At 56.4% G+C, this 43,689-nt stretch carries 42 protein-coding genes, 1 pseudogene and 1 other annotated feature (1 of these 44 running past the window's edge); of the genes and pseudogenes, 31 read left to right on the forward strand and 12 right to left on the reverse strand.

Translation table 11 applies throughout. The features are described from left to right. Positions 1–359, forward strand: the 3' portion of a protein-coding gene (gene gpmB / locus MKR05_RS23455) for a 2,3-diphosphoglycerate-dependent phosphoglycerate mutase GpmB (RefSeq protein ID WP_004204216.1). Its footprint begins 289 nt before the window's first position; only the last 359 of its 648 coding nucleotides appear in the window; its start codon lies off the left edge, out of view; its stop codon occupies positions 357–359. Here gpmB and robA read toward each other — a convergent pair. Further along, positions 356–1,225, reverse strand: a complete 870-nt coding sequence (gene robA, locus MKR05_RS23460) for an MDR efflux pump AcrAB transcriptional activator RobA (RefSeq protein WP_004204217.1) — start codon at positions 1,223–1,225, stop codon at positions 356–358. The two genes, gpmB and robA, sit on opposite strands and share 4 nt — an antisense overlap. A 209-nt stretch (positions 1,226–1,434) precedes the next feature. Here robA and creA point away from each other — a divergent pair, with 209 nt between their 5' ends. The 4 genes from creA to creD are packed head-to-tail and all read left to right on the forward strand — an operon-like array spanning position 1,435 to position 5,452. Further along, positions 1,435–1,908: a protein CreA gene (gene creA / locus MKR05_RS23465; RefSeq protein WP_044525306.1), complete on the forward strand. Its 474-nt coding sequence runs from the start codon at positions 1,435–1,437 to the stop codon at positions 1,906–1,908. A 12-nt stretch (positions 1,909–1,920) separates the two neighbouring features. After that, on the forward strand, positions 1,921–2,610 hold the full coding sequence (gene creB, locus MKR05_RS23470) for a two-component system response regulator CreB (RefSeq protein ID WP_023291904.1): 690 nt from the start codon (positions 1,921–1,923) through the stop codon (positions 2,608–2,610). Continuing rightward, positions 2,610–4,034 carry a two-component system sensor histidine kinase CreC gene (gene creC, locus MKR05_RS23475; RefSeq protein WP_044525307.1) on the forward strand — a complete coding sequence of 475 codons (1,425 nt, stop codon included), beginning with the start codon at positions 2,610–2,612 and terminating at the stop codon, positions 4,032–4,034. Before creB ends, creC begins: the two co-directional genes overlap by 1 nt. A 59-nt stretch (positions 4,035–4,093) precedes the next feature. Continuing rightward, entirely contained in the window at positions 4,094–5,452 is a 1,359-nt protein-coding gene (gene creD, locus MKR05_RS23480; protein WP_049014561.1) for a cell envelope integrity protein CreD, read from the forward strand. Positions 5,453–5,515: 63 nt separating this feature from the next. On the opposite strand, the gene arcA is transcribed toward creD, so the two are convergent. Next, positions 5,516–6,232: a two-component system response regulator ArcA gene (gene arcA, locus MKR05_RS23485; protein WP_002887843.1), complete on the reverse strand. Its 717-nt coding sequence runs from the start codon at positions 6,230–6,232 to the stop codon at positions 5,516–5,518. Positions 6,233–6,327: 95 nt separating this feature from the next. Between arcA and yjjY the strand changes: the two genes are divergently transcribed. The 6 genes from yjjY (at position 6,328) to thrC (ending at position 12,590) form a co-directional block, all read left to right on the forward strand. Next, entirely contained in the window at positions 6,328–6,468 is a 141-nt protein-coding gene (gene yjjY / locus MKR05_RS23490; RefSeq protein WP_004146984.1) for a protein YjjY, read from the forward strand. 396 nt (positions 6,469–6,864) lie between these two features. Continuing rightward, the gene (locus tag MKR05_RS23495; RefSeq protein WP_044525309.1) at positions 6,865–7,551 is read left to right on the forward strand and encodes a tRNA/rRNA methyltransferase; all 687 of its coding nucleotides are present in this window, start codon (positions 6,865–6,867) and stop codon (positions 7,549–7,551) included. Positions 7,552–7,762: 211 nt separating this feature from the next. Further along, on the forward strand, positions 7,763–7,831 hold the full coding sequence (gene thrL / locus MKR05_RS23500; protein WP_004222578.1) for a thr operon leader peptide: 69 nt from the start codon (positions 7,763–7,765) through the stop codon (positions 7,829–7,831). Continuing rightward, positions 7,770–7,887: a sequence feature (Thr leader region), on the forward strand. It overlaps the preceding gene by 62 nt. Before the next feature lie 25 nt (positions 7,888–7,912). Next, positions 7,913–10,375, forward strand: a complete 2,463-nt coding sequence (gene thrA, locus MKR05_RS23505; RefSeq protein ID WP_044525310.1) for a bifunctional aspartate kinase/homoserine dehydrogenase I — start codon at positions 7,913–7,915, stop codon at positions 10,373–10,375. A 1-nt stretch (position 10,376) separates the two neighbouring features. Next, complete coding sequence (gene thrB / locus MKR05_RS23510; RefSeq protein WP_002887853.1) at positions 10,377–11,306, forward strand: homoserine kinase; 930 nt, start codon at positions 10,377–10,379, stop codon at positions 11,304–11,306. Between the two features lie 3 nt (positions 11,307–11,309). Then, complete coding sequence (thrC, locus tag MKR05_RS23515) at positions 11,310–12,590, forward strand: threonine synthase (RefSeq protein ID WP_002887863.1); 1,281 nt, start codon at positions 11,310–11,312, stop codon at positions 12,588–12,590. A 49-nt stretch (positions 12,591–12,639) separates the two neighbouring features. Here the strand turns inward: thrC and yaaA are convergent, their stop codons facing one another. Both yaaA and MKR05_RS23525 read right to left on the reverse strand, forming a co-directional pair. Next, the gene (yaaA, locus tag MKR05_RS23520) at positions 12,640–13,413 is read right to left on the reverse strand and encodes a peroxide stress protein YaaA (protein ID WP_032452393.1); all 774 of its coding nucleotides are present in this window, start codon (positions 13,411–13,413) and stop codon (positions 12,640–12,642) included. A 77-nt stretch (positions 13,414–13,490) separates the two neighbouring features. Beyond that, positions 13,491–14,921 carry a sodium:alanine symporter family protein gene (locus tag MKR05_RS23525; protein WP_064155487.1) on the reverse strand — a complete coding sequence of 477 codons (1,431 nt, stop codon included), beginning with the start codon at positions 14,919–14,921 and terminating at the stop codon, positions 13,491–13,493. Positions 14,922–15,123: 202 nt separating this feature from the next. Here MKR05_RS23525 and tal point away from each other — a divergent pair, with 202 nt between their 5' ends. From tal to MKR05_RS23540, 3 genes are all read left to right on the forward strand, one after another. Beyond that, a complete protein-coding gene (tal, locus tag MKR05_RS23530; RefSeq protein WP_004204228.1) occupies positions 15,124–16,077 on the forward strand; it encodes a transaldolase in 954 nt (317 codons plus the stop codon). Positions 16,078–16,176: 99 nt separating this feature from the next. Next, complete coding sequence (gene mog, locus MKR05_RS23535) at positions 16,177–16,764, forward strand: molybdopterin adenylyltransferase (RefSeq protein WP_023291912.1); 588 nt, start codon at positions 16,177–16,179, stop codon at positions 16,762–16,764. A 119-nt stretch (positions 16,765–16,883) separates the two neighbouring features. After that, positions 16,884–18,185 (forward strand): MFS transporter, encoded by a 1,302-nt coding sequence (locus tag MKR05_RS23540; RefSeq protein ID WP_072421120.1) that lies wholly within the window; start codon positions 16,884–16,886, stop codon positions 18,183–18,185. Positions 18,186–18,240: 55 nt separating this feature from the next. On the opposite strand, the gene satP is transcribed toward MKR05_RS23540, so the two are convergent. The 3 genes from satP to MKR05_RS23555 all read right to left on the reverse strand — a co-directional run bounded on the left by satP (position 18,241) and on the right by MKR05_RS23555 (position 20,078). Further along, entirely contained in the window at positions 18,241–18,807 is a 567-nt protein-coding gene (satP, locus tag MKR05_RS23545) for an acetate uptake transporter (RefSeq protein ID WP_032452395.1), read from the reverse strand. A gap of 88 nt (positions 18,808–18,895) precedes the next feature. Beyond that, positions 18,896–19,645 (reverse strand): acidic protein MsyB, encoded by a 750-nt coding sequence (gene msyB, locus MKR05_RS23550; protein WP_048296639.1) that lies wholly within the window; start codon positions 19,643–19,645, stop codon positions 18,896–18,898. A gap of 28 nt (positions 19,646–19,673) precedes the next feature. Continuing rightward, a complete protein-coding gene (locus MKR05_RS23555) occupies positions 19,674–20,078 on the reverse strand; it encodes a DUF2541 family protein (protein WP_087824302.1) in 405 nt (134 codons plus the stop codon). A 396-nt stretch (positions 20,079–20,474) separates the two neighbouring features. Here MKR05_RS23555 and dnaK point away from each other — a divergent pair, with 396 nt between their 5' ends. The 8 genes from dnaK (at position 20,475) to nhaR (ending at position 31,389) form a co-directional block, all read left to right on the forward strand. Further along, the gene (dnaK, locus tag MKR05_RS23560; RefSeq protein ID WP_023291917.1) at positions 20,475–22,391 is read left to right on the forward strand and encodes a molecular chaperone DnaK; all 1,917 of its coding nucleotides are present in this window, start codon (positions 20,475–20,477) and stop codon (positions 22,389–22,391) included. Positions 22,392–22,478: 87 nt separating this feature from the next. Beyond that, the gene (gene dnaJ / locus MKR05_RS23565) at positions 22,479–23,612 is read left to right on the forward strand and encodes a molecular chaperone DnaJ (RefSeq protein ID WP_002887955.1); all 1,134 of its coding nucleotides are present in this window, start codon (positions 22,479–22,481) and stop codon (positions 23,610–23,612) included. A gap of 602 nt (positions 23,613–24,214) precedes the next feature. Next, positions 24,215–24,982 (forward strand): outer membrane protein OmpK, encoded by a 768-nt coding sequence (locus tag MKR05_RS23570; RefSeq protein WP_023291918.1) that lies wholly within the window; start codon positions 24,215–24,217, stop codon positions 24,980–24,982. 20 nt (positions 24,983–25,002) lie between these two features. Continuing rightward, positions 25,003–26,496, forward strand: coding sequence for a sulfatase (locus MKR05_RS23575; protein WP_080820747.1), 1,494 nt, complete (start codon positions 25,003–25,005; stop codon positions 26,494–26,496). A 99-nt stretch (positions 26,497–26,595) separates the two neighbouring features. Then, complete coding sequence (locus MKR05_RS23580; RefSeq protein WP_101989213.1) at positions 26,596–27,795, forward strand: anaerobic sulfatase maturase; 1,200 nt, start codon at positions 26,596–26,598, stop codon at positions 27,793–27,795. A 27-nt stretch (positions 27,796–27,822) separates the two neighbouring features. Continuing rightward, positions 27,823–29,091, forward strand: coding sequence for a cytoplasmic protein (locus MKR05_RS23585; protein WP_101989211.1), 1,269 nt, complete (start codon positions 27,823–27,825; stop codon positions 29,089–29,091). A 171-nt stretch (positions 29,092–29,262) separates the two neighbouring features. Beyond that, positions 29,263–30,438 carry a Na+/H+ antiporter NhaA gene (gene nhaA / locus MKR05_RS23590; RefSeq protein WP_032429094.1) on the forward strand — a complete coding sequence of 392 codons (1,176 nt, stop codon included), beginning with the start codon at positions 29,263–29,265 and terminating at the stop codon, positions 30,436–30,438. A gap of 54 nt (positions 30,439–30,492) precedes the next feature. Next, positions 30,493–31,389 carry a transcriptional activator NhaR gene (gene nhaR, locus MKR05_RS23595; RefSeq protein ID WP_023291923.1) on the forward strand — a complete coding sequence of 299 codons (897 nt, stop codon included), beginning with the start codon at positions 30,493–30,495 and terminating at the stop codon, positions 31,387–31,389. A 109-nt stretch (positions 31,390–31,498) separates the two neighbouring features. Here nhaR and rpsT read toward each other — a convergent pair whose 3' ends face one another. Further along, a complete protein-coding gene (gene rpsT, locus MKR05_RS23600) occupies positions 31,499–31,762 on the reverse strand; it encodes a 30S ribosomal protein S20 (protein WP_002887965.1) in 264 nt (87 codons plus the stop codon). 116 nt (positions 31,763–31,878) lie between these two features. Between rpsT and MKR05_RS23605 the strand changes: the two are divergent. The 8 genes and pseudogenes from MKR05_RS23605 to MKR05_RS23640 all read left to right on the forward strand — a co-directional run. After that, positions 31,879–32,084, forward strand: a pseudogene (locus MKR05_RS23605) (DUF2575 domain-containing protein); the annotation flags it as partial. Between the two features lie 7 nt (positions 32,085–32,091). Further along, the gene (gene ribF, locus MKR05_RS23610; protein ID WP_284118831.1) at positions 32,092–33,030 is read left to right on the forward strand and encodes a bifunctional riboflavin kinase/FAD synthetase; all 939 of its coding nucleotides are present in this window, start codon (positions 32,092–32,094) and stop codon (positions 33,028–33,030) included. A gap of 43 nt (positions 33,031–33,073) precedes the next feature. After that, positions 33,074–35,890, forward strand: a complete 2,817-nt coding sequence (gene ileS / locus MKR05_RS23615) for an isoleucine--tRNA ligase (protein WP_032429278.1) — start codon at positions 33,074–33,076, stop codon at positions 35,888–35,890. After that, positions 35,890–36,390, forward strand: coding sequence for a signal peptidase II (gene lspA / locus MKR05_RS23620; RefSeq protein ID WP_023291926.1), 501 nt, complete (start codon positions 35,890–35,892; stop codon positions 36,388–36,390). Before ileS ends, lspA begins: the two co-directional genes overlap by 1 nt. A gap of 116 nt (positions 36,391–36,506) precedes the next feature. After that, positions 36,507–36,956, forward strand: coding sequence for an FKBP-type peptidyl-prolyl cis-trans isomerase (gene fkpB, locus MKR05_RS23625; RefSeq protein WP_023291927.1), 450 nt, complete (start codon positions 36,507–36,509; stop codon positions 36,954–36,956). A gap of 1 nt (position 36,957) precedes the next feature. After that, entirely contained in the window at positions 36,958–37,908 is a 951-nt protein-coding gene (gene ispH / locus MKR05_RS23630; RefSeq protein WP_002887979.1) for a 4-hydroxy-3-methylbut-2-enyl diphosphate reductase, read from the forward strand. Positions 37,909–37,976: 68 nt separating this feature from the next. Next, positions 37,977–38,891: a ribonucleoside hydrolase RihC gene (gene rihC / locus MKR05_RS23635; RefSeq protein WP_044525320.1), complete on the forward strand. Its 915-nt coding sequence runs from the start codon at positions 37,977–37,979 to the stop codon at positions 38,889–38,891. A 29-nt stretch (positions 38,892–38,920) separates the two neighbouring features. Next, on the forward strand, positions 38,921–39,286 hold the full coding sequence (locus tag MKR05_RS23640) for a DUF805 domain-containing protein (protein ID WP_049014574.1): 366 nt from the start codon (positions 38,921–38,923) through the stop codon (positions 39,284–39,286). On the opposite strand, the gene MKR05_RS23645 is transcribed toward MKR05_RS23640, so the two are convergent. Next, complete coding sequence (locus MKR05_RS23645) at positions 39,234–40,163, reverse strand: LysR family transcriptional regulator (protein WP_032452406.1); 930 nt, start codon at positions 40,161–40,163, stop codon at positions 39,234–39,236. The two genes, MKR05_RS23640 and MKR05_RS23645, sit on opposite strands and share 53 nt — an antisense overlap. Positions 40,164–40,255: 92 nt before the next feature. Here MKR05_RS23645 and MKR05_RS23650 point away from each other — a divergent pair, with 92 nt between their 5' ends. After that, complete coding sequence (locus MKR05_RS23650; RefSeq protein ID WP_050534018.1) at positions 40,256–40,885, forward strand: serine-tRNA(Ala) deacylase AlaX; 630 nt, start codon at positions 40,256–40,258, stop codon at positions 40,883–40,885. A gap of 5 nt (positions 40,886–40,890) precedes the next feature. Here MKR05_RS23650 and MKR05_RS23655 read toward each other — a convergent pair whose 3' ends face one another. The 3 genes from MKR05_RS23655 to MKR05_RS23665 form a co-directional block, all read right to left on the reverse strand. Continuing rightward, positions 40,891–41,595, reverse strand: coding sequence for a response regulator (locus MKR05_RS23655; RefSeq protein ID WP_044525323.1), 705 nt, complete (start codon positions 41,593–41,595; stop codon positions 40,891–40,893). Continuing rightward, a complete protein-coding gene (locus tag MKR05_RS23660) occupies positions 41,588–43,216 on the reverse strand; it encodes a sensor histidine kinase (RefSeq protein WP_086075196.1) in 1,629 nt (542 codons plus the stop codon). Before MKR05_RS23660 ends, MKR05_RS23655 begins: the two co-directional genes overlap by 8 nt. A gap of 165 nt (positions 43,217–43,381) precedes the next feature. Further along, positions 43,382–43,689 (reverse strand): sodium ion-translocating decarboxylase subunit beta (locus MKR05_RS23665; RefSeq protein WP_284118834.1); only part of this gene is annotated, 308 nt, incomplete at its 5' end.

A 43,689-nucleotide genomic window follows, 5' to 3' on the forward strand; every position in this document is an offset into this window, starting at 1 on the left:
GCGAAGAAGAAGAGGGCTGGCGCCGCCAGCTGGTCAACGGCACGCCGGATGGTCGTATTCCTCAGGGCGAATCGATGCAGGAGCTTAGCGAACGCATGCATGCGGCGCTGGCAGCCTGTCTGGAATTACCGGCCGGTAGTCGACCACTGCTGGTGAGTCATGGTATCGCGCTGGGCTGCCTGGTGAGCACGATTTTAGGGCTGCCGGCGTACGCAGAGCGTCGTCTGCGTCTGCGCAACTGCTCTATCTCGCGCGTCGATTATCAGCAGAGCCCGTGGCTGGCTTCCGGCTGGGTGGTGGAAACGGCGGGCGACGTCTCGCATCTTGACGCCCCCGCGATGGACGAGCTGCAGCGTTAACGGCGGATCGGGATCAGATATTCGCAGCGCAACTGAATCGGCGTGGCCTGATCCCGGCTTTCATCTTCAGGATAGAAGCGTTCAATATCCAGCCCCTTGCGACGCGTCAGGTTCAGCATCGGCATGCAGGTGCCGTAGACCGTCAGGATGAATTCCTGCAGGCCGGTACCCAGCCCTTCATACGTAAACATGACATACTCGCCGCCCTCCAGCGTCACCGGATGGGCGTTCTGCAGGTGGCCGTTAGCCATCTCCGGCGTCAGCGCGGTGGTATAGAACACTTCCTGTTCATCGTCTTTCTCCAGGCTCGGACGCGGTTCATGCAGCCCATAGAGCACCGGGGGGATCGACGGCGAGTTGCCGAGGAAATCGCGCCAGAACTGGACCCGCATCTGGTTGCGGAAGTCGGAGATTTCCTCCAGCTTACAGGTATAGCTCTGGGTTACCCCCAGCAGTTGAGTCGTGGGCAGGGCGACAAATTCATGTTTCGGCAGGGTAAACTCGCCAAGACGCAGCGGCGGACGCATACCGAACGAGCTCCAGTCCGGCGAGCGGCGGTAGAGCGCCGGCGTCAGCGAGAACTGCTTCTTAAACGCCCGGGTGAAGGTCTGCTGGGAGTCGAAACGGTACTGCAGCGCAATATCAAGGATTGGACGGGCGGTAAGGCGTAATGCGACAGCTGATTTCGACAACCGGCGCGCGCGAATATAGGCACCGATGGCATGGCCGGTGACATCCTTAAACATTCGCTGCAAATGCCACTTGGAATAACCCGCCTTCGCCGCCACATTGTCCAGAGAAAGCGGCTGATCCAGGTGACCTTCCAGCCAGCTAAGGAGATCGCGAATAATCCCTGCTTGATCCATAAAATGTCCCCATCCTTAAACACAGGTGCCTGATATTAAAGTAGCGGATAATAGCATTTTTTGATGTTTTAGCATTCAGTGTTTTTTTTGCTTTTAAATGCGGTAGGTCCGTGGATCTGAACGAGAATTTTGTAAAGCTGTGATCTATAAACCTTTTCCGCAAAGTGCGTGATAATCACTCAGCTATATTTTTTAAGAATGGTAACAATATGAAATACAAGAAGTTTGCGATGGGCCTGCTGCTGCTGGCCGGCTGCCAGGTCGCTCAGGCGGAGCAGATTGGTTCCGTGGATACGGTCTTCAAATGGTTAGGGCCGGATCACAAAATTGTCGTCGAAGCCTTTGACGATCCGGATGTGCAGAACGTGACCTGCTATATCAGCCGGGCGAAGACCGGCGGGATCAAAGGCGGGCTGGGTCTGGCGGAAGATACCTCCGACGCGGCCATCTCCTGCCAGCAGGTCGGGCCGATTGAGCTGACGGACAAAATCAAAAATGGCAAAAGCCAGGGCGACGTGGTGTTCCAGAAGCGCACCTCGCTGGTGTTTAAAAAGCTACAGGTCGTTCGCTTCTATGATGAGAAACGCAATGCGCTGGTCTACCTGACCTATTCGGATAAAGTGGTTGATGGTTCGCCGAAGAACGCCATCAGCGCCGTGCCGATTATGCCCTGGAATAAATAAACGGGAGCGCGCATGCAGCAGCCACGGATTTGGTTAGTTGAGGATGAACAGAGTATCGCCGATACCCTGGTTTATATGCTCCAGCAGGAGGGCTTCCAGGTCACCGTCTTTGACCGCGGGTTGCCCGCGCTGGAGGCGGCGGCGCATCAGGCGCCCGATGTGGCCATCCTCGACGTCGGCTTGCCGGATATCAGCGGCTTCGAGCTCTGTCGGCGCCTGCTGACGCGCTTTCCGGCGCTGCCGGTGCTGTTTCTGACGGCGCGGAGCGACGAGGTCGATAAGCTGCTGGGGCTGGAAATCGGCGCTGACGATTACATCGCCAAGCCGTTTTCGCCGCGCGAAGTCTGCGCGCGGGTGCGCAGCGTGCTGCGGCGGCTGCAAAAATTCGCCGCGCCTTCGTCGGTAGTTCGCGTCGGCGAGTTTGTGCTTGACGAGCAGGCGGCGTCGATAAGCTGGTTCGGCCAGCCGCTGAACCTGACGCGCTATGAATTTCTGCTGTTGAAAACGCTGCTTCACGCGCCCGGTCGCGTCTTCTCCCGCCAGCAACTGATGGAGCTGGTGTGGAGCGATGCCTGGGAAAGCCTCGACCGCACCGTCGACACCCACATCAAAACCCTGCGCGCTAAACTGCGGGTCGTTAATCCTGAGGTGGCGCCAATCAATACCCATCGCGGGATGGGCTACAGCCTGGGGCGCGGCTGATGCGCATCGGCATGCGCCTGCTGCTGGGCTATTTTCTTATCGTCGCGATCGCCGCGTGGTTTGTACTGTCGATCTTTGTCCAGGAAGTGAAGCCGGGCGTGCGCCGGGCGACGGAGGGGACCCTCAACGATACCGCCACCCTGCTGGCGGCGCTGGCGCGTGAGGACCTGCTGGCGGCAAACCCGCAGCAGGGCAGGCTGGCGCAGGCCTTTCACCAGCTCAACCAGCAGCGGCTCAACGCCAATATTGGCGGAATTAAAAAGGTGCGGAATGAGTACCGCGTCTATCTGACCGATGCCCGGGGCAAGGTGGTGTTTGACTCGAGCGGAGAGGCGACAGGGCAGGACTATTCACGCTGGAACGACGTCTGGCTCACCCTGCGCGGCCAGTACGGCGCGCGCAGTACGCGCAGCGATCCGCATGATGAAGCCAGCTCGGTGATGTATATCGCCGCGCCGGTGATGGATAAGGGGCGGATTATCGGCGTGCTGAGCGTCGGTAAACCCAACCTGGCGATGACGCCGGTCATTCAGCGCAGCGAGCGGCGGATCCTCTGGGCCGGCGGCGCCCTGCTGGGCATTGCCCTGTTGATTGGCTGCGGCGTCGTCTGGTGGATCAATTTCTCTATCGGCAAGCTGGTGCGCTATGCGGACTCGGTGACCGCTGACCGCCCGCTGCCGCTGCCGGAGGTCGGCAGCAGCGAACTGCGTAAGCTGGCCCAGGCGCTGGAGAGCATGCGGGTGAAGCTCGAAGGCAAAAACGCCATCGAAAACTATGTCTATGACCTGACTCACGAGCTGAAAAGTCCGCTGGCGGCCATCCGCGGTGCGGCGGAGATCCTGCGCGAAGAGCCGCCGCCTGCGGTGGCGGCGCGGTTTACTGAGAATATCCTCGCGCAAAATACTCGCATGCAGCTGTTGGTGGAGCGGTTGCTCCAGCAGGCGCGACTGGAAAGCCGGCTGGAGATAAAGCCGCAGCCGGTGTCGATAGATGCGCTATACCAACGGCTGGCGGAAGAGCGCGACATCGCCCTGGCGGCGAAAGCCATCACCCTGCGCTGGCAGGAGAGTGGGATGCTGGTCAATGGCGATGGCGAACTGCTGTCCCAGGCGCTGGGCAATCTGCTCGACAACGCGATTGATTTTACCCCCCAGGGGGGCGAGATCGCCCTGGCAGTAGAGAAACGAAATGCAGAGGTGCGACTGAGCGTAACGGATAACGGATGCGGTATTCCGGAGTATGCCCTGACGCGGATCTTTGATCGGTTCTACTCGCTGCCGCGTGAAGACGGCCATAAGAGCAGCGGCCTTGGGCTGGCCTTCGTTCGTGAAGTCGCGCGCCTGCATCACGGCGATATCCGTCTACACAATCGGCCCGAAGGCGGCGTGGTCGCCACGCTGAGACTTCACCGTCCCTTCACATAGCTTCAAATTCCCCCCACACAACCGCCCTATTGTGAGGCCATCACGATAGGGAGAAAGCTATGTTGAAATCACCGTTATTCTGGAAAATCACCACGTTAATAGGCTGTATTGTGCTGTTATCTCTGCCTTTGATGATAGTCAGGGAGCTCATCAATGAGCGGGCTGATTATCGCAGTGAGGTTGTGGATGCCATTGAACAGAGCACCAGCGGCCCGCAAAAACTCGCCGGGCCGCTGATCGCTATTCCGGTAACCGAGACGCTGACCCGCAGGGAGAACCAAAAAGAGGTCGAATATCAGCGGAGCTGGGAGTACTACTGGCTGCCGGAGTCGCTGGCGGTCACCGGCAAACAGACCGTGGAGTCGAGGAGGGTGGGCATCTACAGCGGACAGGTCTGGCATAACGCCCTGCAGATTAAGGCTTCGTTTGATCCGCTGCGTCTGGCGGCGCTGAAAAAAACGAATATTGTCTTAGGCCAGCCGCGGCTGGTGGTGAGCGTCGGCGATGCCCGCGGCATTGGCGCCATTCATGCTCCGGAGGTTAACGGCAGCGTATTAAGCGTGGAGCCTGGGCTGGGGATCAGCGGCGATGGGGCGGGCATCCATATGCCGATGCCTGCGCTGGCGGAGGACAACAAGCCGCTTGAGATCGCTTTTTCGCTCGATCTGAACGGGACGGGCGCATTTTCACTGGCGCCGCTCGGGCGCAACAGTGAGCTGCAGCTGACCAGTAACTGGCCGCATCCCGGCTTTCTCGGCAGCTTCCTGCCAACGAAACGCGAAGTGAATGCTGCCGGCTATCGCGCCCACTGGCAAAGCAGCTGGTTCGCCAACGATATGGGCAGCTATTTCAAGGATGATATGGAGATCCCGTGGTCGCGCCTGCCGGCGTTCAGTGCCGATGTCATGTCGCTTGCCGACCAGTATCAGCTAACCGACCGGGCGACAAAATATGCCATCCTGTTAATTGGGTTGACGTTTATGGCCTTTTTCGCTTTCGAAAGCCTGACCCATCGCCCCCTGCATCCGATGCAATATTTGCTGGTGGGCCTATCGCTGGTGCTGTTTTACCTGGTGCTGCTGGCGCTTTCGGAGCACATTGGCTTTACCGCCGCCTGGCTGGCCGCCAGCCTGTCCGGCGCGGTGATGAACGGGATCTACCTCCAGGCGGTGCTCAGGGGATGGCGTAACAGCCTGCTGTTTGTCGCGGCGCTGCTGCTGCTGGACGGGGTGATGTGGTTTCTGCTGCATTCCGAGGACAGCGCGCTGCTGTTGGGTACCGGGGTGCTGGTGCTGGCGCTAAGCAGCCTGATGTTTTTGACCCGGCGAGTGGACTGGTATGCGTTATCGTTACCGAAAGGCAGTGTGCCTCCGCCGCCGTCTGCCGATGACGACAAACTGCGCCTCTGGAAAGAGTGATGGCATAAAAAAACGGCGCCCTCGGGGCGCCGTTTTCACATCATGGCTGCGGAATAAATCGCATTATTCCTGCAGATCGCCACAGAAACGGTAACCTTCACCGTGAATGGTAGCGATGATTTCCGGGGTATCCGGAGTGGATTCGAAGTGTTTACGAATCCGACGAATGGTCACGTCAACGGTACGGTCATGCGGCTTCAGCTCGCGACCGGTCATTTTCTTCAGCAGCTCGGCACGAGACTGAATTTTGCCCGGGTTTTCGCAGAAGTGCAGCATCGCGCGGAATTCACTGCGCGGCAGCTTGTACTGTTCGCCGTTCGGGCTGACCAGGGAACGGCTGTTGATATCGAGTTCCCAGCCGTTGAACTTGTAGCTTTCCACGCTGCGACGCTCTTCGCTCACGGTACCGAGGTTCATGGTACGGGAGAGCAGGTTGCGCGCGCGGATAGTCAGTTCACGCGGGTTAAACGGTTTAGTGATATAGTCGTCAGCGCCGATTTCGAGGCCAAGGATCTTATCCACTTCGTTGTCGCGACCGGTTAAGAACATCAGCGCGACGTCAGCCTGCTCGCGCAGCTCGCGCGCCAGCAGAAGACCATTTTTACCCGGCAGGTTGATATCCATGATCACCAGGTTGATATCATTTTCAGACAGGATCTGATGCATTTCCGCGCCATCGGTCGCTTCGAATACATCGTAACCTTCTGCTTCGAAAATACTTTTTAACGTGTTGCGTGTTACCAACTCGTCTTCAACGATAAGAATGTGCGGGGTCTGCATGTTTGCTACCTAAATTGCCAACTAAATCGAAACAGGAAGTACCAAAGTCCCTGACCTGCCTGCTGCATGTCGCAAATTAACATGCGCGGCGTAACATGACTAAAGTACGTAATTGCGTTCTTGATGCACTTTCCATCAACGTCAACAACATCATTAGCTTGGTCGTGGGTACTTTCCCTCTGGACCCGACGGTGTCAAAAACGGCTGACATCCTAACCATTTTAACAGCAACATAACAGGCTAAGAGAGGCCGAACACCCAATAAAACTACGCTTCGTTGACATATATCAAGTTCAATTGTAGCACGTTAACAGTCTTGTGAAATCATTGCATCGCCATGCTCTTTATAGTCACAATCTTTACCCGGCTCAACTAGTTGCGTGGATAAATTAATAAATACAGTGAATCCAATGTCTGGAACGATGCGTCAGGTGAAATTTCATTGCCCATCATATGGATAAATGGGTTCTGTTAACATACTCCTTGTCATGGCCTCCTGAGAACAGTTTAGATTTTTTTATGGGTAAGATAACGCAATTTTAGTGATTTTTGTTGCAAATTTGTAAATTTTCACCGCGTAAAATGCGGGGCTCCGCGCCTCGACAACGCCTGAGAGAGAGAAAAAAACCGCAATGCGTTTAACGATTATTTTAGTCGGTCCTGCCCGGGCCGAGAACGTCGGCGCCGCCGCCAGGGCGATGAAAACCATGGGATTTCGCGATCTGCGGATCGTGGACAGTGAAGCCCATCTGGCGCCGGCGGCACGCTGGGTGGCGCACGGCTCAGGCGACATCCTCGATGGCATCACCACCTATTCCACCCTTGCCGAGGCGCTGCACGACGTCGATTTTACCGTCGCCACCACCGCCCGCAGTCGCGCGCGGTTTCACTATTACGCCACGCCGCAGCAGCTGTTGCCGCTGCTGGAGGAGAAGGCGAACTGGATGACCCATACCGCGCTGGTATTTGGCCGTGAAGACGCCGGATTGACCAATGAGGAGCTGGCCCTGGCCGATGTGCTGACCGGCGTGCCGATGGCCGCGGATTATCCTTCGCTCAACCTCGGTCAGTCGGTGATGGTCTACTGCTATCAATTAGCATCGCTTATGCAACAACCGGCGCCCACCGCCGCCGCGGCAGACCATCATCAGCTGCAGGCGTTGCGCCTGCGCGCCCTGGCCTTGCTTTCGCGTCTGGGCGTGGAGGATGATGCCAAACTGGCCGACTGGCTGTCGCAACGAATGGGGCTGCTGCAGCAGCGCGACACGGCAATGTTGCATCGTTTGCTGCATGATATTGAAAAAAACCTGCCAGAATAAAGCTCTGTCATATATTTTAATTATGGTTGTATGTGCTGTTTTTGCGGGGAGTGTTCCGCCGATCTGGATGTTTTTCCTTGTCGGGGTGGCGCAATACGTAAGCTCGCTGAAATGAGGTTAATTGAGAAATTCATTGACTTAAGAGGGCAGATACTTTAACCAATATAGGCAGGACACACAGACAGATAAAAATACAGAGTACACAACATCCATGAATCGCATCGGCATGATTACCACCATTATCACCACCACCATTACCACAGGTAACGGTGCGGGCTGACGCGTACAGGAAACACAGAAAAAAGCCCGCACCTGAACAGTGCGGGCTTTTTTTTTGACAAGAGATCAAGGGGTAAGAACCATGCGAGTGTTGAAGTTCGGCGGTACATCAGTGGCAAATGCGGAACGGTTTCTGCGGGTTGCCGATATTCTGGAGAGTAATGCCAGGCAGGGGCAGGTAGCGACCGTCCTGTCTGCCCCGGCGAAGATCACCAACCATCTGGTAGCGATGATTGAAAAGACCATTGGCGGCCAGGATGCCCTCCCCAATATTGCCGACGCTGAACGCATTTTTACCGAACTTCTTCAGGGCCTTGCCGACGCCCAGCCCGCTTTCCCGCTCGCCCAGCTGAAAGCCTTTGTTGAGCAGGAGTTTGCTCAGATTAAGCATGTCCTGCACGGTATCAGCCTGCTGGGTCAGTGCCCGGACAGCGTCAATGCCGCGCTGATCTGCCGAGGCGAAAAGCTCTCCATCGCCATCATGGCGGGTCTGCTGGAAGCCCGTGGTCATAAAGTCAGTGTGATTAACCCGGTGGAAAAACTGCTCGCGGTGGGCCACTATCTGGAATCCACGGTCGATATCGCCGAATCCACCCGCCGCATCGCCGCCAGCCAGATCCCGGCAGACCATATGATCCTGATGGCCGGGTTTACCGCCGGCAATGAGAAGGGCGAGCTGGTGGTGCTGGGGCGCAACGGCTCCGACTATTCGGCTGCGGTACTGGCCGCCTGCCTGCGCGCCGATTGCTGCGAAATCTGGACCGATGTCGACGGCGTGTACACTTGCGACCCGCGCCAGGTGCCGGATGCGCGTCTGCTGAAATCGATGTCTTATCAGGAGGCGATGGAGCTCTCCTACTTTGGCGCGAAAGTGCTGCACCCGCGCACCATCGCCCCTATCGCCCAGTTCCAAATCCCATGTCTGATTAAAAATACCGGCAACCCGCAGGCGCCGGGAACGCTCATCGGCGCCAGCCGCGACGAGGACGATCTGCCGGTCAAAGGCATCTCTAACCTCAACAACATGGCGATGTTCAACGTCTCCGGGCCGGGGATGAAAGGCATGGTCGGCATGGCGGCCCGCGTCTTCGCCACCATGTCCCGCGCCGGCATCTCGGTCGTGCTGATCACCCAATCCTCTTCCGAGTACAGCATCAGTTTCTGCGTGCCGCAGAGCGACTGTGCGCGTGCTAAACGGGCGATGGAAGATGAGTTTTATCTCGAGCTGAAAGAGGGGCTGCTGGAGCCGCTGGCCATTATGGAGCGTCTGGCTATTATCTCGGTGGTGGGCGACGGAATGCGCACTCTGCGCGGTATCTCGGCAAAGTTTTTTGCCGCGCTGGCCCGCGCCAATATCAATATCGTGGCGATTGCCCAGGGTTCATCCGAGCGCTCCATTTCGGTGGTGGTCAGCAATGACGACGCCACCACCGGCGTGCGCGTGACCCATCAGATGCTGTTCAACACCGACCAGGTGATCGAAGTGTTCGTCATCGGCGTCGGCGGCGTCGGCGGCGCGCTGCTGGAGCAAATCAAACGCCAGCAGAGTTGGCTGAAGAGCAAACATATCGATCTGCGAGTTTGCGGCGTGGCCAACTCTCAGGCGCTGCTGACCAGCGTGCATGGTCTGAATCTGGAAAACTGGAGTGAGGCGCTGGCGGAGGCGAAAGAACCCTTTAATCTTGGCCGCCTGATCCGCCTGGTAAAAGAGTACCACCTGCTTAATCCGGTGATCGTCGACTGTACCTCCAGCCAGGCGGTCGCCGATCAGTACGCCGACTTCCTGCGCGAAGGTTTCCATGTGGTCACGCCGAATAAAAAGGCCAATACCTCTTCGCTGGATTATTATCATCAGCTGCGCCACGCCGCGAGCAGTTCGCGCCGCAAGTTCCTCTATGACACGAACGTTGGCGCTGGCCTGCCGGTGATTGAGAACCTGCAGAACCTGCTCAACGCCGGCGATGAACTGCGCCATTTCTCCGGGATCCTCTCCGGCTCTCTGTCGTTTATCTTCGGCAAGCTGGATGAGGGCGTGAGTTTCTCGGCGGCGACGGCGATGGCCCGTGAGATGGGGTATACCGAGCCGGATCCGCGCGACGATTTATCCGGGGTGGATGTCGCGCGTAAGCTGCTGATTCTGGCCCGTGAGACCGGACGTGAACTGGAGCTGTCGGACATTATCGTCGAGTCGGCGCTGCCGGCGGACTTCGACGCCAGCGGTGATGTTGAGACCTTTATGGCCCGCCTGCCGTCGCTGGATGATGCGTTCGCCTCGCGGATCGCTAAGGCGCGCGATGAAGGTAAAGTCTTGCGCTATGTCGGTAATATCGAAGAGGATGGTACCTGCCGGGTGAAAATTGCCGCCGTTGACGGCAACGATCCGCTGTTCAAAGTCAAAAATGGCGAGAACGCGCTGGCCTTTTACAGCCACTATTATCAGCCATTGCCGCTGGTGCTGCGCGGCTATGGTGCCGGGAACGACGTCACGGCGGCCGGTGTATTCGCCGACCTGCTGCGCACCCTTTCCTGGAAGTTAGGAGTTTAAGATGGTCAAAGTATATGCCCCGGCTTCCAGTGCCAATATGAGCGTCGGGTTTGATGTGTTGGGCGCGGCGGTCACGCCGGTCGATGGCACGCTGCTTGGCGACAACGTTACTGTCGAAGCGGCGGAGCAATTCAGCCTGCAGAATCTGGGACGCTTCGCCAGCAAACTGCCGACGGCGCCGCAGGAGAACATTGTTTACCAGTGCTGGGAAAGCTTTTGCCGGGAGATCGGTAAAACGGTGCCGGTGGCGATGACCCTGGAAAAAAACATGCCGATTGGCTCCGGGCTGGGCTCCAGCGCCTGCTCGGTGGTCGCCGCGCTGGTGGCGATGAACGAGTTTTGCGGTAAGCCGCTGAACGAGACGCGCATGCTGGCGCTGATGGGGGAGATGGAAGGGCGTATCTCCGGCAGCATTCACTACGACAACGTGGCGCCGTGCTATCTTGGCGGTATGCAGTTGATGATCGAAGAGAACGGGATTATCAGCCAGCAGGTGCCCGGGTTTGATGAGTGGCTGTGGGTGCTGGCCTATCCGGGGATTAAAGTATCCACCGCCGAAGCGCGGGCGATTCTGCCGGCGCAGTACCGCCGTCAGGATTGTATCGCCCATGGTCGCCACCTCGCGGGCTTTATTCACGCCTGCTACACCCGCCAGCCGCAGCTGGCGGCAAAATTGATGAAAGATGTGATTGCCGAACCGTACCGAACCAAACTGCTGCCGGGCTTTAGCGAAGCGCGTCAGGCGGCCATGGAGATGGGCGCCCAGGCTTGCGGCATCTCCGGCTCTGGCCCAACGCTGTTCGCGTTGTGCGATAAGCCGGACACCGCACAGCGCGTCGCCGACTGGCTTGGCGCGCACTATCTGCAGAATCAGGAAGGCTTTGTACATATTTGCCGGCTGGACACGGCGGGCGCACGCGTAGTGGGATAACCAATGAAACTGTATAACTTAAAAGATCACAATGAGCAGGTCAGCTTTGCGCAGGCCGTTACCCAGGGACTTGGCAAGCATCAGGGCCTGTTCTTTCCGCACGATCTGCCGGAATTCAGCCTGACTGAAATCGACGACATGCTGGCGCAGGATTTTGTCACCCGCAGCGCCAAAATTTTATCCGCCTTTATCGGCGATGAGATCCCGCAGGATGTCCTGCAGCAGCGGGTCCGCGCGGCGTTTGCGTTTCCGGCGCCGGTGAGCAAGGTTCAGGAGGATGTCGGCTGTCTGGAGCTGTTCCATGGCCCCACGCTGGCCTTCAAGGATTTCGGCGGCCGCTTTATGGCGCAGATGCTGACCCATATCGCAGGCGATAAGCCGGTCACCATCCTCACGGCGACCTCTGGCGATACCGGGGCGGCGGTGGCGCATGCTTTCTACGGACTGCCGAACGTTAAGGTAGTGATCCTCTACCCGCGCGGCAAGATCAGCCCGCTGCAGGAGAAGCTGTTCTGTACTCTCGGCGGCAACATTGAAACCGTGGCGATTGACGGCGACTTCGACGCCTGCCAGGCGCTGGTGAAGCAGGCGTTTGACGATGAAGAACTGAAGGCGACGCTGGGGCTCAACTCGGCTAACTCCATTAACATCAGCCGCCTGCTGGCGCAGATCTGCTACTACTTCGAAGCGGCGGCGCAGCTGCCGCAGGAAGCCCGCAATCAGCTGGTGATTTCCGTGCCGAGCGGCAACTTCGGCGATCTGACCGCCGGTCTGCTGGCGAAGTCGCTGGGTCTGCCGATCAAACGCTTTATCGCCGCCACCAATGCCAACGACACCGTTCCGCGCTATCTGCAGGGCGGCGAGTGGGCGCCAAAAGCCACCCAGGCGACGCTGTCCAACGCCATGGACGTCAGCCAGCCGAACAACTGGCCGCGTGTCGAAGAGCTGTTCCGCCGTAAAATCTGGCGTCTCAGCGAGCTGGGCTATGCCGCGGTCGATGATGAGACCACCAAAGCGGCAATGCGCGAGCTGAAGGCCATCGGCTACATCTCTGAGCCGCACGCGGCGATTGCCTGGCGCGCGCTGCGCGATCAGCTGCAGCCGGGAGAGTACGGTCTGTTCCTCGGCACCGCCCATCCGGCGAAGTTCAAAGAGAGCGTGGAGGAGATCCTGCAGGAGACCCTGCCGCTGCCGAAAGAGCTGGCCGACCGCGCCGACCTGCCGCTGCTGTCTCACAACCTGCCGGCGGATTTCGCCGCGCTGCGTAAGCTGATGATGGGCTAAATCCTTACCGTCCCCCTGTTGCGTCGAACGCCGTAGGGGGACCGTTTACTTACTGCTCGTGGCGTTTAAACACCAGTTCGCCTTTCTCCGACGCCTCCGCATCAAAGAAATAGCCTTCGCTATTAAAGGATTTCAGCTGTTCCGGCTGGGTTAAGCGGTTTTCAATAATGTAGCGACTCATCAGGCCACGGGCCTTCTTGGCATAGAAGCTGATCACTTTGAATTTGCCGTTCTTCTCATCGAGGAATACCGGCTTGATCAGCTGGCCCTGCAATTTTTGCGTTTTCACCGATTTAAAATATTCATCGGAAGCCAGGTTGATGACGATATCGTCGCCCTGAGCCTGCAGCGCCTGATTCAGCTTCTCGGTAATGGTCTCGCCCCAGAACTGGTACAGATCTTTGCCGCGGGGGTTTTCCAGACGGATCCCCATCTCCAGGCGGTAGGGCTGCATCAGATCCAGCGGACGCAGCACGCCATACAGGCCAGAGAGCATGCGCAGGTGTCGCTGGGCGAAGTCAAAGTCGTCCTCAGTGAGCGTCTCTGCCTGCAGGCCGGTGTAGACATCGCCCTTAAAGGCGAGGATCGCCTGGCGGGCATTTTGCGGCGTAAAGTCAGGGTGCCAGTCGTGGAAACGGGTGGCGTTCAGATCCGCCAGCTTGTCGCTGATGCTCATCAGCTTGCCGATTTGCGGCGCGGTCAGCTGACGGGCGATGCTGATAAGCTGTTGAGAATACTCGAGGAGTTCGGGCTGGGTATAGCGAGTCGTTGCCAGCGGGCTTTGATAATCGAGCGTTTTAGCAGGTGAAATCAGAATCAGCATATCCAGTCCTTGCAGGTAATTTCGACGAATTTTAACAAAAAAAGTGCATGGTGGGATCGATAGCTGCGATTGCCGCGCTATTCGCGCGGCAGTTCATTCCACGCGCCCGGGGCCAGCTGTTGGTGAATCTCAGGATAGCGCGACGCATCGAAAGTGGGCTGAATGCCCAGCTGGCGCTGACGCAGATAATCACTGGCGATAATCCGCACCGTCGGGGAGAGCAGCAGGATGGCCGTCAGGTTGGTCATCGCCATCAGCGCCATAATGATATCCGCGCTCTGCCAGACGACCGGCAGGCTAACCAGGGTTCCCAGCAGCACCATCAGGACGGTAAGTATCCGCAGCGCCCAGATATAGCGCGGCTTATCCAGGCGCAGAAAGACCAGATTATTTTCCGCGTACAGGTAGTTGGCGACGATAGAGCTAAAGGCGAACAGCAGCACGATGAAAGCGATAAAACCCGCCCCCCAGCCCCCGACCAGCATGCTCATCGCGTGCTGCAGGGCCTGGATGCCGTTGAGCGTATACTCATTGTCGGGGTGGGGCGCCAGCATGACGATAATCGCGCTGGCGGTACAGATGACGATGGTATCGATAAACACGCCAATCATCTGCACGATACCCTGCGCCGCCGGGTGCGGCGGCCAGGAGGCGGCGGCTGCGGCGGCGTTAGGCGAAGAGCCCATTCCGGCTTCATTGGAGAACATGCCGCGCTGAAAGCCGCTGGTCAGCGCCTGGCTGATGGTGTAGCCCACCGCGCCGGCGGCGGCTTCCTGCCAGCCGAAGGCGCAGCGAAAGATGGTGGCGAAAATCGTCGGCAGGGCGGTGATATGCCACAGGCCGATAAGCAGGCTGGTGGCGATCCACAGCAGCGCCATGATGGGGACGATCCACTGCATCAGGCGCGCCACGCCGCGTAAACCACGGCGGATAGCCAGCAGAACGACAACGGCCAGCACGCCGCCGCTGACTGCCGCCGGCAGATCGAACGCATAGCGCAGGGCATGGGCCACGGAGTTGGCCTGTACGGTATTGAAGATAAAGCCATAGGCTAGCAGCAGGAGGATCGAAAACAGAACGCCCATCCAGCGCATGCCGAGCCCGCGCGCCATATACCAGGCCGGACCGCCGCGAAACTGCCCGCGGCTATCGCGCTCTTTATACAGCTGGGCAAGGGAACATTCGGCGAAGCTGCTGGCCATGCCGAGCAGGGCGGAGACCCACATCCAGAATACGGCTCCGGGCCCGCCGGCGGCGATAGCCAGCGTGACGCCGGCAAGATTGCCGCTGCCGACTCGCGCAGCAAGGCTGGTACAGAGCGCCTGAAAGGAGGTTAAACCGCCCGGCTGCGGGTGCAGGCTTTTTTTCAGGCTGCGGCCAAATTTGCGCACGTAGCGGAACTGAATACCCCGGGTCTGCCAGCTAAACCAGATACCGGCGCCCAGTAGCAGATAAATCATCACTGAGCCCCAGAGTATTTCATTGATAAATGAGAGAAAATCAGGCATTAAACATCCTCTTGTCCATGCCGGCACGCCAGTGTAAGCGTTACCAATTAAGTGACAATCCTTGCGCTTTCAGCAAATTAATCTGCATAGTTTATCACACTCTGCGCTCTTCTCTCGTCGGCGGTTGCGCTGACCCGGCAGCGTGTTATCATCTGGGCAGACCGGTTACATCCCCTTAACTGCTGTTTAAGAGAAATATATCATGACGGATAAATTAACTTCTCTGCGTCAGTACACCACTGTCGTCGCTGACACCGGAGATATTGCGGCAATGAAGCTGTATCAGCCTCAGGATGCCACCACCAACCCTTCCCTGATCCTCGGCGCGGCTCAGATCCCTGAGTACCGTAAGCTGATTGACGACGCTGTGGCCTGGGCTCGTAGCCAGAGCAGCGATCGCGCGCAGCAGATCCTCGATGCTTCCGACAAGCTGGCGGTGAACATCGGTCTCGAAATTCTGAAACTGATCCCGGGCCGTATCTCCACCGAAGTGGATGCGCGTCTCTCCTACGACACCGAAGCGTCTATCGCTAAAGCCAAGCGCATCATCAAGCTGTATAACGACGCGGGCATCAGCAACGATCGTATTCTGATTAAGCTGGCTTCAACCTGGCAGGGCATTCGCGCCGCTGAACAGCTGGAAAAAGAGGGCATCAACTGCAACCTGACGCTGCTGTTCTCCTTCGCTCAGGCTCGCGCTTGCGCCGAAGCGGGCGTCTTCCTGATTTCGCCGTTCGTTGGCCGTATCCTCGACTGGTACAAAGCCAACACCGATAAGAAAGAGTACGCGCCGGCAGAAGATCCGGGCGTGGTTTCCGTCAGCGAAATCTACGAGTACTACAAGCAGCACGGTTATGAAACCGTGGTGATGGGCGCCAGCTTCCGTAACGTTGGCGAAATTCTGGAACTGGCTGGCTGTGACCGCCTGACCATCGCCCCGGCGCTGCTGAAAGAGCTGTCCGAAAGCGAAGGCGCCGTTGAGCGTAAACTGGTGTATACCGGTGAAGTGAAAGCGCGTCCGGAGCGTATTACCGAATCTGAGTTCCTGTGGCAGCATAACCAGGATCCGATGGCGGTAGACAAACTGGCGGAAGGTATCCGTAAGTTTGCGATCGACCAGGAAAAACTGGAAAAAATGATCGGCGAACTGCTGTAATCCTGCAGGTGGCCGACGCCCGTCGGCCACATTACACTGTCTGTCCCGCCAGCAGCAGTGTATCATTTCGTTTAACGCCACAGTTTGAACGGAATAACCATGAATACCTTACGAATCGGCTTAGTTTCCATTTCCGATCGCGCCTCCAGCGGCGTCTATCAGGACAAAGGCATCCCGGCACTGGAAGAGTGGCTGGCGCGTGCCCTTACCACCCCTTTTGAACTGCAGACTCGCCTGATCCCGGATGAGCAGGTCATTATTGAGCAAACGCTGTGCGAACTGGTTGACGAGATGGGGTGCCATCTGGTGCTGACCACCGGCGGCACCGGCCCGGCGCGTCGCGATGTGACGCCCGACGCCACGCTGGCGGTTGCCGATCGCGAGATGCCGGGTTTCGGCGAGCAAATGCGCCAGGTTAGCCTACACTTTGTGCCGACGGCGATCCTTTCCCGGCAGGTCGGAGTGATCCGCAAGCAGGCGCTGATCCTCAATCTTCCCGGACAACCGAAAGCGATTCAGGAGACCCTGGAAGGGGTGAAAGATGCTGACGGCAACGTGCTGGTGCACGGTATTTTCGCAAGTGTACCTTATTGTGTACAGTTGCTGGAGGGGCCTTATGTGGAAACCGATGGCCGTGTGGTAGAAGCATTTCGTCCCAAAAGTGCCCGACGCGAAACTTTATCCTGAATTTGATGCATTTGTGACATAACATGCATCGCTGATGGTGTGCCGTTTTATTTACGATATAGTGCTGTTTGCTTTACACACTATAAAATACGCTGCACGCCTCAGGATGAAATCGCGTTATGTCATATGCAAACCGACCGCTCAACCGCCAGGATTATAAAACGCTGACGCTGGCCGCCCTTGGCGGCGCGCTGGAGTTTTATGACTTTATCATCTTCGTTTTCTTCGCCGCCGTCGTCGGCGAGCTCTTCTTCCCCGCGGATATTCCGGAATGGCTTCGCCAGGTACAGACCTTTGGCATTTTCGCCGCCGGTTACCTGGCGCGTCCGCTGGGGGGGATCATCATGGCCCATTTTGGCGATCTGGTTGGCCGCAAGAAAATGTTTACCCTCAGCATCCTGCTGATGGCGCTGCCGACCCTGGCGATTGGTCTGTTGCCGACCTACAGCTCGGTGGGCATCGTCGCGCCGCTGCTGTTGCTGCTGATGCGTATTCTGCAGGGGGCGGCGATCGGCGGCGAGGTGCCTGGCGCCTGGGTGTTTGTCGCCGAGCATGTTCCGGAAAAACGCATTGGTATCGCCTGCGGCACGCTGACGGCCGGCCTGACCGTAGGCATCCTGCTGGGATCGGTGGTAGCGACGCTTATCAACACCAGCCTGACGCCGCAGGGGATCCACGACGGCGGCTGGCGGATCCCCTTCCTGCTGGGAGGCGTATTTGGTCTGGTGGCGATGTATCTGCGCCGCTGGCTGCAGGAGACGCCGATTTTTCTTGAGATGCAGCAGCGCAAAGCGCTGGCGCAGGAGCTGCCGGTAAAAGCGGTCGTCCTCAAGCACCAGAAGGCGGTGGCGGTCTCTATGCTGCTGACCTGGCTGCTGTCGGCAGGCGTGGTGGTGGTGATCCTGATGTCGCCGGTCTGGCTGCAGAAACACTATGGCTTCGCCCCGGCGATAACCCTGCAGGCCAACAGCATTGCCACGATTATGTTGTGCATCGGCTGTCTGCTCGCCGGGCTGGCGGCAGACCGCTTCGGCGCCAGCCGCACCTTTATCGTCGGCAGCCTGCTGCTGGCGGTTGCCAGCTGGGCGTTTTACCACCTGTCTGGCACCAGCCCGCAGCGGCTGTTTCTGCTCTACGGCACGGTGGGACTCTGTGTGGGCGTGGTGGGGGCGGTGCCTTATGTTATGGTGCGGGCCTTCCCGGCGGAAGTGCGCTTCACCGGCATCTCCTTTTCCTACAATCTGTCGTACGCGATTTTTGGCGGCCTGACGCCAATTGCCGTCACGATGCTGATGGGGGTGTCGCCGATGGCCCCGGCCTGGTATGTGCTGGCCTTGTCGCTGATGGGGCTGGGATTAGGTATCTGGCTGCGTCAGGGGCTGACGGCGGCGAGGTTGCCGGAAGGGGAGCTGCAGCGCTAAGCAGGTTTGCCGATGATGACCAGCCGCCGCCCTGTCACAGGGCGGCGGCGGAAGATTAACGCGGTTCGCCGATCGGCAGCACGGTGCGGCCGAACTGCTCGTTCAGCACTTCGCCCATCGCCAGGTAAATGGCGCTGGCGCCGCAAACCAGGCCGACCCAGCCGGCAACTTTCACGATGCCTTCGTTATCCACCAGATGACCAATCGCCAGCAGCGCAAACAGCACCGTCAGGCTCAGGAACACGAACTGCAGCATGCGTGCGGCTTTCAGCGTACCGAAGAACATGAACAACGTAAAAATACCCCACAGGCCGAGATACATGCCGAGGAAGTGCGCGTTCGGCGCATCAGCCAGGCCCATTTTCGGCATCAGGAGAATAGCAACCAGCGTCAGCCAGAAGCTGCCGTAGGAGGTAAAAGCGGTCAAGCCAAAGGTGTTGCCTTTTTTGTATTCCAGCAGGCCGGCAAAAATTTGCGCAATGCCGCCGTAAAAAATGCCCATCGCCAGGATAGCTACATCGAATGCGAACAGGCCGCTATTCGCCAGGTTAAGCAGAATAGTGGTCATGCCGAAGCCCATAAGGCCCAGCGGTGCCGGATTAGCCAACTTAGTGTTGCCCATAATTCCTCAAAATTATCATTAAAAGGGAAGCATTACCCCGCGACTTGGCGGCGGGGCGCGGCATAATAATGAGGCGCGGAAAGGCTGTCTATGATCTGGCGGGGTATTTTTCACCAATTTCAGTTGCGGCCGACGACGAGTGGAGCATTTGTCGTAAACAGGCAATATGCAGAACCGCCGGGATGGTGACCCGATAAGCGCTGCCGCTTACCGCTTTCACGCTGTTCAGCGCGGCGCCAAGCGGCCCCCCCAGCCCGGCGCCGCGTACCAGGCCATGGCCGATGACGCTCACGGCGGCGTGCGTGCGCAGAATGGCGGTTAACCGCTCATCGAGTAGCAGGGCAACGCCTTCACTCAGCTTGCGGCGCCTCAACAGATGGGGCAGCAGGCTTTCCAGCTCATGACTCCGGCACTCCACCGCGGCGAGAAACTGCGTTTTTTGTTCCTCATCCAGCTTATTCCAGCTGTGCTGCAGAAAATGCGTCAACAACTGTTGCTCGATCTGCGGCGTCGTCATCTGTTTATCGACCTTCGCCTTTAGCCTTTTACACACATCCAGCAGGATGGCGCGATAAAATTTGCCATGGCGGCGCAGCGTATTGGCGATGCTGTCGCCGCCGAAATGCTGTAGCTCGCCGGCGATCAACTGCCAGTTGCGGCGATAGCGCTCCGGGTGGCCCTCCATAGACAGAAAGGTCTCGTTGCGCAGCAGCGTACTGGAGAGACGGGGTTTGCCATTTTCCCCGTGGGTCAGAATACGGGTAAACGCTTCCAGATGCGCCTCGCTGCACTCAGGCAGAAAGGCGAGATCGTCATCATCCAGATAGTTAATATGCATAACGTTTTCTCTCGGGCAGGGGACGACGTTAGTCGTCGCCGATAATTTTCAGTGAGGCCATATCTGAGGAGTTGACCGTGTGGCCGGAGAAGGCGATTTTTTTCACACAGCGCTTGTTGTCGTTATCGCTGTTGAGGGAGATCCAGCCGGTGGTGTGGCCCTCTTTGATCCCGGCGGGCACGTTCAGGGTGTGGCTGGCGCCGTGGCCGGCCTTAAAGTAGACCGTTGCTCCGGAAAGCTGAATGTCGCCGCGTTCGGCGCTGAGCTGAATACGTTTGACCACCCGGCAGACGGGAAGCTTCAGCGTCAGATCGTTGGTCTCATTGCGCGGCATGGCTATCACGCCGAGGATCTTATGGTCGTTGGCGGCCGCCGAGGTGATAACTGACACGCTAAGGATAAGCCCGGCTGAAAGCCGGAATAGTGATTTCATTAATTTGTCCCCTGAATAAGTAAAGTGCGAGGGCGGGGATCTTATCACTGCGAAAACGGGGCTTTTAGCGCACAAGTATTGCGTTTTATGTCAATGATATTATGAATATATTCGGTTTTTTTATTCGTTACTTGTATGGGTGTTTCGCCATCTTTTTTGCCGCCCGACAACATCGTTTGCTAAGCCATCGACGGCAGCGGGCGAGGGCGTCGGCTGGCCTCCGACAAAAAATTTTTCTGCTTGCCCCTTGATGCCGGGGTGGGCGACCCCATCTTGTAGTCAACCGCAGTGAAGAACCTGAAAAAAAATGATGTCTGGGCAGTTGAAACCGCACGTTTCGCCCTTATTACAGGTTCACAACCACATGTTGATCGAATTTTTAGTGGAGACGTTTAGATGGGTAAAATTATTGGTATCGACCTGGGTACTACCAACTCTTGTGTAGCGATTATGGATGGCACTACTGCACGCGTGCTGGAGAACGCCGAAGGCGATCGCACCACGCCTTCTATCATTGCCTATACCCAGGATGGTGAAACTCTGGTTGGTCAGCCGGCTAAACGTCAGGCAGTGACAAACCCGCAAAACACCCTGTTTGCGATTAAACGCCTGATTGGCCGCCGCTTCCAGGACGAAGAAGTTCAGCGTGACGTTTCTATCATGCCATACAAAATTGTTGCCGCAGACAATGGCGACGCATGGCTGGATGTGAAGGGCACCAAAACTGCACCGCCGCAGATCTCTGCTGAAGTGTTGAAAAAAATGAAGAAAACGGCTGAAGATTACCTGGGTGAACCGGTAACTGAAGCGGTTATCACCGTACCGGCTTACTTCAACGATGCGCAGCGTCAGGCAACCAAAGATGCTGGCCGTATCGCCGGTCTGGAAGTCAAACGTATCATCAACGAACCGACCGCGGCCGCGCTGGCGTACGGTCTGGATAAAGAAGTGGGCAACCGCACGATCGCGGTTTACGACCTCGGTGGTGGTACTTTCGATATCTCTATTATCGAAATCGACGAAGTTGATGGCGAAAAAACCTTCGAAGTACTGGCGACCAACGGTGATACTCACCTGGGCGGCGAAGACTTCGATACCCGTCTGATCAACTACCTCGTTGATGAATTTAAGAAAGATCAGGGCATTGACCTGCGCAACGACCCGCTGGCGATGCAGCGCCTGAAAGAAGCCGCTGAGAAAGCGAAGATTGAACTGTCTTCTGCTCAGCAGACCGACGTTAACCTGCCTTACATCACGGCAGACGCGACCGGTCCGAAACACATGAACATCAAAGTGACGCGTGCGAAACTGGAAAGCCTGGTAGAAGACCTGGTTAACCGTTCCATCGAGCCGCTGAAAGTAGCCCTGCAGGATGCCGGTCTGTCCGTTTCCGATATCAACGACGTCATCCTTGTTGGTGGTCAGACTCGTATGCCGATGGTGCAGAAGAAAGTGGCCGAGTTCTTTGGTAAAGAACCGCGTAAAGACGTTAACCCGGACGAAGCTGTGGCGATCGGCGCTGCCGTTCAGGGCGGTGTACTGACCGGTGATGTGAAAGACGTTCTGCTGCTCGACGTGACCCCGCTGTCGCTGGGTATCGAAACCATGGGCGGCGTGATGACGGCGCTGATCAGCAAAAACACCACTATCCCGACCAAGCACAGCCAGGTGTTCTCTACCGCTGAAGACAACCAGTCCGCGGTTACCATCCATGTGCTGCAGGGTGAGCGTAAACGCGCGTCTGATAACAAATCTCTGGGTCAGTTCAACCTGGATGGTATTAACCCGGCGCCGCGTGGCATGCCGCAGATCGAAGTGACCTTTGACATCGATGCTGACGGTATCCTGCACGTCTCCGCGAAAGACAAAAACAGCGGTAAAGAGCAGAAGATCACCATCAAAGCGTCTTCCGGTCTGAATGAAGAAGAAATTCAGAAAATGGTTCGCGAAGCGGAAGCTAACGCCGAATCTGACCGTAAGTTCGAAGAGCTGGTACAGACCCGTAACCAGGGCGACCATCTGCTGCACAGCACTCGCAAGCAGGTTGAAGAAGCAGGCGATAAACTGCCGGCTGACGACAAAACTGCCATCGAGTCTGCGCTGACCGCGCTGGAAACTTCGCTGAAAGGTGAAGACAAAGCGGACATCGAAGCGAAAATGCAGGCGCTGGCGCAGGTTTCCCAGAAGCTGATGGAAATCGCCCAGCAGCAGCATGCTCAGCAGCAGGCGGGTTCCGCTGACGCTCAGGCGAGCAACGCGAAAGACGACGATGTTGTCGACGCTGAGTTCGAAGAAGTGAAAGATAAAAAATAATCGCCCTTTGAACGGGTAAAACACTGGCACGGGCGAAGAGGTTTCCTCTCCGCCCGTGCACGCATGTTAAGGGGCTGAAAAACACCGATGGCAAAGCAAGATTACTACGAGATTTTAGGCGTCTCCAAAACAGCGGAAGAGCGTGAAATCAAAAAGGCTTATAAGCGCCTGGCCATGAAGTATCACCCGGACCGCAACCAGGGTGATAAAGAGGCCGAAGCCAAATTTAAAGAAATCAAAGAAGCGTATGAAATCCTGACTGATGCCCAGAAGCGTGCGGCCTACGATCAGTACGGCCATGCGGCCTTTGAGCAGGGCGGCATGGGCGGCGGCGGCGGTTTTGGCGGCGGTGCGGACTTCAGCGATATCTTTGGCGATGTTTTCGGCGATATCTTTGGCGGCGGACGTGGCCGGCAGCGCGCGGCGCGCGGCGCCGATCTCCGTTACAACATGGAGCTGACGCTGGAAGAAGCGGTTCGTGGCGTCACCAAAGAGATCCGTATTCCGACGCTGGAAGAGTGCGACGTCTGCCACGGCAGCGGCGCCAAAGCAGGCAGCAAACCGCAGACCTGTCCGACCTGTCATGGCGCGGGCCAGGTACAGATGCGTCAGGGCTTCTTTGCGGTACAGCAGACCTGTCCGCACTGTCAGGGACGCGGTACGCTGATTAAAGATCCGTGCAATAAATGTCATGGTCACGGCCGCGTTGAGAAGACCAAAACCCTGTCGGTTAAAATCCCGGCGGGCGTGGATACCGGCGACCGGATCCGTCTGGCGGGCGAAGGCGAAGCCGGCGAGCATGGCGCACCGGCAGGGGATCTGTACGTTCAGGTTCAGGTGAAGCAGCACGCTATCTTTGAGCGTGAAGGTAATAACCTGTACTGCGAAGTGCCGATCAACTTCACTATGGCTGCGCTGGGCGGTGAGATTGAGGTCCCGACGCTCGACGGTCGCGTCAACCTGAAAATTCCGGGTGAAACCCAGACCGGCAAGCTGTTCCGCATGCGTGGGAAAGGCGTGAAATCCGTTCGCGGCGGCGCGCAGGGCGATCTGCTGTGCCGGGTGGTGGTGGAGACGCCGGTGGGGCTGAACGAGAAGCAGAAACAGCTGCTGAAAGAGCTGCAGGAAAGCTTCGGCGGCCCGACCGGGGAAAACAACAGCCCGCGTTCGAAAAGCTTCTTTGACGGTGTGAAGAAGTTTTTTGATGATTTGACTCGTTAATCATTTCCGTCATTGCTGATAAAAAGCCTGAGATTGAGAAATCCCAGGCTTTTTTATTTCTTCTTGATGTATCCATTAATTTAACTCTTTGATTCAGAATCTTTATTTTATTGAATCAGGAGTATTAACAGCGTTCTTCCCATTGATTTATTTTTCCCTCATGGCATAACCTACATGCATTTTTTATATGTGCAGTTAATCTCAATAGGGCTTTATTATTTATAACATGAATAATTGATGGTCTGGTCATTTCGATGTTGCTGGGGCATTAAGTCTTAATCATCCAGGATAAAGCCCGAACGTTTCATCTGTGGTTGCCCAAATGGGTATTGTCGGACGTCGCTCAAATCAATAACGTCCTTGCGCGCCAGTTATGACAAAAATAGGTAACAGACAAGTGCGTTATGATCGTGCCGGATATTTATAAACAATAAGTTACCCTCACTAAAAAAACATATTTTGACACATACCTGATAATACCCATCGTCCCTTTTGATATGAGATTTTCATCACTATTTTGATGGTGTGTTTCGCTAACAATAAGCGCCGCAGAAAAGTAGTGTATGTCTATGGACGAATTATAACTTTGGGAAATACTTTCAATGCCTCGGATAAAAAATACGCTATTGGCTTGTACGATACTTGCAGCATCCTTGGGATTTAGTCACTCCGTACAAGCATCTTTGGACTACCAATATTCTTTTGGATCGATTAATGCAGGTTATGCTGACTGGAACAGCGGCTTTGTCGATGTAGGTCGTGGTGAAGTCTGGAAAGCCACAGCTGATTTTGGCGTCAATTTTAAAGAAGCTGAATTCTATTCTTTTTTTGAAAGTAATGTACTCAACCATTCTGTTGCGGGGCGTAACCATACGGTTTCAGCGATGACGCATGTTCGCCTTTTTGGCTCTGACTATACGCTCTTTGGCAAGATTTATGGCCAGTGGGAAAATACGTGGGGGGATGATCTGGACATGTTTTATGGTCTTGGTTATCTGGGATGGTCCGGGAAATGGGGATTCTTTAAACCTTACCTCGGACTCCACAATGAGTCGGGTGATTATGTTTCACCAAAATATGGGCAAACAAGCGGCTGGAACGGGTATGTGCTGGGCTGGACGGCAGCTTATAACTTCACGCTATTTGACGAGAAATTTGTTCTGTCAGACTGGAATGAAATTGAATTTGAGCGAAATGACGCCTACGCGGAACAGCAACACGGTGATTATGGCATTAATGGCGGTTTAACGCTGGCCTGGAAATTTTATCCTCGCTGGAAGGCAACGGTAACCTGGCGTTATTTTAAAAACAAATTAGGTTATGACGGCTTTGGCGATCAAATGATTTATATGGTTGGGTATGAATTTTAAAAAATGTCAAAGGAGTTAAAATGAAAAGAACAGTTGTTGCCAGTATGATTGGGCTGGCGCTATGTGCCGGGAGCGCGCTGTCAACAGCACATGCCGCAACAGAAAAGCGTCCTAATTTGGTTATTATTCTGGCTGATGATTTAGGGTATGGCGATCTTGCAACTTATGGACATCCCATTGTCAAAACCCCGAATATCGACAAACTGGCGCAGGAAGGGGTGAAATTCACCGATTATTATGCGCCTGCGCCGCTGTGCTCCCCCTCCCGTGCGGGTCTGTTAACCGGTCGTATGCCATTTCGTACCGGTATTCGCTCATGGATCCCGGAAGGCAAAGATGTTGCATTAGGGCGTAATGAACTGACCATCGCCAATCTGTTGAAACAGCAGGGCTATGACACGGCGATGATGGGCAAACTGCACCTGAATGCAGGTGGAGATCGTACCGATCAGCCCCAGGCAAAAGATATGGGGTTTGATTACAGTCTGGTGAATCCGGCGGGATTTGTCACGGATTCCACGCTGGATAATGCCAAAGAGCGTCCTCGCTACGGGGTGGTGCATCCGACAGGATGGCTACGCAATGGGCAACGAATTGGTCGCGCAGATAAAATGAGCGGTGAATTTGTCAGCTCTGAAGTGGTGAACTGGCTGGATAATAAGAAAGATGATAAGCCGTTCTTCTTATATGTCGCGTTTACTGAGGTGCACAGCCCGCTGGCTTCGCCGAAGAAATATCTCGATATGTACTCGCAATATATGAGCGCGTACCAAAAACAGCACCCGGATCTGTTTTATGGCGACTGGGCTGATAAACCGTGGCGTGGCACGGGGGAGTACTACGCGAACATCAGTTACATGGATGCTCAGGTCGGTAAAGTGCTGGATAAAATTAAGGCAATGGGCGAAGAAGACAACACCATCGTGATTTTCACCAGTGACAATGGCCCGGTAACGCGTGAGGCGCGTAAGGTGTATGAGCTGAACCTGGCGGGTGAGACCGATGGTTTGCGTGGCCGTAAAGATAATCTGTGGGAAGGCGGCATCCGCGTTCCGGCGATTATTAAATATGGCAAACATCTGCCGCAGGGGATGGTGACGGATACGCCGGTTTCCGGTCTTGACTGGATGCCGACGCTGGCGAAGATGATGGATTTTACACTCCCGAACGATCGCACGTACGATGGCCAGTCTTTGGTTCCGCTGCTGGAACAGAAGCCGCTGGAGCGTAATAAGCCGTTGATCTTCGGCGTTGATATGCCATTCCAGGACGATCCAACCGATGAGTGGGCGATCAGGGATGGCGACTGGAAGATGATCATCGATCGTGAAAATAAACCGAAATATCTCTACAACCTGAAGACCGACCGTTACGAAACGCTCAATCAGATTGGCAAACGGCCGGATATTGAGAAACAACTGTACGATAAGTTCCTGAAGTATAAAGAAGACATCGATAACGATTCGTTAATGAAAGCCCGTGGCGATAAGCCGACGCCGGTCACCTGGGGCTAACCGAATAACCATAAAACCGTAGTATGCCACTTAGGGCGATGCCCGCCTGATTCGGTGTTTAAACTGAATCAGGTTCTTTTTATTGGGATGGATATAGCGATCATGCGAAGAAAGAGCTGTCAGGTCATGATTAAACCGACAGGTTCAGTATGCAATCTTGATTGTAAGTACTGCTTCTATCTGGAAAAGGAAAAGCTCTACCCGGAGCGAAAACGCAACTACAGAATGTCAGACGAGATGCTGGAACGCTTCATTAAACAACATATTGCCGCGCAAGAGGTTGATGAGGTGATTTTTGCCTGGCAGGGCGGAGAACCGACGTTGATGGGGCTGCCTTTTTATCGCCGGGCGATCGAACTCCAGCAGCGTTATGCTGCGGGAAAAACGATTGTGAATACCTTCCAGACGAACGGCATTTTGATCGACGACCAATGGTCTGAGTTTTTTCGGGCCAATCAATTCCTGGTCGGTATTTCCATTGACGGCGATGCAGCCTTGCATGACGAATGGCGCGTTACGCGCTCGGGAAAACCGACGCATGCGAAAGTTGAACAGGCCATACAATGTCTGCACCGCCACGGCGTCGAATTTAATACGCTGACGGTTGTTAATCAGAGCAATATGCGCCATCCGCTTCAGGTATATCGCTATCTGAAGAGCATCGGCAGCCGTTATATGCAATTTATCCCTTTGGTGGAAAGAAGCAGCGAAAAGAGCGGCCTTGGGCTGGCGCACCCTGAGGACAGGCAAACAAAAATGATGCCGTGGTCGGTTGATCCGCTACAGTTTGGCCATTTTCTTAACGCTATTTTTGATGTATGGGTCCGCGAAGACATTGGCGACATAGGCATACAGATGTTTGAACAGACGCTTGCCGCCTGGTGTGGGTTGCCTCCCCAGGTATGCGTATTCGCGCCAACCTGCGGCAGCGCGTTTGCGATGGAGATGAACGGCGACGTTTATAACTGCGATCATTTTGTTTATCCGCAGTACAGGCTGGGAAATATTCAGGATACAACGCTACATGCGATGAATAATAGCGCGCAAAACCAGCAGTTTGGTGATGATAAAAGCCACTCAATGGCGCAGGAGTGTCGCTCTTGTCAGTGGCAATTTGCCTGCTACGGCGGCTGCCCCAAGCACCGCTTCTTGCAATCCGCGACGGGCGAGAGAAACCACAACTATTTGTGCGCAGGCTATAAAGCGTTTTTCTCTCATAGCGCGGTGACTATGAGCGCGATGAAAACACTCCATCAGAATGGTTTTTCACCGGCAGAGATAAAATCAATATTTGTTTGAAAATCATACCGTCACAGGGAGTTAATCATGTTTTCTCAGGTTAATGTCGATAGCTGCAAAACGCCAGGCTGCAAAAATCTGGGCGTGTTGAACAGCCCGGATTACCAGAACCAGGGGAAAAATGTGTTATGCAGGGCATGTGGTTTTCATTTTCCTGTGATTTCGGCAAGATCGCTGAATCTTTTTCGCCAGTCGGTAAATCGGGTATGGAAAGGGTTGATAAAATCCTGCCCAGGATGCGGCAGCGTCTCACTAAAAAAGTATGGCTTTTCCGCGCAGGGAGAGCCACGCGTCTGCTGCCAGCAGTGCCATAAAACATTTCTTTATCCCGTCAGATATAAAACCGATCCGCGCCAGGATTATCTTGCCGCACTCATCCAGGATGGGGCTTCGCTGGCGGATATCCGATCCGCCCTTGCGTTAGACAGTACCGGACTAAGCCGCGAATTACAGAAGTTATCCCGCAGGGCAAATCAGGCGGAACGTGAGTTTGCCTTTCCCGCTTTCGACATTACCCTCAGCACCCGCGCTTTTCGGGTTAAATTTAACGGCGGTGACAATTTTCTGTATGTGCTGGTCACCGCCGAGGAGACTACCGGTCGGATTATATCCGTAACAACCAATTATTCACTCCAGCCCGTTGAAACGGAGTATCAATACCACTCTTATTACGAAGAGCGCCTGCCGCCCGGTACGCTGGTACATCTTGTACAACGGAAAGAAGCGATAACGATGCGGCGCGCAACGCTTTTTGATGTGGATTACGGACCAGCGGTGTTATATAAAAACGATCCGGGGATGCTGGTCAAACCCGTATTGCCGGCTTATCGCCATTTTGAATTAGTCAAAACACTGACAGATGCACGCTCCCTCAATATTCAACACTACATCGATCAGGAATGTTTTATATTAGGTGGCTGCCTGATGGCGAATTTGCAGCAGGTTCAACAGGGGCGATGCCATATCTCATTTGTCAGAGAGCGAGGCATGACGCCGCCGCTGCATGATATCCCGCCGCGCCTGTTTATGGGCGGAGGGAACCGCAACAATGTCTGGCGGACCTTCTCTACACGGGACTATGCGATGGCGGTTTGTAACCTAACCGGCAATAAAAAAACGGCCAATCTGCGGCACGCCACGTTAAATGGCGCGACGAAATTTATTCAATACCTGCACGCGCATCCTTTTTTGCCGCAGCTAAATCGTCTGTCTCCGGCGAACGTGACCGTGACGCTGGATTGTCTGAAATATGAATATAATAAAAGACAGAAAATGTGGGACGATCTGTGCGGTTAATTCTGCTTTCGTCAACGCCTGGCCTTTTGCTGCCCAGTCTATCATTGTCTTAGCCCTCCTCTTTAACTCGTAAAAATCGAGCATTAGCGCAACTTAAATCTGATTTTTTCGAGTTATCAGTCTGTGTATTATACTTTTATCGAGTTATTCACCAACAGGATGAAAGTAAAAGTGAAACATCTGCAACGATTCTTCAGTAGCGATGCTTCCGGCGGCATTGTCTTAATCATCGCCGCGGCGCTGGCGATGGTCATGGCCAATACCAGCGTGACCAGCGGTCTGTATCACTCCTTTCTTGATACGCCTGTACAGCTGCGGGTGGGGGCGCTGGAGATCAACAAGAATATGCTGCTATGGATCAATGATGCCCTGATGGCGGTGTTCTTCTTGCTGATTGGCCTGGAGGTCAAACGCGAGCTGATTCAGGGCTCGCTGGCGAGTCGCCGTCAGGCGGTCTTTCCGGTGATTGCCGCGCTCGGCGGGATGATCGTCCCGGCGCTGGTCTATCTGGCCTTTAACGCTCAGGATCCTGTCGCCAGAGAGGGATGGGCGATCCCGGCGGCGACGGATATTGCCTTTGCCCTCGGCGTGCTGGCGCTGTTAGGCAGCCGCGTCCCGACGGCGCTGAAGATTTTCCTGATGGCGCTGGCGATTATTGATGACCTTGGGGCTATCGTGATTATCGCGCTGTTTTATACCCACGACCTGTCAATGCTCTCGCTGGGCGTGGCGGCGGCGGCGATTGCGGTGCTGGTGGTTCTGAATCTGAGCGGCGTGCGACGCACCGGGATCTATATTCTGGTCGGTGCGGTGCTGTGGACCGCGGTGCTGAAGTCCGGCGTTCACGCGACGCTTGCCGGGGTCATCGTCGGCTTTATGATCCCGCTCCAGGAGAAGCAGGGTCAGTCACCGGCTAAAGTGCTTGAGCATGTCCTGCATCCGTGGGTGGCGTTTATGATCCTGCCGCTGTTTGCCTTCGCCAACGCGGGCGTCTCGCTGCGGGGGGTTACGCTTGATGGACTGACGTCGCTGCTGCCCCTGGGTATCATGGCCGGCCTGTTTATCGGTAAGCCGCTGGGGATCAGCCTGTTCTGCTGGCTGGCCCTGAAGCTGAAGTGGGCCTCGCTACCGGAGGGGACCACCTGCCGGCAGATTATGGCGGTGGGCATTCTGTGCGGGATTGGCTTTACGATGTCGATTTTTATCGCCACGCTGGCCTTCGGCAATGTCGATCCCGCATTAATCAACTGGGCCAAGCTTGGCATCTTAATTGGATCGGTGGTATCAGCTGTTACCGGCTACCTCATACTGCGTCAGCGCGTAACGGATACTCGCCTCGCGGTATAACCTTTCTGCAGGAGGGCCTGCCAGGCTCTCCTGGACATTATCAGGGAGAGAAGCATGTCACATATCAACTACAACCATCTGTACTACTTCTGGCACGTCTATAAAGAAGGGTCTGTCGTGGGCGCGGCGGAGGCGCTGTTTCTGACGCCGCAAACCATTACCGGGCAGATCAAAGCGCTGGAGGAGCGTCTGCAGGGAAAGTTATTTAAGCGCAAGGGAAGAGGGCTGGAGCCGAGCGAGCTCGGGGAGCTGGTCTTTCGCTACGCCGACCGGATGTTTACCCTGAGCCAGGAGATGCTCGACATCGTCAACTACCGCAAAGAGTCGAATCTGCTGTTTGACGTCGGCGTGGCCGATGCGCTATCGAAACGGCTGGTCAGCGGCGTACTGGATGCCGCCGTTGTCGAAAGCGAGCAGATCCATCTGCGCTGTTTTGAATCCACCCATGAGCTGCTGCTGGAGCAGCTGAGCCAGCATAAGCTCGATATGATTATCTCTGACTGCCCGATCGACTCGACGCAGCAGGAAGGGCTGTTTTCGGTGAAGATTGGCGAGTGCAGCGTCAGCTTCTGGTGCATGAACCCGGCGCCAATGAAGCCGTTCCCGGCCTGTCTTGAAGAGCGACGGCTGCTGATCCCTGGTCGACGCTCGATGCTGGGACGTAAGCTGCTGAACTGGATTAACGTGCAGGGGCTGAAGGTGGAGATCCTCGGCGAGTTTGACGACGCGGCGCTCATGAAAGCCTTCGGCGCCGCGCATAATGCGATTTTTGTCGCGCCGACGCTCTACGCGCATGATTTCTACCATGATGAATCGATTGTCGAAATTGGCCGCATGGATAGCGTGATGGAGGAGTATCACGCCATTTTCGCCGAACGGATGATTCAGCATCCGGCGGTACAGCGCATCTGCAATCGCGATTATTCGTCGCTGTTTACTGAACCCAGATAGCCGGAAAGCGTGGGCTGGCGTGGCTCAGGTCGCGCCAGGACGGGAAAGATGACAGGCATAAAAAAACCCGCTTTCGCGGGTTTTTTCACAAAGCGACAACAAGCGGCGATTAAGCCAGTTTGTTGATCTGAGCGGTCAGGTTAGCCTTATGACGCGCAGCTTTGTTTTTGTGGATCAGACCTTTAGCAGCCTGACGGTCCACGATCGGTTGCATTTCGTTAAATGCTTTTTGTGCAGCAGCTTTGTCGCCAGCTTCGATAGCTGCGTATACTTTCTTGATGAAAGTACGCATCATAGAGCGACGGCTAGCGTTGTGCTTGCGAGCCTTTTCAGACTGAACGGCGCGCTTCTTAGCTGATTTGATATTAGCCAAGGTCCAACTCCCAAATGTGTTCTATATGGACAATTCAAAGGCCGAGGAATATGCCCGTTTAGCCTTCTTTTGTCAATGGATTTGTGCAAATAAGCGCCGTTTAACACCACAGCGCTTCATTACGTAGTGATGGCGCAAGATTCTACCAGCTTGTTGCAGGCGAATACAGCTTTTCCACCATAAAAATCGCCGGGGGCGGGCGGTTTTCCCGCTGACTCGCGCTGAGTGAATGAATTCCTGAGAACTTTCGTTGCCGAGGAGCAATCGCTGGTTAACGTTGACAGTTGTACAAGGTATACTCGGACGATTTTCACTGTTTTGAGCCAGACATGAAGCTGATACGCGGCATACATAATCTCAGTCAGGCCCCGCACGGGTGCGTGCTGACCATTGGCAATTTTGACGGCGTGCATCGTGGGCATCAGGCGCTGCTGCAGCGCTTGCGCGAAGAGGGCCGCCAGCGCGGTTTACCGGTGGTGGTGATGATTTTCGAACCCCAGCCGCTCGAGCTCTTTGCCGCCGATAAAGCCCCGGCGCGGTTGACCCGCCTGCGTGAAAAGCTGAGCTATCTGGCTGAAAGCGGGGTCGACTATGTGCTGTGCGTTCGCTTCGACCGCCGGTTCGCCGCGCTGACGGCGCAGGATTTTATCAGTGAACTGCTGGTGCGCCGCCTGGGCGTGCAGTTCCTTGCCGTCGGTGACGATTTCCGCTTTGGCGCTGGTCGCCAGGGGGATTTCTTGTTATTACAAAAGGCGGGGGCGGAATACGGCTTCGACGTCACCAGCACCCAAACCTTCTTCGAAGGCGGGGTGCGGATCAGCAGCACGGCGGTGCGTCAGGCGCTGGCTGATGACGATCTCCTGTTGGCGGAGACGCTGCTCGGCCATCCGTTTAGCATTTCCGGACGCGTCGTGCATGGCGACGAACTGGGCCGTACCATAGGTTTTCCGACGGCGAACTTACCGCTGCGTCGTCAGGTTTCCCCGGTTAAAGGGGTCTATGCGGTAGAAGTGACAGGGCTGGGCGACAAGCCGATCGCCGGCGTCGCCAATATTGGCACCCGTCCAACGGTAGCGGGCGTGCGTCAGCAGCTCGAAGTGCATCTGTTGGACGTTGTAATGGACCTCTACGGTCGCCATATCAATGTAGTACTGCGTAAAAAGATACGTAATGAGCAGCGGTTTGCGTCGCTCGACGAGCTGAAGGCGCAAATCGCACGTGATGAGTTAACGGCCCGCGAATTATTTGGGCTGACCAGCCAGGCCTGAGCCACTGGTGTTTATCAAACCGAAATACGGAACCGAGAATCTGATGAGTGACTATAAATCGACCCTGAATTTGCCGGAAACAGGGTTCCCTATGCGTGGCGACCTCGCCAAACGCGAACCGGGAATGCTGGCGCGTTGGACCGATGATGACCTGTACGGCATCATTCGTGCAGCCAAAAAAGGCAAAAAAACCTTCATTCTGCATGATGGCCCTCCTTATGCGAATGGTAGTATTCATATTGGTCACTCGGTTAACAAGATTCTGAAAGACATTATCGTTAAGTCCAAAGGACTGACGGGCTATGACTCGCCTTACGTTCCAGGCTGGGACTGCCACGGTCTGCCGATCGAGCTGAAAGTAGAGCAGGAATACGGCAAGCCGGGCGAGAAATTCACCGCCGCAGAATTCCGCGCCAAGTGCCGCGAATATGCCGCTCTGCAGATCGAGGGGCAGCGTAAAGATTTCATCCGCCTCGGCGTGCTGGGCGACTGGTCGCATCCGTATCTGACCATGGACTTCAAAACCGAAGCCAACATCATTCGCGCGCTGGGTAAAATCATCGGCAACGGCCACCTGCATAAAGGCGCCAAGCCGGTGCACTGGTGCGTAGACTGCCGTTCCGCGCTGGCGGAAGCGGAAGTGGAGTATTACGACAAGACTTCTCCATCCATCGACGTGGCATTCCACGCGGTAGATAAAGCCGCGGTGCTGGCGAAATTCGGCGTCGCCGACGTCAACGGCCCGGTGTCGCTGGTTATCTGGACCACCACCCCGTGGACCCTGCCGGCTAACCGCGCCATCTCCCTGTCGCCAGAGTTCGACTATGCGCTGGTGCAGGTGGACGGCCAGGCGCTGATCCTGGCGAAAGACCTCGTTGAGAGCGTGATGAAGCGCGTTGGCGCGGCCGATTACACCATCCTGGCGGCGGTGAACGGCGCCGAGCTTGAACTGATGCGTTTCCAGCATCCGTTCCTCGATTTCGACGTGCCGGCGATCCTTGGCGACCACGTGACGCTGGATGCCGGTACCGGTGCGGTGCATACCGCCGGCGGCCACGGTCCGGACGATTACACGATCAGCCAGAAATACGGTCTGGAAATCGCTAACCCGGTTGGCCCGGACGGGGCTTATCTGCCAGGCACCTATCCGTCTCTGGACGGTATCAACGTCTTTAAAGCCAACGATATCATCGTTGAGATGCTGCGTGAGCGCGGCGCGCTGCTGCATGTGGAAAAAATGCAGCACAGCTATCCGTGCTGCTGGCGCCACAAGTCGCCAATCATCTTCCGCGCCACCCCGCAGTGGTTCGTGAGCATGGATCAGAAAGGTCTGCGCGCGCAGTCGCTGAAAGAGATCAAAGGCGTGCAGTGGATCCCGGACTGGGGCCAGGCGCGTATCGAATCGATGGTCGCCAACCGTCCTGACTGGTGCATCTCCCGTCAGCGTACCTGGGGCGTGCCGATGTCGCTGTTCGTGCATAAAGAAACTCACGAACTGCACCCGCGTACCCTTGAGCTGATGGAAGAAGTCGCGAAGCGTGTTGAAGTCGACGGCATCCAGGCGTGGTGGGATCTCGATTCCCGCGACATCCTTGGCGATGACGCTGACAGCTACGAGAAAGTGCCGGATACCCTCGACGTCTGGTTTGACTCCGGGTCGACCCACTCTTCCGTGGTTGACGTGCGTCCGGAATTCGCCGGTCACGCCGCCGATATGTATCTGGAAGGCTCCGACCAGCATCGCGGCTGGTTCATGTCCTCTCTGATGATTTCCACGGCGATGAAAGGCAAAGCGCCATATCGTCAGGTACTGACCCACGGCTTCACCGTCGATGGTCAGGGCCGCAAAATGTCCAAGTCTATCGGCAACACCGTTAGCCCGCAGGACGTGATGAACAAGCTGGGCGCCGATATCCTGCGCCTGTGGGTGGCTTCCACCGACTACACTGGCGAAATGGCGGTCTCTGACGAGATCCTCAAACGCGCCGCGGACAGCTATCGTCGTATCCGTAACACCGCGCGCTTCCTGCTGGCCAACCTGAACGGTTTCGATCCGGCAAAAGACATGGTCAAACCGGAAGAGATGGTGGTGCTGGATCGCTGGGCGGTCGGCTGCGCGCAGGCGGCACAGGAAGATATCCTGAAAGCCTACGAATCCTACGACTTCCACGAAGTGGTGCAGCGCCTGATGCGCTTCTGCTCCATTGAGATGGGCTCGTTCTACCTCGACATCATCAAAGACCGTCAGTACACCGCCAGGGCGGACAGCGTGGCGCGTCGCAGTTGCCAGACCGCGCTGTTCCACATCGTGGAAGCGCTGGTGCGCTGGATGGCGCCGATCATGTCCTTCACCGCGGACGAAATCTGGGGTTACCTGCCGGGCGAGCGTGAGAAATACGTCTTTACCGGCGAATGGTATCAAGGTCTCTTCGGTCTGGCCGACAACGAAGCGATGAATGACGGCTTCTGGGATGAGCTGCTGAAAGTCCGTGGCGAAGTCAACAAAGTGATTGAACAGGCGCGTGCGGATAAGAAAGTCGGCGGCTCGCTGGAAGCCTCGGTGACGCTGTATGCTGATGCCGATCTGGCCGCTAAGCTCAACGCGCTGGGCGATGAATTGCGATTTGTCCTGTTGACCTCCGGGGCGAACGTCGCAGACTATGCGAGCGCGCCTGCTGATGCCCAGCAGAGCGAACTGCTCAAAGGGCTGAAAGTCGCATTGAGCAAAGCTGAAGGTGAGAAATGCCCGCGCTGCTGGCATTACACCACCGATATCGGCAAGGTGGCGGAACACGCGGAAATCTGCGGACGCTGTGTGAGCAACGTCGCCGGTGACGGCGAGCAACGTAAATTCGCCTGATGAGTAAATCGATTTGTTCAACGGGGCTACGCTGGCTGTGGGTGGTCGTAGCCGTGCTGATTATCGATCTGGGCAGCAAATTCCTGATCCTCCAGAACTTCGCTCTGGGGGAGACGGTTCCGCTGTTCCCGTCGCTTAATCTGCATTATGCCCGCAACTATGGCGCGGCCTTTAGCTTCCTCGCCGACAGCGGCGGCTGGCAGCGCTGGTTCTTTTCCGGGATCGCCATCGGCATTTGCGTGGTGCTGACGGTGCTGATGTACCGTTCGAAGGCGACGCAAAAGCTGAACAATATTGCCTACGCCCTGATTATCGGCGGCGCGCTGGGCAACTTGTTCGATCGCCTGTGGCACGGCTTTGTGGTCGATATGATCGACTTCTACGTCGGCGACTGGCACTTCGCCACTTTCAACCTCGCCGATAGCGCTATCTGCATCGGCGCGGCGATGATTGTGCTGGAAGGCTTCCTGCCGAAACCGACCGCAAAAGAGCAGGCGTAAATGTTAATGCCGGGTGGCGCCACGTCAGCCCGGCCTACAGAATGTGTGGTCTCCCGTCGCCCGGTAAGCGTAGCGCCTCCGGGCAACAGGAGATCGAAAACAAGCGAGCAATTTGCATGTCTAAATCCGTACAGAGCAACAGCGCGGTTCTCGTTCACTTCACGCTGAAGCTGGACGATGGATCCACCGCCGAGTCCACCCGTAACAATGGCAAACCGGCGCTGTTTCGCCTCGGCGACACCTCCCTGTCTGAGGGGCTGGAGCAACAGCTTCTTGGTCTGAAAGAGGGCGAGAAAAAGGCCTTTTCGCTGGAGCCTGACGCCGCATTTGGCGTCCCGAGCCCGGACCTGATTCAGTATTTCTCTCGCCGCGAGTTTATCGACGCCGGCGAGCCGGAGATCGGCGCGATTATGCTCTTTACCGCAATGGATGGCAGCGAAATGCCTGGCGTGATCCGTGAAGTGAACGGCGATTCCATCACCGTCGACTTCAACCATCCGCTGGCCGGGCGCACCGTTCATTTTGATATTGAAGTGCTGGAGATCGATCCGGCGCTGGAGGATTAACATGCAGATCCTGTTGGCTAACCCGCGCGGCTTTTGCGCTGGCGTTGACCGCGCTATCAGCATTGTAGAAAACGCGCTGACGCTGTACGGCGCGCCGATCTATGTTCGTCATGAAGTGGTGCATAACCGCTATGTGGTGGATAGCCTGCGCAAGCGCGGCGCCATTTTTATCGAACAGATCAGCGAAGTACCGGACGGCGCGATCCTGATCTTCTCCGCTCACGGCGTATCGCAGGCGGTACGGAATGAAGCGAAGAGCCGCGATCTGACGGTGTTCGACGCCACCTGTCCGCTGGTGACGAAAGTGCATATGGAAGTCGCCCGCGCCAGCCGCCGTGGTGAAGAGTCGATTCTGATCGGCCATGCCGGACACCCGGAAGTCGAAGGCACGATGGGGCAGTACAATAACCCGCAAGGGGGCATGTACCTGGTCGAGTCGCCGGAAGACGTTCTCAAGCTGGAAGTCAAAAACGACGCCCGGCTGTCGTTTATGACCCAGACCACCCTCTCGGTGGATGATACCTCGGATGTGATTGACGCGCTGCGCGCGCGTTTCCCGAAAATCGTCGGCCCGCGCAAAGACGACATTTGCTATGCCACCACTAACCGTCAGGAAGCGGTGCGTGCGCTGGCGGAGCAGGCTGACGTGGTGCTGGTGGTTGGTTCGAAAAACTCCTCCAACTCAAACCGCCTCGCCGAACTGGCGCAGCGGATGGGTAAGGCGGCTTACCTGATTGACGATGCCTCCGATATTCAGGAAGCGTGGGTCAAGGATGCGGCCTGCGTCGGCGTGACGGCGGGCGCGTCGGCGCCGGATATTCTGGTGCAGAACGTCATTACCCGCCTGCAGGAGCTGGGCGGCGGCGAAGCCGTACCGCTGGAAGGCCGGGAAGAGAATATCGTCTTTGAAGTGCCGAAAGAGCTGCGTGTGGATGTCCGTGAAGTAGAGTAAGTTCTTTCCGTCAGCAGTATGAGAAGATGCCAGACTTAACGTCTGGCATTTTTTTTTAGGGAGAAACCATGCGCTTACCGATCATTCTTGATACAGACCCGGGCATCGACGATGCTGCCGCTATTGCCGCGGCGCTGTTCGCCCCTGAGCTGGATCTGCAACTGATGACCACCGTGGCGGGCAATGTCTCGGTAGAGAAGACGACCCGTAACGCGCTGCAGCTGCTGCACTTCTGGCATGCCGATGTGCCGCTGGCGCAGGGCGCCTCGATGCCGCTGGTGCGTCCCCTGCGCGATGCCGCCTCGGTGCATGGCGAATCCGGTATGGAAGGGTATGACTTTGTTGAGCATCACCGGCAGCCGCTGGCGAAGCCGGCCTTCCAGGCGATCCGCGATGCGCTGATGCATGCTGCCGAGCCGATCACTCTGGTGGCGATTGGCCCATTGACCAATATTGCGCTGCTGCTGACCCAGTATCCGGAATGCCTGTTCAACATTCGCCGGCTGGTGATCATGGGCGGCTCGGCGGGCCGGGGCAACTTTACGCCGAATGCCGAATTCAATATTGCCATCGACCCGGAAGCCGCCGCGAAAGTCTTCCACAGCGGGCTGGAGATTATCATGTGCGGGCTGGACGTCACCAATCGGGCGCTGCTGACGGCGGATTATCTGGCGACCCTGCCGACGCTGAATCAGACCGGTAAAATGCTCCATGCGCTGTTTAGCCACTATCGTAGCGGCAGCATGAGTAGTGGTCTGAGAATGCACGATCTCTGCGCTATCGCATGGCTGGTCCGCCCGGAACTGTTCACCCTACAGCCGTGTTTTGTGGCGGTGGAGACGCAGGGAACCTGGACCGCCGGCGCCACGGTGGTGGATATCGAAGGGCGACTGGGCCAGCCGGCCAATGCCCAGGTGGCGCTGGATATCGATGTCGACGGGTTTCAGCGCTGGGCGGCGGAGGTGATCGCCCTGGCGCCGTGATACTCACCCAATCTTCAAGGAGAGAAGTGATGACCTATGGACAGGCGTATTTAAGCGGCTGGAAAGAGACCTTTAATTTTAGCGGCCGGGCCAGCCGACAGCAGTTCTGGACGTTTTTTCTTATCAATCTACTGATCGCCAGCGCGCCGCTGGCCGTCTGGTGGCTGGCAACCAGCTTTAACCCTCAATACGGCATCCTCAGTTTTGTTGTTATTCCCTTTGCTGCGCTGTGGTTGCTGCTGATGACTCTCCCTCTGCTGGCGATCGGCTGCCGGCGGATGCATGATATCGGCCGCTCCGGGCTCTGGTTCGTGCTGGGGGTTATCATTCCGTGGTTTGCGGTTATTTCGCTGGCGCTATGCTGCCTGCGTTCAGCGCCGGCACCGTCTCGCTGAGATAATCAATCATCGCCCGCATTCTTGCGGGCATATGCTTATCTCCCGCCCAGAGCAGCCACAGATCGCCGGAGTAGCTGCTGATAAATTCCCATTCGGGCAGCACCTGCACGATATCGCCATTCGCCAGCGCCTCGCGGGCGGTGAACAGCGGCAGGCTGCCGATCCCTAAATGCTGCCTGACCGCGTCGAGGCGCACGGCGGTATGGTTGGCGGCGTACCGCCCGTATGTTTGCACCGTTTCGGTTTTCCCTTCCCGACGGAACTTCCAGCGCGCGTCGGCGGGCGTTTCGCCAAGGCTGATGCAGCTGTGCGCGCGCAGTTCCTGCGGCGTGCGCGGCATACCGTGGCGCTGTAAATAGACCTCAGTGGCGCAGATAACGTGCGTGACTGGCATCAACGGTTTGCCATGCAGACCGGGCGAGGGGGTATCGGTGATGCGTAACGCCAGATCGATACCGTCATCGATAAAATCCAGAGGGCGATCTTCCAGCCGCAGGCAGACGTCAACCTGCGGGTAACGCTGAAAAAACGCCATCATCAGCGGATGGATCACGAAGCGGCCGACGGCTTTCGGTACGCTGAGCGTCAGCTTTCCCTGGGCGACCGTTTGGCGACTGCCGGCGGAATCCATCGCCTGTCGCGCCGCTTCCAGCATCTGCTGGGCATGCTGATACACCGTTTCCCCGGCATCGCTCAGACGCAGCTTGCGGGTGGTACGCTGCAGCAGTTTGCAGCCCATCTCTCGCTCCAGCCGCGACACGCTGCGGCTAACGGCGGAAGGGGTAATGCCGCTCTGGCGGGCGACGGCGGAGAAGCTGCCCTGGTCGACGATCTGGACGAAAAGGGCAAGGTCGGGCAGGAGGCTGAGATTCATTTGTGCTCCCGGAGCAAGAGTGCATTGGCTGGTGATAGGATTATCGCTGTCGGTATTAATAATATACTGGGCGGACAGAGAGGAGAATCACTATGACTGAACGGGTTTATTACACCAGCGACGCTACCGATGGGCGCGCCCAGATCATCGCCTGCACTGCGGAAGCGGATGGCCGCTACGCCATCGAACTGGATCGGACGCTGTTTCACCCGCAAGGGGGCGGTCAACCGGCGGATCGCGGCTGGATAGCTGGTCAGGCCGTTGAGACGGTTATTGTGCGCGGCGACAGCGTGCTGCATATTCTGTCGCAACCGCTTCCCCTCGGTGAAGTGGAGATGAGAATAGATGCCTCCGCGAGACACCTGCATGCCCGCCTGCATTCCGCCGGCCACCTGCTTGGCCTGGCGGGCGAACAGCTTGGCTGGCAACCGGTGAAAGCGCACCACTGGCCTGGCGAGGGGCGGATCGCTTTCACCGGCGGGAACCACGCCGTGATACCCGACGCCAGCGCGCTGTTGAGCCAGGTGAAGGCATGGCAGGCGCAGGACCTCCCGCGTCAGGTGATCTTCGCTGAGGGTTTGCGCATGGTGGGGTTTGGCGAACTGCCCGCCTATCCCTGCGGTGGCACACATGTCGCCCGCCTGGCGGAGCTGGGCGACATTCTTATCAGTCAGATTAAGATGAAGAAGGGGCAGCTGGTGGTTAGCTATTCCCTGGCGTAAACGTTTCAGACCTGCTCAGGGGAGGTCTGTTTGCCGCGATAAATACGCTCCGGTCGACCAACCTTGCCGTAGCTAATTTCCGCTTCCAGAAAGTCGTTCTTCACCCCTTGTTCCAGATAACGGCGGGCGGTGGTTTTGCTGCTGCCAAGGATACGCGCCAGCGAGTCGGCGGTATGCACCACCCCCGTGTCGGCAAACAGCTGGAGTACGCGCTGAAAGGTGCTTTCATCAATCCCGCGTAGCGGTGCGCTGGCCGGTTCCGTCTGTTCCCGAGCCTGAATATTAAACAGCGCATCGACGTGGATCTGGCTGGCCTGTTCGCTGGAACGCAGCGAGCTGCGATAGCGAGCGAAGCGCTCCAGGGTGTGCTGCAGGCGCTGATAGTGCACCGGCTTAATCAGATAGTCGAACACCCCCAGGCGCAGTGCTTCGCTGATGGTATCCATATGATTATCAGCGGTAATAAAGATAATCCGCCCCTTGTAATGGGTACTGACCGCATGGCGGATCAGGTCGATACCTTTGCCGTCAGGTAAGAAATTATCCAGCAGGATCAGCTGCGGTTGATACAGTCTGAGTTGTTTCCTGGCGCTCTCGAGTTTATCCGCAATGCCAATGACGTCGAACTGGGGAAACTGTTTGATGTTATCCACCAGGATCTCCGCCAGCATAGGTTCGTCTTCAACGATAAGAGTGGTGATGCTATCCATGATGTTCATCTCGGGTCAGGGGAATATAAAGAGTAAAGATGGTGCCAAAAGGTATGTTATTTTCGACGACGATGCTGCCACCTGCCTGTTCCACGTAGCTGCGAACCAGCCAGAGTCCGATGCCATGATCTTTGCTGACGCTGCTGGTGACGCCGCGCTCGAAGATCCGATCGCGCAGCGTCTCGTCAATGCCGCATCCCTGATCGGCGACCTCGATAATCACCTCGTGGCCGTCACTGTTGATCAGGCACTCTATCTGCCTTGAGCCCTGCGGCTGTTGCAGGCTGGCATTGTAGGCGTTATCAAGCAGATTCCCCACGATCGAGATCCATTCGTTGTGAGAAAGGGCGGTGGGTAATCTGTCGACGAAGCAGGCTGGATCGAAAATCAGCTCAAGTCCAAGCTCTTTGGCCCGGTAATATTTGCCGATCAACAGCCCGGCCAGATGGTTGTCCTGGAAATTACGCGCGATAAAATCGATGACCTTCTGGTGACTTTCCGACTGCTGTTGGATCAGATCCAGCGCATGATCGTAGCGTTTAAGAAACAGCAGGCCGGCGATGGTGGAGATCAGATTGCGATGCTCATGCTGCACGGCGCGCAGGTTATCGGCATATTGTTGTACCTGGCTAAGCTGCAGGCTGAGGGTGTTGATATCGTCTTTACTACGAAAGCTGATCACCCAGCCCTGTGGCTCATTATTTAAGATCACCGCCATCCGGCTGGCGATCACTTTGATCTGATTGAAGGTGACGATCTCGTCTTTTTTATTGGTCTGCGGCGCATCGTAGAAGAAAGCCTCCTGCGAAATCACGCTGCTGATCCCTTTACCAATAAGCGTTGTTTCCGGTTGGCTCAGGTTGAGCAGCCGGCGGGCAGTCTGATTAATCGCGGTGATCTTGTAACGGGAGTCGATGGCGATAAGCCCTTCGAACACGGATTCAAACAATACGCTTTGCTGGATCAACAGCTGCGACAGCTGTTGGGGTTCCATATTCAGCATCTGCTTTTTGATATGCAACGAGAAGCGGCGGGCGCAGTAGAGCAGGAGCAGTAACATGATCGCCATCGGGATCAGCAGCGAGCTTATCTGCAGGCTGAGCCAGTTTTCTAACTGTTCAATGGTATAGCCTACCGACACAATGCCGATCACCTTGCCGGTCTCGTCCTGAATCGGTGATTTACCGCGCAGCGAGGAGCCCAGTGAGCCTTTGCGCACTGACACGTAGCTTTTCGCGTTTAATAGTGCTTCATCGCTATCGCCGCCCTCCATCGATTTGCCGATTTCATCAGGGTTGACGTGATAGAGGCGCTGGCCGTTAGCATCACCGACGGTGATATAGGTGGCGTCGGAGAACGAACGCATGGGGTCGATAAGCGCTTTGATTCTGGCGAGGTCGCGTTTCTGAACCGCCTCGACCAGCTCCGGCATCGCCGAAATCTGCATTGCCTGAATCAGCGCCCGCTGCCCGACCTGGTAATGCAGACGCTCTTCGGTGATGTCTGTCAGATACCATGACATCGCCAGCATAACGATCGTCGAGGTGAATAAGATCAGCAGGAAGATGCGATTCTGAAACGATCGCCTGGCAAACCAGTGGGTGATTTTTCGGGTATACATAGCGCCAATAGACATTAAATGATTAGTTTCCCCGTTTCGCGGCCCGAGAACCCGCAGATGGCGCACAGAACCGCTAATTTCAGAAAAGTGATCGATGGCAAAGGGGCGTTGTTAATCCTGACCCGGAGGCGGGGCAACGGCCACGCCTCCGGGGAGGACGCCGGCCTACATCGCCAGCACGTACTTGAGCATCACCCCGGCGGCGATCGCCGAGCCGATCACCCCCGCCACGTTCGGGCCCATCGCGTGCATCAGCAGGAAGTTCTGCCCGTCCGCTTCCAGACCCACCTTGTTCGACACCCTGGCCGCCATCGGCACCGCCGACACCCCGGCTGAACCGATCAGCGGGTTGATCGGGTTCTTACTGAACCTGTTCAGCAGCTTCGCCATCAGCACCCCGGCGGCGGTCCCCACGCAGAAGGCGATCACCCCCAGCAGCAGGATCCCCAGCGTCTGCGGCTGCAGGAACTTGT

It is taken from the genome of Klebsiella sp. K5-204 (assembly GCF_030128585.1).
Classification (GTDB): domain Bacteria; phylum Pseudomonadota; class Gammaproteobacteria; order Enterobacterales; family Enterobacteriaceae; genus Klebsiella; species Klebsiella quasipneumoniae.

Bases quoted from the DNA above. Each gene is read 5' to 3' on its own strand.
- robA (WP_004204217.1), bottom strand. From the start codon at position 1,225: ATGGATCAAGCAGGGATTATTCGCGATCTCCTTAGCTGGCTGGAAGGT.
- creA (WP_044525306.1), top strand. From the start codon at position 1,435: ATGAAATACAAGAAGTTTGCGATGGGCCTGCTGCTGCTGGCCGGCTGC.
- creB (WP_023291904.1), top strand. From the start codon at position 1,921: ATGCAGCAGCCACGGATTTGGTTAGTTGAGGATGAACAGAGTATCGCC.
- creC (WP_044525307.1), top strand. From the start codon at position 2,610: ATGCGCATCGGCATGCGCCTGCTGCTGGGCTATTTTCTTATCGTCGCG.
- creD (WP_049014561.1), top strand. From the start codon at position 4,094: ATGTTGAAATCACCGTTATTCTGGAAAATCACCACGTTAATAGGCTGT.
- arcA (WP_002887843.1), bottom strand. From the start codon at position 6,232: ATGCAGACCCCGCACATTCTTATCGTTGAAGACGAGTTGGTAACACGC.
- yjjY (WP_004146984.1), top strand. From the start codon at position 6,328: ATGACTAAAGTACGTAATTGCGTTCTTGATGCACTTTCCATCAACGTC.
- MKR05_RS23495 (WP_044525309.1), top strand. From the start codon at position 6,865: ATGCGTTTAACGATTATTTTAGTCGGTCCTGCCCGGGCCGAGAACGTC.
- thrA (WP_044525310.1), top strand. From the start codon at position 7,913: ATGCGAGTGTTGAAGTTCGGCGGTACATCAGTGGCAAATGCGGAACGG.
- thrB (WP_002887853.1), top strand. From the start codon at position 10,377: ATGGTCAAAGTATATGCCCCGGCTTCCAGTGCCAATATGAGCGTCGGG.
- thrC (WP_002887863.1), top strand. From the start codon at position 11,310: ATGAAACTGTATAACTTAAAAGATCACAATGAGCAGGTCAGCTTTGCG.
- yaaA (WP_032452393.1), bottom strand. From the start codon at position 13,413: ATGCTGATTCTGATTTCACCTGCTAAAACGCTCGATTATCAAAGCCCG.
- MKR05_RS23525 (WP_064155487.1), bottom strand. From the start codon at position 14,921: ATGCCTGATTTTCTCTCATTTATCAATGAAATACTCTGGGGCTCAGTG.
- tal (WP_004204228.1), top strand. From the start codon at position 15,124: ATGACGGATAAATTAACTTCTCTGCGTCAGTACACCACTGTCGTCGCT.
- mog (WP_023291912.1), top strand. From the start codon at position 16,177: ATGAATACCTTACGAATCGGCTTAGTTTCCATTTCCGATCGCGCCTCC.
- MKR05_RS23540 (WP_072421120.1), top strand. From the start codon at position 16,884: ATGTCATATGCAAACCGACCGCTCAACCGCCAGGATTATAAAACGCTG.
- satP (WP_032452395.1), bottom strand. From the start codon at position 18,807: ATGGGCAACACTAAGTTGGCTAATCCGGCACCGCTGGGCCTTATGGGC.
- msyB (WP_048296639.1), bottom strand. From the start codon at position 19,645: ATGCATATTAACTATCTGGATGATGACGATCTCGCCTTTCTGCCTGAG.
- MKR05_RS23555 (WP_087824302.1), bottom strand. From the start codon at position 20,078: ATGAAATCACTATTCCGGCTTTCAGCCGGGCTTATCCTTAGCGTGTCA.
- dnaK (WP_023291917.1), top strand. From the start codon at position 20,475: ATGGGTAAAATTATTGGTATCGACCTGGGTACTACCAACTCTTGTGTA.
- dnaJ (WP_002887955.1), top strand. From the start codon at position 22,479: ATGGCAAAGCAAGATTACTACGAGATTTTAGGCGTCTCCAAAACAGCG.
- MKR05_RS23570 (WP_023291918.1), top strand. From the start codon at position 24,215: ATGCCTCGGATAAAAAATACGCTATTGGCTTGTACGATACTTGCAGCA.
- MKR05_RS23575 (WP_080820747.1), top strand. From the start codon at position 25,003: ATGAAAAGAACAGTTGTTGCCAGTATGATTGGGCTGGCGCTATGTGCC.
- MKR05_RS23585 (WP_101989211.1), top strand. From the start codon at position 27,823: ATGTTTTCTCAGGTTAATGTCGATAGCTGCAAAACGCCAGGCTGCAAA.
- nhaR (WP_023291923.1), top strand. From the start codon at position 30,493: ATGTCACATATCAACTACAACCATCTGTACTACTTCTGGCACGTCTAT.
- ribF (WP_284118831.1), top strand. From the start codon at position 32,092: ATGAAGCTGATACGCGGCATACATAATCTCAGTCAGGCCCCGCACGGG.
- ileS (WP_032429278.1), top strand. From the start codon at position 33,074: ATGAGTGACTATAAATCGACCCTGAATTTGCCGGAAACAGGGTTCCCT.
- lspA (WP_023291926.1), top strand. From the start codon at position 35,890: ATGAGTAAATCGATTTGTTCAACGGGGCTACGCTGGCTGTGGGTGGTC.
- fkpB (WP_023291927.1), top strand. From the start codon at position 36,507: ATGTCTAAATCCGTACAGAGCAACAGCGCGGTTCTCGTTCACTTCACG.
- ispH (WP_002887979.1), top strand. From the start codon at position 36,958: ATGCAGATCCTGTTGGCTAACCCGCGCGGCTTTTGCGCTGGCGTTGAC.
- rihC (WP_044525320.1), top strand. From the start codon at position 37,977: ATGCGCTTACCGATCATTCTTGATACAGACCCGGGCATCGACGATGCT.
- MKR05_RS23640 (WP_049014574.1), top strand. From the start codon at position 38,921: ATGACCTATGGACAGGCGTATTTAAGCGGCTGGAAAGAGACCTTTAAT.
- MKR05_RS23645 (WP_032452406.1), bottom strand. From the start codon at position 40,163: ATGAATCTCAGCCTCCTGCCCGACCTTGCCCTTTTCGTCCAGATCGTC.
- MKR05_RS23650 (WP_050534018.1), top strand. From the start codon at position 40,256: ATGACTGAACGGGTTTATTACACCAGCGACGCTACCGATGGGCGCGCC.
- MKR05_RS23655 (WP_044525323.1), bottom strand. From the start codon at position 41,595: ATGGATAGCATCACCACTCTTATCGTTGAAGACGAACCTATGCTGGCG.
- MKR05_RS23660 (WP_086075196.1), bottom strand. From the start codon at position 43,216: ATGTATACCCGAAAAATCACCCACTGGTTTGCCAGGCGATCGTTTCAG.